Annotated in this window: 53 protein-coding genes, 1 other RNA gene and 1 other annotated feature (2 of these 55 only partly in view); of the genes, 22 read left to right on the forward strand and 32 right to left on the reverse strand. The window is 57.1% G+C overall.

Features of this window, described 5'->3' with window-relative positions; all coding sequences use genetic code 11:
* From copA to ybaK, 3 genes are all read left to right on the forward strand, one after another.
* A protein-coding gene (gene copA, locus ACOTXT_RS06205; RefSeq protein WP_333165377.1) for a copper-exporting P-type ATPase CopA crosses the window boundary here: on the forward strand, window positions 1–1433 show its 3' portion. 1066 nt of this gene lie to the left of the window's left edge; the window shows 1433 of its 2499 coding nt (coding positions 1067–2499); its start codon lies beyond the left edge, outside the window; its stop codon occupies window positions 1431–1433.
* Between the two features lie 50 nt (window positions 1434–1483).
* Window positions 1484–2278, forward strand: coding sequence for a TraB/GumN family protein (locus ACOTXT_RS06210; RefSeq protein WP_333165380.1), 795 nt, complete (start codon window positions 1484–1486; stop codon window positions 2276–2278).
* A gap of 198 nt (window positions 2279–2476) precedes the next feature.
* Entirely contained in the window at window positions 2477–2956 is a 480-nt protein-coding gene (gene ybaK, locus ACOTXT_RS06215) for a Cys-tRNA(Pro)/Cys-tRNA(Cys) deacylase YbaK (RefSeq protein WP_023343509.1), read from the forward strand.
* Window positions 2957–3046: 90 nt separating this feature from the next.
* On the opposite strand, the gene ushA is transcribed toward ybaK, so the two are convergent.
* Window positions 3047–4699, reverse strand: coding sequence for a bifunctional UDP-sugar hydrolase/5'-nucleotidase UshA (ushA, locus tag ACOTXT_RS06220; protein WP_021241624.1), 1653 nt, complete (start codon window positions 4697–4699; stop codon window positions 3047–3049).
* Between the two features lie 169 nt (window positions 4700–4868).
* On the opposite strand from ushA, the gene ACOTXT_RS06225 reads away from it, so the two are divergent.
* Complete coding sequence (locus tag ACOTXT_RS06225; protein WP_032656581.1) at window positions 4869–6077, forward strand: MFS transporter; 1209 nt, start codon at window positions 4869–4871, stop codon at window positions 6075–6077.
* A gap of 232 nt (window positions 6078–6309) precedes the next feature.
* Complete coding sequence (gene ybaL, locus ACOTXT_RS06230) at window positions 6310–7986, forward strand: YbaL family putative K(+) efflux transporter (RefSeq protein WP_008499303.1); 1677 nt, start codon at window positions 6310–6312, stop codon at window positions 7984–7986.
* A 93-nt stretch (window positions 7987–8079) separates the two neighbouring features.
* On the opposite strand, the gene ACOTXT_RS06235 is transcribed toward ybaL, so the two are convergent.
* The 9 genes from ACOTXT_RS06235 to ACOTXT_RS06275 form a co-directional block, all read right to left on the reverse strand.
* On the reverse strand, window positions 8080–9384 hold the full coding sequence (locus ACOTXT_RS06235) for an inosine/guanosine kinase (protein ID WP_008499302.1): 1305 nt from the start codon (window positions 9382–9384) through the stop codon (window positions 8080–8082).
* 62 nt (window positions 9385–9446) lie between these two features.
* Window positions 9447–10409 carry a ferrochelatase gene (hemH, locus tag ACOTXT_RS06240; protein ID WP_008499301.1) on the reverse strand — a complete coding sequence of 321 codons (963 nt, stop codon included), beginning with the start codon at window positions 10407–10409 and terminating at the stop codon, window positions 9447–9449.
* A 124-nt stretch (window positions 10410–10533) separates the two neighbouring features.
* Window positions 10534–11178 carry an adenylate kinase gene (adk, locus tag ACOTXT_RS06245; RefSeq protein WP_006809841.1) on the reverse strand — a complete coding sequence of 215 codons (645 nt, stop codon included), beginning with the start codon at window positions 11176–11178 and terminating at the stop codon, window positions 10534–10536.
* 195 nt (window positions 11179–11373) lie between these two features.
* Entirely contained in the window at window positions 11374–13248 is a 1875-nt protein-coding gene (gene htpG / locus ACOTXT_RS06250) for a molecular chaperone HtpG (protein WP_021241627.1), read from the reverse strand.
* Between the two features lie 110 nt (window positions 13249–13358).
* Entirely contained in the window at window positions 13359–13964 is a 606-nt protein-coding gene (recR, locus tag ACOTXT_RS06255; RefSeq protein WP_008499298.1) for a recombination mediator RecR, read from the reverse strand.
* Window positions 13964–14296: a YbaB/EbfC family nucleoid-associated protein gene (locus ACOTXT_RS06260; RefSeq protein WP_003858972.1), complete on the reverse strand. Its 333-nt coding sequence runs from the start codon at window positions 14294–14296 to the stop codon at window positions 13964–13966. The genes recR and ACOTXT_RS06260 overlap by 1 nt, the downstream gene beginning before the upstream one ends.
* Window positions 14297–14350: 54 nt before the next feature.
* Entirely contained in the window at window positions 14351–16279 is a 1929-nt protein-coding gene (dnaX, locus tag ACOTXT_RS06265; protein ID WP_248275053.1) for a DNA polymerase III subunit gamma/tau, read from the reverse strand.
* Window positions 14957–15021: a sequence feature (DnaX frameshifting element), on the reverse strand. It overlaps the preceding gene by 65 nt.
* 88 nt (window positions 16280–16367) lie before the next feature.
* On the reverse strand, window positions 16368–16919 hold the full coding sequence (gene apt / locus ACOTXT_RS06270) for an adenine phosphoribosyltransferase (RefSeq protein WP_000127359.1): 552 nt from the start codon (window positions 16917–16919) through the stop codon (window positions 16368–16370).
* 151 nt (window positions 16920–17070) lie between these two features.
* Window positions 17071–17448 (reverse strand): DUF454 family protein, encoded by a 378-nt coding sequence (locus ACOTXT_RS06275; RefSeq protein WP_059362733.1) that lies wholly within the window; start codon window positions 17446–17448, stop codon window positions 17071–17073.
* A gap of 50 nt (window positions 17449–17498) precedes the next feature.
* Here ACOTXT_RS06275 and priC point away from each other — a divergent pair, with 50 nt between their 5' ends.
* Window positions 17499–18026: a primosomal replication protein N'' gene (priC, locus tag ACOTXT_RS06280; protein WP_023293139.1), complete on the forward strand. Its 528-nt coding sequence runs from the start codon at window positions 17499–17501 to the stop codon at window positions 18024–18026.
* A gap of 14 nt (window positions 18027–18040) precedes the next feature.
* The gene (gene rsmS, locus ACOTXT_RS06285; RefSeq protein ID WP_008499294.1) at window positions 18041–18223 is read left to right on the forward strand and encodes a pleiotropic regulatory protein RsmS; all 183 of its coding nucleotides are present in this window, start codon (window positions 18041–18043) and stop codon (window positions 18221–18223) included.
* Here rsmS and mscK read toward each other — a convergent pair.
* Window positions 18220–21567, reverse strand: a complete 3348-nt coding sequence (gene mscK / locus ACOTXT_RS06290) for a mechanosensitive channel MscK (protein ID WP_023293140.1) — start codon at window positions 21565–21567, stop codon at window positions 18220–18222. The two genes, rsmS and mscK, sit on opposite strands and share 4 nt — an antisense overlap.
* Window positions 21568–21680: 113 nt before the next feature.
* Complete coding sequence (gene acrR / locus ACOTXT_RS06295; protein WP_008499291.1) at window positions 21681–22334, reverse strand: multidrug efflux transporter transcriptional repressor AcrR; 654 nt, start codon at window positions 22332–22334, stop codon at window positions 21681–21683.
* Between the two features lie 140 nt (window positions 22335–22474).
* On the opposite strand from acrR, the gene acrA reads away from it, so the two are divergent.
* From acrA to ACOTXT_RS06325, 6 genes are all read left to right on the forward strand, one after another.
* Window positions 22475–23668: a multidrug efflux RND transporter periplasmic adaptor subunit AcrA gene (gene acrA / locus ACOTXT_RS06300; RefSeq protein ID WP_021241633.1), complete on the forward strand. Its 1194-nt coding sequence runs from the start codon at window positions 22475–22477 to the stop codon at window positions 23666–23668.
* A 22-nt stretch (window positions 23669–23690) separates the two neighbouring features.
* The gene (acrB, locus tag ACOTXT_RS06305) at window positions 23691–26837 is read left to right on the forward strand and encodes a multidrug efflux RND transporter permease subunit AcrB (protein WP_008499289.1); all 3147 of its coding nucleotides are present in this window, start codon (window positions 23691–23693) and stop codon (window positions 26835–26837) included.
* A gap of 509 nt (window positions 26838–27346) precedes the next feature.
* Window positions 27347–27721 carry an Hha toxicity modulator TomB gene (gene tomB / locus ACOTXT_RS06310; RefSeq protein ID WP_008499288.1) on the forward strand — a complete coding sequence of 125 codons (375 nt, stop codon included), beginning with the start codon at window positions 27347–27349 and terminating at the stop codon, window positions 27719–27721.
* A gap of 27 nt (window positions 27722–27748) precedes the next feature.
* Window positions 27749–27967 carry an HHA domain-containing protein gene (locus ACOTXT_RS06315; protein WP_008499287.1) on the forward strand — a complete coding sequence of 73 codons (219 nt, stop codon included), beginning with the start codon at window positions 27749–27751 and terminating at the stop codon, window positions 27965–27967.
* A 206-nt stretch (window positions 27968–28173) separates the two neighbouring features.
* Window positions 28174–28725, forward strand: a complete 552-nt coding sequence (gene maa, locus ACOTXT_RS06320; protein WP_045416680.1) for a maltose O-acetyltransferase — start codon at window positions 28174–28176, stop codon at window positions 28723–28725.
* Window positions 28726–28842: 117 nt separating this feature from the next.
* Window positions 28843–29310 carry a YlaC family protein gene (locus ACOTXT_RS06325; RefSeq protein WP_008499285.1) on the forward strand — a complete coding sequence of 156 codons (468 nt, stop codon included), beginning with the start codon at window positions 28843–28845 and terminating at the stop codon, window positions 29308–29310.
* On the opposite strand, the gene ACOTXT_RS06330 is transcribed toward ACOTXT_RS06325, so the two are convergent.
* Window positions 29282–30742 carry a PLP-dependent aminotransferase family protein gene (locus ACOTXT_RS06330; protein WP_333165175.1) on the reverse strand — a complete coding sequence of 487 codons (1461 nt, stop codon included), beginning with the start codon at window positions 30740–30742 and terminating at the stop codon, window positions 29282–29284. The two genes, ACOTXT_RS06325 and ACOTXT_RS06330, sit on opposite strands and share 29 nt — an antisense overlap.
* Before the next feature lie 101 nt (window positions 30743–30843).
* Here ACOTXT_RS06330 and ACOTXT_RS06335 point away from each other — a divergent pair, with 101 nt between their 5' ends.
* Window positions 30844–31554, forward strand: a complete 711-nt coding sequence (locus ACOTXT_RS06335; protein WP_032656573.1) for a GNAT family N-acetyltransferase — start codon at window positions 30844–30846, stop codon at window positions 31552–31554.
* Here the strand turns inward: ACOTXT_RS06335 and ykgO are convergent.
* Both ykgO and ACOTXT_RS06345 read right to left on the reverse strand, forming a co-directional pair.
* Entirely contained in the window at window positions 31551–31691 is a 141-nt protein-coding gene (ykgO, locus tag ACOTXT_RS06340) for a type B 50S ribosomal protein L36 (RefSeq protein WP_003859006.1), read from the reverse strand. The genes ACOTXT_RS06335 and ykgO overlap by 4 nt on opposite strands.
* A gap of 2 nt (window positions 31692–31693) precedes the next feature.
* A complete protein-coding gene (locus ACOTXT_RS06345) occupies window positions 31694–31954 on the reverse strand; it encodes a type B 50S ribosomal protein L31 (RefSeq protein WP_006176933.1) in 261 nt (86 codons plus the stop codon).
* Between the two features lie 219 nt (window positions 31955–32173).
* Here ACOTXT_RS06345 and ACOTXT_RS06350 point away from each other — a divergent pair, with 219 nt between their 5' ends.
* Entirely contained in the window at window positions 32174–33739 is a 1566-nt protein-coding gene (locus tag ACOTXT_RS06350; protein ID WP_023343499.1) for an EAL domain-containing protein, read from the forward strand.
* On the opposite strand, the gene ACOTXT_RS06355 is transcribed toward ACOTXT_RS06350, so the two are convergent.
* Window positions 33732–34004, reverse strand: a complete 273-nt coding sequence (locus ACOTXT_RS06355; RefSeq protein WP_008499280.1) for a metal-sensing transcriptional repressor — start codon at window positions 34002–34004, stop codon at window positions 33732–33734. The genes ACOTXT_RS06350 and ACOTXT_RS06355 overlap by 8 nt on opposite strands.
* Window positions 34005–34136: 132 nt before the next feature.
* Between ACOTXT_RS06355 and ACOTXT_RS06360 the strand changes: the two genes are divergently transcribed.
* Complete coding sequence (locus ACOTXT_RS06360; RefSeq protein WP_039265850.1) at window positions 34137–34964, forward strand: nickel/cobalt efflux protein RcnA; 828 nt, start codon at window positions 34137–34139, stop codon at window positions 34962–34964.
* A gap of 39 nt (window positions 34965–35003) precedes the next feature.
* Here ACOTXT_RS06360 and ACOTXT_RS06365 read toward each other — a convergent pair whose 3' ends face one another.
* The 3 genes from ACOTXT_RS06365 to ACOTXT_RS06375 all read right to left on the reverse strand — a co-directional run bounded on the left by ACOTXT_RS06365 (window position 35004) and on the right by ACOTXT_RS06375 (window position 39957).
* A complete protein-coding gene (locus tag ACOTXT_RS06365) occupies window positions 35004–38093 on the reverse strand; it encodes a beta-galactosidase (protein ID WP_333165169.1) in 3090 nt (1029 codons plus the stop codon).
* A 103-nt stretch (window positions 38094–38196) separates the two neighbouring features.
* Window positions 38197–39267 (reverse strand): LacI family DNA-binding transcriptional regulator, encoded by a 1071-nt coding sequence (locus ACOTXT_RS06370; protein ID WP_106106320.1) that lies wholly within the window; start codon window positions 39265–39267, stop codon window positions 38197–38199.
* 78 nt (window positions 39268–39345) lie between these two features.
* On the reverse strand, window positions 39346–39957 hold the full coding sequence (locus tag ACOTXT_RS06375) for a YczE/YyaS/YitT family protein (protein WP_021241642.1): 612 nt from the start codon (window positions 39955–39957) through the stop codon (window positions 39346–39348).
* Between the two features lie 86 nt (window positions 39958–40043).
* On the opposite strand from ACOTXT_RS06375, the gene ACOTXT_RS06380 reads away from it, so the two are divergent.
* Window positions 40044–41465, forward strand: a complete 1422-nt coding sequence (locus ACOTXT_RS06380) for a PLP-dependent aminotransferase family protein (RefSeq protein WP_333165163.1) — start codon at window positions 40044–40046, stop codon at window positions 41463–41465.
* 83 nt (window positions 41466–41548) lie between these two features.
* Here the strand turns inward: ACOTXT_RS06380 and ACOTXT_RS06385 are convergent, their stop codons facing one another.
* The 3 genes from ACOTXT_RS06385 to ffs form a co-directional block, all read right to left on the reverse strand.
* Window positions 41549–41764: a hypothetical protein gene (locus ACOTXT_RS06385; RefSeq protein WP_008503298.1), complete on the reverse strand. Its 216-nt coding sequence runs from the start codon at window positions 41762–41764 to the stop codon at window positions 41549–41551.
* Window positions 41761–42012 carry a hypothetical protein gene (locus ACOTXT_RS06390; RefSeq protein ID WP_021241644.1) on the reverse strand — a complete coding sequence of 84 codons (252 nt, stop codon included), beginning with the start codon at window positions 42010–42012 and terminating at the stop codon, window positions 41761–41763. Before ACOTXT_RS06390 ends, ACOTXT_RS06385 begins: the two co-directional genes overlap by 4 nt.
* A gap of 262 nt (window positions 42013–42274) precedes the next feature.
* An RNA gene (ffs, locus tag ACOTXT_RS06395) (signal recognition particle sRNA small type) lies at window positions 42275–42371 on the reverse strand.
* A gap of 118 nt (window positions 42372–42489) precedes the next feature.
* On the opposite strand from ffs, the gene ACOTXT_RS06400 reads away from it, so the two are divergent.
* Complete coding sequence (locus ACOTXT_RS06400; RefSeq protein ID WP_023293156.1) at window positions 42490–42855, forward strand: MGMT family protein; 366 nt, start codon at window positions 42490–42492, stop codon at window positions 42853–42855.
* Window positions 42856–42887: 32 nt separating this feature from the next.
* Here the strand turns inward: ACOTXT_RS06400 and ACOTXT_RS06405 are convergent, their stop codons facing one another.
* Complete coding sequence (locus tag ACOTXT_RS06405; protein WP_008503301.1) at window positions 42888–43415, reverse strand: YbaY family lipoprotein; 528 nt, start codon at window positions 43413–43415, stop codon at window positions 42888–42890.
* 203 nt (window positions 43416–43618) lie between these two features.
* On the opposite strand from ACOTXT_RS06405, the gene tesB reads away from it, so the two are divergent.
* Window positions 43619–44479, forward strand: a complete 861-nt coding sequence (gene tesB / locus ACOTXT_RS06410; protein WP_023293157.1) for an acyl-CoA thioesterase II — start codon at window positions 43619–43621, stop codon at window positions 44477–44479.
* Window positions 44480–44574: 95 nt separating this feature from the next.
* Here the strand turns inward: tesB and amtB are convergent, their stop codons facing one another.
* The 5 genes from amtB to ACOTXT_RS06435 form a co-directional block, all read right to left on the reverse strand.
* On the reverse strand, window positions 44575–45864 hold the full coding sequence (amtB, locus tag ACOTXT_RS06415) for an ammonium transporter AmtB (RefSeq protein WP_008503303.1): 1290 nt from the start codon (window positions 45862–45864) through the stop codon (window positions 44575–44577).
* Between the two features lie 35 nt (window positions 45865–45899).
* Window positions 45900–46238: a P-II family nitrogen regulator gene (glnK, locus tag ACOTXT_RS06420; protein ID WP_008503304.1), complete on the reverse strand. Its 339-nt coding sequence runs from the start codon at window positions 46236–46238 to the stop codon at window positions 45900–45902.
* Window positions 46239–46458: 220 nt separating this feature from the next.
* Window positions 46459–48240 carry a SmdB family multidrug efflux ABC transporter permease/ATP-binding protein gene (locus ACOTXT_RS06425; protein WP_100122044.1) on the reverse strand — a complete coding sequence of 594 codons (1782 nt, stop codon included), beginning with the start codon at window positions 48238–48240 and terminating at the stop codon, window positions 46459–46461.
* Window positions 48233–50005 (reverse strand): SmdA family multidrug ABC transporter permease/ATP-binding protein, encoded by a 1773-nt coding sequence (locus ACOTXT_RS06430; RefSeq protein WP_008503306.1) that lies wholly within the window; start codon window positions 50003–50005, stop codon window positions 48233–48235. The genes ACOTXT_RS06425 and ACOTXT_RS06430 overlap by 8 nt, the downstream gene beginning before the upstream one ends.
* Window positions 50006–50035: 30 nt before the next feature.
* Entirely contained in the window at window positions 50036–50494 is a 459-nt protein-coding gene (locus ACOTXT_RS06435; RefSeq protein WP_008503307.1) for an Lrp/AsnC family transcriptional regulator, read from the reverse strand.
* A 115-nt stretch (window positions 50495–50609) separates the two neighbouring features.
* On the opposite strand from ACOTXT_RS06435, the gene ACOTXT_RS06440 reads away from it, so the two are divergent.
* The gene (locus tag ACOTXT_RS06440; RefSeq protein WP_008503308.1) at window positions 50610–51656 is read left to right on the forward strand and encodes a PLP-dependent cysteine synthase family protein; all 1047 of its coding nucleotides are present in this window, start codon (window positions 50610–50612) and stop codon (window positions 51654–51656) included.
* A 40-nt stretch (window positions 51657–51696) separates the two neighbouring features.
* Here ACOTXT_RS06440 and cof read toward each other — a convergent pair whose 3' ends face one another.
* Window positions 51697–52515 (reverse strand): HMP-PP phosphatase, encoded by an 819-nt coding sequence (gene cof, locus ACOTXT_RS06445; protein ID WP_008503309.1) that lies wholly within the window; start codon window positions 52513–52515, stop codon window positions 51697–51699.
* A 101-nt stretch (window positions 52516–52616) separates the two neighbouring features.
* On the opposite strand from cof, the gene ACOTXT_RS06450 reads away from it, so the two are divergent.
* Together ACOTXT_RS06450 and queC are read left to right on the forward strand one after the other, a co-directional pair.
* Window positions 52617–54317 (forward strand): SgrR family transcriptional regulator, encoded by a 1701-nt coding sequence (locus ACOTXT_RS06450; RefSeq protein ID WP_023326794.1) that lies wholly within the window; start codon window positions 52617–52619, stop codon window positions 54315–54317.
* Window positions 54318–54383: 66 nt separating this feature from the next.
* On the forward strand, window positions 54384–55079 hold the full coding sequence (gene queC, locus ACOTXT_RS06455) for a 7-cyano-7-deazaguanine synthase QueC (protein WP_008503311.1): 696 nt from the start codon (window positions 54384–54386) through the stop codon (window positions 55077–55079).
* A gap of 61 nt (window positions 55080–55140) precedes the next feature.
* Here queC and ACOTXT_RS06460 read toward each other — a convergent pair whose 3' ends face one another.
* The 3 genes from ACOTXT_RS06460 to ppiD form a co-directional block, all read right to left on the reverse strand.
* Complete coding sequence (locus tag ACOTXT_RS06460) at window positions 55141–55539, reverse strand: YbgC/FadM family acyl-CoA thioesterase (RefSeq protein WP_021241651.1); 399 nt, start codon at window positions 55537–55539, stop codon at window positions 55141–55143.
* Between the two features lie 99 nt (window positions 55540–55638).
* On the reverse strand, window positions 55639–56019 hold the full coding sequence (locus tag ACOTXT_RS06465; RefSeq protein WP_055321810.1) for a helix-hairpin-helix domain-containing protein: 381 nt from the start codon (window positions 56017–56019) through the stop codon (window positions 55639–55641).
* Between the two features lie 148 nt (window positions 56020–56167).
* On the reverse strand, window positions 56168–56956 hold the 3' portion of the coding sequence (gene ppiD / locus ACOTXT_RS06470) for a peptidylprolyl isomerase (RefSeq protein ID WP_023326792.1). The gene runs 1083 nt beyond the window's last position; the window shows 789 of its 1872 coding nt (coding positions 1084–1872); the start codon falls outside the window, past its right edge; the stop codon is at window positions 56168–56170.

The raw sequence follows: 56956 nt of genomic DNA on the forward strand, positions 1-56956 counted from the left end.
TTGACGGCAAGATAACCCAGGGTGAAGCCTGGCTGGATGAAGCGATGCTGACCGGGGAGCCTATTCCCCAGCAGAAATCCGACGGCGACGCCGTGCATGCCGGTACAGTGGTGCAGGACGGCAGCGTGCTGTTCACCGCCAGCGCCGTCGGCAGCCACACCACGCTGTCGCGTATTATCCGCATGGTGCGCCAGGCGCAGAGCAGCAAGCCGGAGATTGGCCAGCTTGCTGACAAAATCTCGGCCATTTTTGTGCCGGTGGTGGTCGGCATTGCCCTGCTGAGCGCGGCGATCTGGTACTTCTTCGGCCCCGCGCCGCAGATTGTTTACACCCTTGTGATCGCTACCACGGTGCTGATCATCGCCTGTCCTTGCGCCCTTGGCCTGGCGACGCCGATGTCGATTATCTCCGGCGTAGGGCGCGCGGCCGAATTTGGCGTACTGGTACGGGACGCGGACGCGCTGCAGCGGGCCAGCACGCTCGACACGCTGGTGTTTGATAAGACCGGCACGCTGACGGAAGGTAAACCGCAGGTGGTCGCCGTCACGACCGCAGGCATTGCCGAAGAGGAGGCGCTGCGTCTCGCCGCCGCGCTGGAGCAAGGCTCAAGCCATCCGCTGGCGCGCGCTATTCTCGATAAAGCCAATGCGTCTGCCCTGCCGCAGGTGAGCAACTTCCGCACCCTGCGCGGGCTCGGCGTGAGCGGTGAGGCAGAAGGCCATGCGCTACTGCTGGGCAACCAGGCGTTGCTCAATGAAAACGGTATTGATACCGCCGCGCTGGAAAACGAGCTGAAGGCGCAGGCGTCTCAGGGCGCTACCCCGGTTCTGCTGGCGGTGGACGGCAAAGCCGCCGCGCTGCTGGCCGTGCGCGATCCGCTTCGCCAGGACAGCGTGGATGCCTTACAGCGCCTGCACCGTGCGGGCTACCGTCTGGTGATGCTGACCGGCGATAACCCGACCACCGCCAACGCCATCGCGAAAGAAGCCGGTATTGATGAGGTGATTGCGGGCGTACTGCCGGACGGCAAAGCGGACGCCATTAAAAAACTGCAACGTCAGGGCCGTCAGGTGGCAATGGTCGGCGACGGCATCAACGATGCCCCGGCGCTGGCCCAGGCGAATGTGGGGATCGCGATGGGCGGCGGCAGCGACGTGGCCATCGAAACCGCCGCCATTACGCTGATGCGCCACAGCCTGATGGGCGTGGCCGATGCGCTGGCCATTTCGAAAGCCACGCTGCGCAACATGAAGCAGAACCTGCTGGGGGCGTTCGTCTATAACACCCTCGGGATCCCAATCGCGGCCGGTATTTTGTGGCCGCTGACCGGTACGCTGCTGAACCCGGTGGTCGCGGGCGCGGCGATGGCGCTCTCCTCCATCACCGTGGTCAGCAACGCCAACCGGCTGTTGCGGTTTAAACCGAAGGATTGAACCTTGTACCCGTACGCGCTAGCATGAACCTTTCCGTTTATGGAGCGCGTATGGGTCTGTTTCATCGTATAAAAATATCGTTTCGCGCCCTTTTCCCTCGCCGTTACGCCTGGCCCGGTCTGGATATCTCGCTTCCCGGCGGGCAACACCTGCACCTGGTCGGCAGTATCCATATGGGCACGCAGGGTATGTCACCTCTGCCGCCCGGTCTGATAAAGCGCCTGAAGCGCGCCGACGCGCTGGTCGTCGAGGCGGACATCTCGGGCCATGAGTCACCGTTTGCCGGGCTTGAAAGCGATCTCCCGCTGGCGGAACGTCTGAATGAGGCCCAGCTCGCGGAACTGACGCGCGTCGCCGAGGAAACCGGCGTATCGCTCTCCATGATTGACACTCTGCCGCTGTGGCAAATCGCAATGGTATTACAGGCCACGCAGGCCCAGCGTCTGGGGCTGCGGGGTGATTACGGCATTGATTACCAGCTGCTGAACGTGGCGCGGGCGCGCCGTATGCCGATCATCGAACTGGAAGGTACGGACAGCCAGATTGCGCTCCTGCGAGAGCTTCCCGACGACGGTCTGATGCTGCTGGATGATACCCTCACCCACTGGCACACCAACGCACGCCTGCTGCAGACCATGATTGGCTGGTGGCTGGATGCACCGCCCGCGGACGGCAGGCTGGCGTTACCGTCAACGTTCAGTGAATCGCTGTATGATGTGCTGATGAATGCGCGTAACAAAGCCTGGCGAGAGACGCTGCATGCTCTGCCTGCGGGGGAATACGTGGTGGCGGTTGGGGCGTTACATTTATACGGCGAAGGGAATTTGCCGTCGTTGCTGAAATAAAAAAATGGCCAATATCTCTATTGGCCCGTCAAAGAGGAATTTCATCGTTTTTATTATACCGAAGTGACCTTCGGCTGAGCCGATTGTCGCTCAAAGTGACCATCACTGCCAACACTATTGCGCAAGATGGTGCTATTTTTTAGACAAACGTCAGGCGTATGCTGGCTGCATGAATTGTCTGTCGTAAGAAGGATAGCTATGACTCCCGCCGTTAAATTACTTGAAAAAAACAACATTTCTTTCCGGATCCACACCTACGATCACGATCCGAATGAAACCAACTTTGGTGATGAAGTGGTGCGCAAGCTGGGGCTGAACGCGGACCAGGTCTATAAAACGCTGCTGGTGGCGGTGAATGGCGATATGAAGCATCTCGCCGTGGCGGTGACTCCCGTGGCGGGACAGCTGGATCTGAAGAAGGTCGCTAAAGCGCTGGGGGCGAAGAAGGTGGATATGGCGGATCCGATGGTGGCGCAGCGCACCACGGGCTACCTGGTGGGCGGGATCAGTCCGCTCGGACAGAAAAAACGCCTGCCGACGCTGATCGATGCCCCTTCACAGGAATTTGACACCATCTTTATATCTGGTGGCAAACGCGGGCTGGACATTGAGCTGGCGGCGGGCGATCTGGCGAAAATGCTGGACGCGAAGTTTGCGGATATTGCGCGACGGGATTGAGAAAATTGCCCGGTGGCGCTGCGCTTACCGGGCCTACGATTCGAATGTAGGCCGGGTAAGGCGAAGCCGCCACCCGGCAACACAACCGCACTACTGCCAGCTCACCTCGCCTTTCGGCTCATACGCATTCACGTCAATCGGCGAATTCTGCTCGATATACTGCTTCAGCACTTCTGCATCGATAAAGCCGGTGTTCACGTAGCCCGGTTTATTATCAATATGCGGATAGCCGTCGCCGCCGGTAGCGTTAAAGCTTAACGTCGCCAGACGGTAGGTTTTCGCCGGGTCAACCGGTTCGCCTTTGATCTTCAGGTCGTTAAGCTTGCCGTCTTTCGCTACGAAGCTCACGTTGGCAAACTGCGGATAGGCTCCGGAATCCGGCTTCATCTGCGCCACGGCGGTCAGGTACTCAACAACCTCTTTCCCGCTCATGTCGGCATAAACCACCACGTTACCGAACGGCTGCACCTTCAGAACGTCTTTATAGGTGATGTTTCCACCTTCGATGGAATCACGAATGCCACCGCCGCTCATCACGCCAAAATCAGCCCCGGTGCGCGCCATTTGCGCCGCCAGCACCAGGTGGCCCATGTTGGTCTGCACGAAGCGAACTTTGCTGCGGTCCCCCTCCAGACGACCGTTCAGCGTGCCGATTTTCACATCCAGCTGCGCCTTGCCTTTGTTCTGGAACGGCGTCAGCAGGGAGAGCATCTGCTGGTTTTCTGGAATCTCTGGGGTGTAAAGTACGCGCTCGCTTTTCCCGTCCGGGTAGGTGACCTTCTTCTTCAGGTTGACCGGAATGAGCTGATAGTGCACCAGCTTCATCTCGCCGTTACGGAACTCGAAGTCCGCCCGGCCTACGTATTTCCCCCACTCGTGCGCCTGCACAATCCAGATACCGTTCTGACGATCTGGCGCACACGGCGTGCCCGGCACGTAGTCCACCTGCTTTTTATTCTCGGATGCCATGCAGACCGGATCCTGTGAGTGACCACCCACAATCATCGCCAGCGAGCCCGCCGGCAGGCTGCGCGCCATCTCCACGTCGCCCGGCGCATTGGAGCCGTGCTCACCGTTGTCGTAGTGCCCCATGTGGGTGGTGGCGATAATCACGTCCGGCTTTTCGTTTTGCTGCAGCTCCTGAATCACCAGCTTCGCTTCGTCTGCCGGTTTGCGGAATTCGATATCGGTGAAGAACTCTGGGTTGCCAATTTTCGCCGTGTCGTCGGTGGTTAGGCCGATGACCGCGATCTTCAGATCCTGACGCTTAAACAGCGCCCACGGCTTGAACAGGCGTTCGCCGGTGCTTTTCTGGTAAATGTTGGCAGAGAGGAACGGGAATTTGGCCCACTTCTCCTGCTGACGCAGCACGCTCAGCGGATTATCAAACTCATGGTTACCGACGGCCATCGCGTCGTAGCCAATCAGGTTCATGCCGCGGAAATCGGGCTCGGCGTCCTGCAGGTCGGATTCCGGCACGCCGGTATTGATATCGCCGCCTGAGAGCAACAGCACGCTGCCACCCTGGGCCGCCACCTCTTTACGTATTCCATCCACCAGCGTTTTTTGTGCCGACAGGCCATATTCGCCGTATTCACTGCGCCAGAAATGGCCGTGGTGGTCGTTGGTATGCAGAATGGTGATTTTATAGGTTTTGTCTTTTTCATACGCCTGCACGGGCAGGCTTACCAGCCCCCACGCCGCGATGAGCGCCAGCGCGACGCCCCGCTTCATTAACTTCATCTTCTCTCTCCCTGACCAATAGACAAAGGCAGAAATTACAGTGACTAATAAGAATAGACAAATAAGTTTTCAGAATTGCGACTTTCTTCAAATGTCCCGGGCGGGTATGTTAGTCGGATAATAATTACACCCTGCATCGCTAATAACTCAAGACGTGGTAATTCTCTCTATGGCAATCAGTGAATCAACTCAGCCCGTTCCGGGTGCGCCGACGTCGCGCACCTCCTTTAAAGTCTTAGGCGCAATCAGTCTCTCGCACCTGCTCAACGATATGATCCAGTCGTTGATTCTGGCAATTTACCCGCTGCTGCAGTCCGAATTTTCGTTAACCTTTGTGCAGATTGGGATGATCACCCTGACCTTCCAGCTGGCTTCCTCGCTGCTGCAGCCGGTGGTGGGCTACTGGACGGACAAATATCCTATGCCGTGGTCGCTGCCAATCGGCATGTGCTTCACCCTAAGCGGGCTGGTGCTGCTGGCCATGGCGGGGAGTTTTGAAGCCGTGCTGATTGCCGCGGCGCTGGTGGGAACCGGTTCATCGGTGTTCCATCCGGAATCGTCCCGCGTGGCGCGTATGGCCTCCGGCGGTCGTCATGGCCTGGCGCAGTCACTTTTCCAGGTGGGCGGTAACTTTGGTAGCTCTCTCGGCCCGCTGCTGGCCGCGGTTATTATTGCCCCTTACGGTAAAGGCAACGTGGCGTGGTTTGTGCTGGCCGCGCTGCTGGCGATTATCGTGCTGGCGCAGATCAGCCGCTGGTATGCCGCTCAGCATCGGGTGAATAAAGGAAAACCTAAAGCGAAGGTTATCAATCCCCTGCCGCGCAATAAGGTTATCCTCGCGGTTGCCGTCCTGCTGGTGCTGATTTTCTCGAAATACTTCTATATGGCGAGTATCAGCAGCTATTACACCTTTTATCTGATGCAAAAATTCGGATTATCGGTACAAAACGCGCAGATCCACCTGTTTGCCTTCCTGTTCGCGGTGGCCGCAGGGACGGTAATTGGCGGGCCGGTGGGCGATAAGATTGGCCGTAAATATGTCATTTGGGGCTCTATCCTCGGCGTAGCGCCTTTTACCCTCATTTTGCCGTACGCCAGCCTTGAATGGACGGGGATTTTGACCGTGATTATTGGTTTTATTCTCGCCTCCGCGTTTTCCGCCATTCTGGTTTATGCCCAGGAGCTGCTGCCCGGACGTATCGGTATGGTTTCCGGACTGTTTTTCGGTTTCGCCTTCGGCATGGGCGGGCTGGGTGCAGCGGTGTTAGGGATGGTTGCGGATCACACCAGCATCTTCCTGGTTTATAAAATCTGCGCTTTCCTGCCACTTCTTGGCATGTTGACCATATTCCTGCCTGATAACCGCCATAAAGCGTGAATTACGGGTAGCTAAACTTATGCTTTAGCTACCTGATACCCTTATACCATAAGGGTTTCCTCTTCATCCCCGCGCTGAATTTATCAAAATGCGCTTTTTTACGTGCATATTGCTGTTTTATTCAAACTTCAACAATTATTCATAAACACAAGGGTAAAAATTGTCATAAACTATTACCTGGTTTTTTGGTATTCACGCCAAAAATGGAACACTCACCACGAAAGGAGACGGAATGCACCACGCCACACCGCTTATCACCACCATTGTTGGTGGACTTGTGCTCGCTTTTATTCTCGGCATGATTGCCAATAAGCTGCGTATTTCTCCTCTTGTCGGCTATCTGCTGGCAGGTGTGCTGGCGGGACCGTTTACGCCAGGTTTTGTTGCGGATACCAAACTGGCCCCTGAGCTGGCGGAATTGGGCGTGATTCTGCTGATGTTCGGCGTCGGCCTGCACTTCTCCCTGAAGGATTTGATGGCGGTAAAGTCGATTGCCATACCGGGAGCGATCGCCCAGATAGGGGTGGCGACGCTGCTTGGGATGGCGCTTTCGGCCGTGCTGGGCTGGTCGCTGATGACCGGCATCGTATTTGGGCTGTGTCTCTCAACCGCCAGTACCGTGGTGCTGCTGCGCGCGCTTGAGGAGAGACAGCTGATAGACAGCCAGCGCGGGCAGATCGCGATAGGCTGGCTGATTGTGGAAGATCTGGTGATGGTCCTGACGCTGGTGCTGCTGCCCGCCGTCGCCGGCATGATGGAAAAAGACAATATCGGCTTCGCCTCGCTGGCGCTGGATATGAGCATCACCATCGGGAAGGTGGTGGCGTTTATCGCCATCATGATGCTGGTGGGTCGCCGTCTGGTGCCGTGGATCATGTCCCGCAGTGCGGCGACCGGATCCCGCGAGCTGTTTACCCTCTCCGTGCTGGCGCTGGCGCTCGGTATCGCCTTTGGCGCCGTTGAGCTGTTTGATGTCTCCTTCGCGCTGGGCGCGTTCTTTGCCGGGATGGTGCTGAACGAATCCGAGCTGAGCCACCGCGCCGCACACGACACCCTGCCGCTGCGCGACGCCTTTGCCGTGCTGTTCTTCGTCTCCGTCGGGATGCTGTTTGACCCGCTTATACTGATCCAGCAGCCGCTGGCCGTGCTGGGCACGCTGGCGATCATTATCTTTGGTAAGTCGCTTGCCGCCTTCTTCCTGGTGAGGATGTTCGGCCACTCTCCGCGGACGGCGCTGACCATTGCCGCCAGCCTGGCGCAGATCGGTGAGTTTGCCTTTATTCTGGCCGGTCTGGGCATGGCCCTGAACCTGCTGCCGCAGGCCGGACAGAATCTGGTGCTGGCGGGGGCGATCCTCTCCATTATGCTCAACCCGGTGCTGTTCGCGCTGCTGGAAAAATATCTCGATAAAACGGAAACCCTTGAAGAGCAGACGCTGGAAGAGGCCATCGAAGAAGAGAAGCAGATCCCGGTCGATATTTGCAATCACGCCCTGCTGGTCGGCTTTGGCCGCGTCGGCAGCCTGCTTGGCGAGAAGCTGATGGCGCAGGGCATTCCGCTGGTGGTAATTGAAACGTCACGCACCCGCGTTGACGAGCTGCGCGAGCGCGGTATTCGTGCGGTGCTGGGCAATGCGGCGAACGAAGAGATCATGGAGCTGGCGCATCTGGACTGCGCCCGCTGGCTGCTGCTGACCATTCCCAACGGCTATGAGGCGGGTGAGATTGTCGCCTCCGCGCGCGCGAAGTGTCCAAACATTGAGATTATCGCCCGGGCGCACTACGACGACGAGGTAGATTACATTACCGAGCGCGGTGCGGATAAGGTGGTGATGGGCGAGCGCGAGATTGCGAATACGATGCTGACGCTGCTGGAAAAACCGCCGGTTGAAGAGGCGGTGACGGGGTAAGTTTGGTGCGTCATGATGCCCTCACCCTGGCCCTCTCCCACAGGGAGAGGGAACAAACACTAAAAACGGCAACCACAGGTTGCCGTTTTGCTTTTACCTGTCCCAATACGCCTCTTCGAGGCTGTCTTCCCGTTCCGGCAGGCCACGCGTTAAGCGCGGGGAGTGCTGGTTCAGCACCTGATAGCTTACGCGGTTGGCGTACTTGCATACCTGCGCCAGCGACGAATAGGTCAGCCAGCTGAACTTGTGCTTGCTGGAATTTGGCACGTTGGTTTTGTGGTAGGCGTTAGCGGTGATGTCGTGCAGCAGCGCGGCCAGCGCGCCGTCGCCCGCGCCGTTGGTATTCATGATCTTCTCCGGCCCGCCCATATACGGGGCGATGTGCGAGTAGATACGCAGCGGATTAACACAGTCTTTAAAACGCATGCCGCGGCTGAACTCGTACTGGTTGAACTCGGCAATCGCGCCGGGCAGCAGCGGGTGCTGGGTTTTGCGTTTGCTCTCTTCTTCGGTGAAGCCAGCCATATACAGCCCAACCGGACCCGCGGTGCAGAGCACCAGATCCACCCAGTCCAGCGCTTTGTCAGACGCCAGCAGCGGATCGCTTTCACCGGTCAGCGCTTCGGCCTCCTCTTCGTTCATCGCCAGAATCGAGACGTGCTCTTTCAGGAACGCCTGCCACCATTCCGGGTTATCGGCAATCACGAATTTGGTGCCCAGCGTTAACACCACCGGCACATCGTACTTCTTCGCGTACTCAATCGCCTTCATGGTCGCGTCTGGCATCGGCTCGCCCGGCTTGCAGCGCACCAGGTAGGAGGTCAGCACCAGCGCCGAGGCGCCCGCGATCACCTCTTCGGGAATGCTGTCCGCGCGCAGCTTGTTCATGTGGCCCGGGCTGATGGCAAAGGTCCGCTCGCCGGATTCGCCGATCAGCGTAAAGCAGCGGCCAATCGGGCCGTCGACGCCCTGCAGGTAGTTCAAATCGGTTCGGCTGGAGGTATTGCACAGGTAGCGATAGGCGTAGCCACCGATTTCAATGTTGCTGCACATCACGCCGAGCAGGACAGAGCGGTCGTCCGCCAGCACGGAGTAGTTGTGCATGGTGTTGCCGATGGTGCCGCCGGCGAACTGATGGGTAATCAGGTTTTCGCGCACCAGCTCCTGGTACAGCGCTTCGGCAACGTCATCTTCAATCACCAGCGAGTGACCGGCGCTCAGACCGTAACGGGCGACAAACGCATCATCCACTTTCGCTTCAATGTCCACCAGCGTCTGGTCGATACCGACGACCCACGCCGCGCTGGTTTCATTTTCTGGCTGGATTTGCTGCAGGAGCGGATCGCGGGCATCCACGGGGAAGTAGTGTTTGGATTTGCGTTTACCGGGAAATTTCATGGTCTGAACTGTACGAAGAATATGGGCCGGGAATGGTAGCACAAACCCGGCCCGGAGTGCGATCAGCGACCGTTCGTTACCAGCGAGACCATCATGTCGATATGCTCAGGGGAGTCGTTAAGCGCCGGAATGTACTCGTACTTTTCGCCGCCAGCCTCCAGGAAAAATTCCCGGTTTTGCACCGCGATCTCCTCCAGCGTCTCCAGACAGTCTGCCGAGAAGCCCGGCGACATCACCTGAATGTGCTTCACGCCCTTCTCACCCAGCATTTTGAGGGTTTCATCGGTATACGGCGTCAGCCACGGCTCGCGGCCGAAGCGCGACTGGAAAGTCATCATCACCTTCTCCGGCGGCAGGCCGAGGGCGGAAACCAGCTCGCGGGTGGTATCGCGGCAGCGCTGCGGGTAATCATCCCCTTCATTGGCGAAACGCTGCGGGATGCCGTGATAGGAGAGCAGCAGCAGATCCGGCTCGCCGTGTTTTTCAAACGACGCGCGCGCGCTGTTGGCGAGCGCCTTGATGTACAGCTCGTTATCCGCGTAGTCGCGAATAAAGGTCACGCCCGGAATGCGGCGGCGGGTCGCCAGAATGCGCGCCAGCTCGTCCCAGACGGCAGCCACCGTCGAGCAGGAGTACTGCGGGTAGAGCGCCAGCACCACGATATGGTCCACGCCCTGCGCCAGCAGCGAGTCCACCGCGCTTTCCAGTGACGGTTTGCCGTAGCTCATGCCGAGCGCGACGGGCATATCCGGCAGGCGGGCGGCCAGCGCCTTCTCCTGACGACGGCTGTAGACCATCAGCGGCGAGCCCTCTTCCATCCACACGGACTGATAGAGTTTGGCGACGCGCGGAGAACGGATCGGCAGAATGACGCCACGCAGCAGCGGCCACCACAGCAGTCGCGGAAAATCCACGACGCGCGTGTCGCTTAAAAATTGTCGCAGGTAGCGTTTTACCGCGTCTGATGTAGGTGCTTCTGGAGTGCCCAGATTGGCAAGCAGGATGCCGGTTTTCGCCTGACTCATTCACGCCTCTTAACCATTTGAATGGTTGTCAATTGTAGCGGAAATGCGTTTAAACGAAACCCATTGCTGTAATAGGTAAGATGAGAATTTTTCTCACCCGGTGGCCCGGGTGAGAGAGATGCGATTAGCCGAGGATTTTTTCCAGCTCAGCACGCACGTCAGCCACGGCTTTGGTGCCGTCAACTTTGGCGTATTTGGTGTTACCCGCCTGCGCTTCTTTGGTGTAGTAGCCGATCAGCGGCGCAGTCATCTGATGGTATTCCACCAGGCGCTTACGCACGGTCTCTTCCTGATCGTCTTTACGGGTGGTCAGCTCTTCGCCGGTCACGTCGTCTTTGCCTTCAACCTTAGGTGGGTTGAATTTGATGTGGTAAACGCGGCCAGAGGCAGCGTGTACGCGACGGCCAACGATACGGTCAACGATCAGCTCGTCCGGTACGTCGAACTCCAGAACGTAGTCCACGTTGATGCCCGCTTCCTTCATGGCGTCAGCCTGAGGAATGGTACGTGGGAAGCCGTCCAGCAGGAAACCGTTACGGCAGTCTTCCTGAGCAATGCGCTCTTTGACCAGAGCAATTACCAGCTCGTCGGTCACCAGCTTGCCTGCGTCCATGATGTCTTTCGCCTGTTTACCCAGCTCGGAGCCAGATTTAACAGCGGCGCGCAGCATATCACCGGTGGAGATTTGCGGAATACCGTATTTCTCCATGATGAACTGAGCCTGAGTTCCTTTACCCGCGCCCGGAGCGCCAAGCAGAATAATACGCATTGCGAAAATCCCCTCAAAAGTCGTTTCAATTTTTCAAAAGCGCTAAACAATACCACCAGAACGGGCATCGCTCAAGGAAGGCAGGAAGGCTGAAACGGTTAATGGGGGGAGATAATTTGGGATAGTGCGGTCTGGTGCCCTCACCCTGGCCCTCTCCCTCGGGGAGAGGGAGAAGACCAGGAGAGGCGTGGTCAGTTACGCCAGCAGCAGCGCATTCACACGTTTAATGAAGAGGTTAGGATCTTCCAGCGTGCCGCGCTCGGCCAGCAGGGACTGATCCAGCAGCAGTTCAACCCACTCGGCAAAGCGGGCGTCGTCCTGGGTGTCCGCCGCGCGTTTCACCAGCGGGTGATCCGGATTAAGCTCAAAGATATATTTCACTTCCGGTACCGCCTGGCCCGCCGCGGCGAACAGCTTCGCCATCTGGGTGCTCATTTCGTCGGCATCGGTGGTGACAATGGCCGGAGTGTCGGTCAGACGATGCGTGAAGCGCACCTCTTTCACGCGGTCGCCCAGCAGGGTTTTCACGCGCTCAATGAACGGCTCCAGCGCCTTCTCGGCTTCTTTCGCATTTTCATCCACTTCATCTGCCAGCTTGTCGATGGACTCATCGGCTTTGGCAACGGACTGGAACGCCTTACCGTCGAACTCGGTCAGGTAGTTCATCATCCACTCGTCGATGCGGTCGGAAAGCAGCAGCACTTCGATGCCTTTCTTACGCAGCAGCTCCAGGTGCGGGCTGCTCTTCGCCGCGGCGTAGCTGTCGGCGGTGATGTAGTAGATCTTCTCCTGCCCTTCTTTCATGCGGGAGATGTACTCTTCCAGCGACACGGTCTGCGCGGAGGAGTCGGTGTGCGTAGAAGCAAAGCGCAGCAGTTTGGCGATGGTTTCAACGTTCGCCATGTCTTCAGCCGGGCCTTCTTTCAGCACCAGACCGAACTGTTTCCAGAAGGTCTGGTATTTTTCCGCATCGTCTTTCGCCAGTTTTTCCAGCATCTGCAGCGCACGCTTGGTCAGGGCGTTGCGCAGGTTACGGGTGACGGTGCTGTCCTGCAGAATTTCGCGGGAGACGTTCAGCGGCAGATCGTTGGAATCGATCAGGCCGCGCACAAAGCGCAGATAGTTCGGCATGAACTGCTCGGCGTCGTCCATGATGAACACGCGCTGCACGTACAGCTTCAGGCCATGCTTGTGATCGCGGTTCCACATGTCCCACGGCGCCTGCGCCGGGATGTACAGCAGGCTGGTGTACTCCTGCTTACCTTCCACACGGTTGTGGCTCCAGGTCAGCGGGTCGGTAAAGTCGTGGGCGATGTGCTTGTAGAATTCGTTGTACTCGTCGTCTTTAATCTCAGACTTGTTGCGCGTCCACAGCGCCTGCGCCTTGTTGATTTTCTCCCAGGAAACCACGGTTTCACCGTCTTTCTCTTCCTGTTTTTCAATCTCTACCGGCAGCGCGATGTGATCGGAGTACTTGCTGATGATGGAGCGCACGCGCCAGTCGTTCAGGAAATCATCTTCCCCTTCACGCAGGTGCAGGGTGATTTCGGTGCCGCGGTCCGCTTTGGTGATGTCATCAACGGTGTATTCGCCTTCCCCTTTGGATTCCCACAGCACGCCATTCTCGGCGCTGTCGCCTGCCGCACGGGTGCGCACGGTGACTTTATCCGCCACGATGAACGCCGAGTAGAAACCGACGCCGAACTGGCCGATCAGCTGGCTGTCTTTCGCCTGGTCAGAGCCCATGGACTCCAGGAACGCCTTGGTGCCGGATTTCGCGATGGTCCCGAGGTGGTCGATCACCTCGTCGCGGTTCATCCCGATGCCGTTATCGGCGATGGTCAGGGTGCGGTTCTCTTTATTAAACGAGACGCGCACGCGCAGCTCGCCGTCGCCTTCGTACAGATCCGGGTTAGACAGCGCGCGGAAGCGCAGCTTGTCCGCCGCATCCGAGGCGTTGGAAATCAGCTCACGCAGGAAAATTTCTTTGTTGGAATACAGGGAATGGATCATCAGGTGCAGAAGCTGTTTTACTTCTGACTGGAAACCACGGGTTTCTTGTCCTTTCATCTATGTCGACCTCAACAATGCCATTTAATGGGGTTTTAAAACGTTGAGGGAGAGATGGGGATACGGGGGGAAATTTTCAAGCGGAGGCGGCTCGCGCAGCCTCCGTTTGGTCAGAAAATAATCTTGTGACGTCCGGCCAGAGAGTGCGACAGCGTGGTGCCGTCGACCATCTCCAGCTCGCCGCCGACCGGCACGCCGTGGGCGATGCGGCTGGCGTCAACGCCATACTGCGAGCACAGTTCGGCGATGTAGTTGGCGGTTGCCTCCCCTTCCACCGTGGGGTTGGTGGCGAGGATCACCTCTTTGATGGTTTCAGACTCGAGACGCTGTTCAAGGCGGTCAAGACCGATATCGTCCGGGCCGATGCCGTCCAGCGGGGAGAGATGCCCCATCAGCACGAAGTAGCGCCCGGAAAACTGCCCGGTTTGTTCGATGGCGTAGATGTCCGCCGGACTCTCGACCACGCAAATCTGACCGTTTTCCTGACGACGCGGGTTCGTACAGATGTTACACACGTCCTGCTCGGTAAAGGTGCGGCAATCCGCACAGTGACCAATTTCTGACATGGCGCGGGTCAGAGCCTGCGCCAGGCGCATCCCGCCGCTGCGGTCGCGCTGCAATAGCGTAAACGCCATGCGCTGCGCCGACTTCGGGCCAACGCCCGGCAGGCAGCGCAGTGCTTCCATTAACTGCGTGAGCAGCGGACTGGTTTGCATCAGAATGGCATCTTGAAGCCAGGCGGCAGCTGCATGCCGCTGGAAACGGAGGCCATTTTCTCTTTCTGGGTTTCGTCGATACGGCGAGCGGCATCGTTAAACGCGGCTGCAACCAGATCTTCCAGCATCTCTTTGTCGTCTTCGAGCAGGCTCGGGTCGATTTCCACGCGACGGCAGTTGTGCGCACCGTTGATGGTCACCTTGACCAGACCGGCACCGGACTCACCCGTGACTTCCAGCTGAGCGATCTCTTCCTGCATCTTCTGCATTTTTTCCTGCATCTGCTGAGCCTGCTTCATCAGGCCACCCAGACCGCCTTTTCCACCAAACATAGGCTTCTCTCTTCTTTCACGTTTAAGGATTACAACCGTAAGTCAGACTCACGATCAAATGGGGCGAATACTCTCTTCATCCAGATCGGCGTCGAAGAACCGGCGCAGGGTCTGAATGTTGTTATCCGCAATAATCGCCTCGCGCGCCTGCGCGAGCTTCTCTTCATAAATGGCCTGGCGCCACTCGAGCGGCGTTTTCACTGCCGGATTATCATCTTCAATGATAGTCAATTCAACCGGTGCACCCTGTAATGTGGCGAGCGCCTCGGCCAGCGCCTTTTGCGCGCCAGGGGAATTCAGGTGCCGCTGGCCCGGACGCAGGTGCAGACGCACCTGATTGCCGTCCTGCTCTTTCCAGGCGTTCAGCGCGACCTGCTCCACCAGCTTCGGCAGCTGGAGCTTACTGACCTCGGCGGCCCAGGCGTCGCGCGCAATGGACTCTTCGGCAAGCTTCGCAGCCAGCTCCGGCGTTTTTTCATGCTCCAGCGCCTTTTTCAGCGCTTTCGGCGTGGCAACCTCTTCCTTCACCGTTTCGGTGATAGTGGTTGCCTTCCAGCGGTAAGCCTCTTCTTTCACCGGGGCTTTCTGCTCGAGCGCGGACGGTGCCGGACGCGACTGTACGCGCTCCGTTACCGAGGCCAGTCGTTCAAGCGCGGCGTTATTCACCGGCCGCGCTCTTCCTGGCGCTGCCGGTTCACTCTTTTTTGGTTTGGTTACTCCCTGCGCACGCTGCAGCTGGCTGCGCGCGGCAAGCACCGAACTGGTGGCATCCGACAGCGGTACGTTCTGCTGCGGTGGCGGCGTCGGCTGCGGCGGCACCTGCTGCGGTGACATCACCGCCGTCGGCGCAACCGGGGCGAAAGACTGTCGGGGCACGTCCGGCTCCGGCAGCGGCATGCGCGGGTGGAACGCCAGCGCGCGCAGCAGCGTCATTTCAACGCCCATCCGCGGATCCGGCGCAAACGGTAGCTCTTTGCGACCAATCAGCAGCGTCTGGTAATAAAGCTGCACGTCGGCAGGCGGCACGGTGCGGGCAAGCTCACGCATCCGCTGTTCAATGGCGGCCATATCCGCACCAATGGCGGAGGGAGAAAGCTGCAGCATTGCCACCCGGTGCAGCAGGCTGAGCATCTCAACCAGCAGCCCTTCCCACTCAATACCGCGGGCTGCGACCGCGTTCACCAGCGACATCACGCGTTCGCCGTTAGCGGCAATCATCGCTTCGATAAGCGACAGCGCCTGATCGTCATCCAGCGTGCCGAGCATGGTGCTGACCGCGTCAGTCGAGAGCTTGCCGTCACCGCTGGCAATCGCCTGGTCGGTGAGGCTTAACGCATCGCGCAGGCTGCCGTCCGCCGCGCGGGCCAGCAGCTGCAGGGCGCGCGGTTCGTGGACAATGTTCTCTTCATCGAGAATGTGCTCGAGCTGCGCGCGGATCTGCTCAACGTCCAGCGCCTTCAGGTGGAACTGCAGGCAGCGCGATAAAATCGTGACCGGCAGCTTTTGCGGATCGGTGGTCGCCAGCAGGAACTTCACGTGCGCGGGCGGCTCTTCCAGCGTCTTCAGCAGGGCGTTGAAGCTGTGGCGCGAGAGCATGTGCACTTCATCGATCAGGTAGACCTTGAAGCGGCCGCGCGCCGGGGCGTACTGGACGTTGTCCAGCAGGTCGCGGGTATCTTCCACTTTGGTGCGCGAAGCGGCGTCGATCTCGATCAGATCGACAAAACGCCCCTGTTCGATCTCCCGGCAGTTATCACACACGCCGCACGGCGTGGCGGTGATCCCGGTTTCGCAGTTGAGACCTTTTGCCAGCAAACGGGCAATAGAGGTCTTACCGACGCCGCGGGTGCCGGAAAAAAGATAGGCGTGATGGATGCGACCTAGCGACAAGCCGTTCGCCAGGGCCGTCAGCACATGTTCCTGACCGACAACGTCAGCAAAGGTTTGTGGTCGCCATTTACGGGCTAACACCTGATAACTCATGGGCAGGCTCTGCAACGCTGGAAGGTGAATTTATGGAGGGGAATGCTATCACAACCTCACCCATTGAGCGAGGTTGTGAAAACCGGGATTAGTGACCCGGGAAAGGTACCAGGCTGTAGCTGGTAATACCCTGTTTTTCCAGGCGCTGTTCACCGCCGAGATCGAACAGGTTGATGATGAAGGCCGCGTCGGTCACTTCCCCACCCAGACGGCGGATCAGCTTCACGGTCGCTTCAATGGTGCCGCCGGTCGCCAGCAGATCGTCGACCACCAGCACTTTGTCGCCAGGCTTGATCGCGTCAACGTGGATCTCCAGCTGATCGGTGCCGTACTCCAGCTCGTAGCTTTCTGCGATGGTTTCACGCGGCAGTTTGCGCGGCTTACGCACCGGCACAAAACCCACGCCCATTGCCAGCGCAACCGGTGCGCCAAACAGGAAGCCACGGGCTTCGGTACCTACTACTTTGGTGATCCCGGCGTTTTTGTAACGCTCGACCAGCAGTTCAATGCTGAGTGCGTACGCTTTCGGGTCTTCCAGCAAGCTGGTGACATCACGGAAAAGAATGCCAGGCTTTGGGTAGTCCTGGATGCTTTTGATGCTGTTTTTCAGATATTCAAGCTGCTGTGCAGTTGCGGTCATCGGTTTGTGCCTAAATGAAACAGTGTTACTCACAGCGCGCAACGAGTCGGCCAAGGCAACAATTGTTTAACCTTTGACCAGGCGCACCTGTGCTCGAAAACGGTCGAATTTACTGGCTGCGCGTGATAATTGCAACAGCCATGATGAGGCTTCAGTGCTTTTGTTGCTTTTCATCAACCACGGGGATCCGCCACATAAAGATAAGCAGGCAGGAGAGAATGATCAGCAGCAGGATCCGCACCCACATCATTTTCACCAGCCATAATGAAATGGCGAAGGTAATGAGGATCACCGCGATCGCGCGCGGCTTCGCACCAGGCGGCATGGCACGGTGTTTTTGCCAGTACCGCAGGTAGCCGCCGAACCACGAGCGGTAGAGCAGCCAGTGGTGAAAACGCGGCGACGAGCGGGCGAAGCACCAGGCCGCCAGCAGGATAAACGGCGTGGTCGGCAGCAGGGGTAATACTACACCCAGCGTGCCCAGCACTACCGCAAGCCAGCCAATGATGATTAAAATAGTACGCTGCATAATGCGAATCGTTATCAAACTGAACGGCTACTTTACCACTGGAGAGCGCCTTGAAAACAGCACTGCTTCTTGAGAGGCTGCAAAATCAGCTGATCGCTCTGCGGGCGCAGGCCACGCCGCTGATGGGGCACGCCACGCTGAAGCCGCGCTTTGACCGGCAGCTTTTTCGTACCCGCAGCACCGTCATTCAGGATTACCTGGCTGAAGCGCAGACGAACCTCGACGAGCTTCGCCATGCGGTTGAGAATGAACAACAGGAACAGGTGGCGTGGCTTGCAGAGCATCTCACCGAGCAGATCACCGCACTGCATCGCGAAATCGCCGCCTGGCCGCTGCGCGCCTGGGACAGCGCCTCGCCGGGGCTCGGCAAATGGCAGCGCAAGCGGCTCGAGAACCAGGAGTTTGAGCGCCGGCTGTTTGAGATGAAGCGTGAACGCGAGGTGCGTCTGAACAACAGCGAAACGCTGGAAGAGCAGCAGCTATTGATGCGCGAGATTAGCGCGCTGGAAGGACGCATCGTCCGCTGCCGTCAGGCGCTGGATGACATTGAACGCGTCATAGAACGTTTGACCCGTTAACAGGAGCCACACCCATGTCACTGGAAAATGCACCCGATGAGGTCAAGCTGGCCGTCGATTTGATTATGCTGCTGGAGAATCATGAGATCCCCGCCGAGACGGTGCTTAAGGCGCTGGAGATTGTGCGGCGGGATTTTGAGGGGAAACTTCCCCCTCACCCTGCCCTCTCCCCAGAGGGGAGAGGGAAAATAGATTAAGCCGGAGTCGGGTCGTCGCCCTTAATGTCGCGCTTCACTTCCGTATGCTCATCACCTTTCTCGTTACGCAGGTGAACCTCAAGCTGGTTGAAGGCGATATTAATATCGTTTTCACGGCACAGACGATCGATAGAGCGGTTAAGCTCATCCACCGTGTAGCTGCGGTCACGCAGTTCACGCACGTATAAACGCAGCTCGTGATCAAGCGTACTCGGCCCAAAGGTGGTGAAGAAGACCGCCGGGGCCGGATCGTGCATCACTTTCGGATGCTCAGACGCCGCCTTCAGCAGCACCTCTTTCACCTTATCCAGATCCGATCCATAGGCCACGCCCAGGCGGATCACCACGCGCGTCACCGTATCGGAAAGCGACCAGTTGATCAGACGCTCGGTCACGAACGCTTTGTTTGGGATGATCACCTCTTTGCGATCGAAGTCGGTGATGGTGGTGGCACGAATGCGGATCTTGCTGACCGTTCCCGAGAACGTGCCGATGGTGACGGTATCGCCGATACGTACCGGACGTTCGAACAGGATGATCAGGCCGGACACAAAGTTACCGAAGATCTCCTGCAGGCCAAAACCAAGACCGACCGAGAGGGCCGCCGCCAGCCACTGCAGTTTATCCCACGAGACGCCAAGCGAGCCAAAGACCGTCATCGCTCCGACAATGATGATGACGTAGTTGAGGATCGTGGTAATGGCGTAGGACGCCCCCTGGCGAAGATTCAGACGTGACAGGAGCAGCACTTCGAGCAGGCCTGGCAGGTTGCGGATCAGCGCCCAGGCCACCACCGACGACACCAGCGCAAACAGCAGGCTGCCCATGGTCACGCTTTTCATGACCGCCGCGCCGGCTTCGGTTCCGTTGTATTGCCAGAGGGTAATACTGTCGAGATAGGCGAAAACGGTAATAAGATCGGACCAGATCGCCCAGAACATCACCGCAAACAGGGCGATCATCACCAGCATGGTGATGCGCAGCGTCTGCTGGTTAACCTGCTCCAGCGCGATGGTCGGCTCTTCCTGCGGCTCAGCGCCTTCGGCCCCCTCTTTCACCTGATGCTGACGACGCGCGATGGCGCGGCGATAGGCAATGCGGCGCGCCGCCACGCTCAGGCCGCGCAGTACGGTCTGATAGAGCAGGTTCCAGACGATCACCAGATAGACCGTTTCAATCCAGCGCCCGGACAGGCGCAGCGTGGTATAGAAGTAGCCCGTTGCCGTCAGCACCATCAGCGCCAGCGGAATGATCGCCAGCACCGTCACGGTGGCCAGACGAATATTGTGGGACTCTTTATCACGCCAGCTGTCGCGACACATCGGCCACATCAGGATCGCAATCAGCAGCAGGTTCAGCAGGATGACCAGCTGGCCCAGCACGTCATCCATCAGATGCAGCGGGGAAAGCTCAGAGACAACCGACCAGAAGTGCAGCGGCAGCAGCGCCAGGCTGATGCGCACGATCTGACGACGCCAGTGGCTGGTCAGCTGCGCTGGCATGTTGAAATGACGCACCGCCACGCCGTCTTTTTCCAGTACCTTCCAGCACAGGCCAAACACCAGCCAGAACAGCGCCAGTTTTTTACTGAACGCCCACAGCAGATCGCTGACGTTGAGCTGCATAGTGAGCAGAATCAGACCCACAGCCAGAATAATCAGGCACACCGGCAGGGCGCGAATAAGGTCAATCAGAATCGCTTTTGGCGTATGGAGCTGGCTATCGTTGCGCAGCTGCCCTACTTCGGAGGCCAGCTTCGCCTGGTATTTTTTCAGCCAGCCCAGACGCCAGCGGATGAGACCGGCAATCAGCAGCAGCGGCAAACCGGCCAGAAAAGCAATCATTACCGCAGGCCAGGCTTTCTCCCAGTTTACGGTGATCTTCATGCTCTTAATCTGCGTTTTCAGCGTCTCAGGGAAGGATTTAACCCAGTCCCAGTCCATCGGCTTGTTGCTGTTTACCCAGAAAATCTGCTGGGTCAGGATCTCCTGCAGACTTTTCGAGACGCTCACCAGCTGCTGCTGGTTGATTTGCAGGTTAATGGCCATCATCAGCTGGTTACCCAGCTGTTTATTGAGCTGGTCCAGCAGCTCGCGACGCATATCCACGACCTGGAGCAGCGCGTCATGCACTTCCGGGTTCACGTCGCTGGAATGCCCCTCTTCAATTTTGGCGACAAAGGTATCGCTCTGAAAAAGGGCATCGCGCTGCTGGTTGACGTCAAACTGCTCCAGACGTAAATCCGCAATGCGGTTGGTCATGTCCTCCAGCTCGTCGGCGGACGGAAGCGTCTGCTGCTGCTGGTAGAGAATACGCGACAGCAGGAGGCTGCCCTTCAGGACCGCGATCTGCTCTTTGATGTTGCGTTCCGCCTGCAGGGCGCGATCCAGCCAGTTCTTCACCTTGATATTTTGCTGAACCAGCGAGTTGCCGTTTTCCGTCGCCAGTATCAGGCGCTGACTGAGCTGATGGTTAGCCTCAAGCTCCTGTTTTACCAGCGGGTTGGCCTGAATACGGGCGGTTTCGTCAGGGGATACGGCCTCCTGGGCGGTTTTTTCCGTCAGGGTCAGGCGTTTGCTGTTAACCGCCTCCTGCAATAACTGAAGCTGATGCTCCAGACGATTAATGTTCGCGGTGACGTAATCACGCTGTTTCTGCAGAGTGTCCTGCAGCACCGTATTCCCTTCCAGGCTTTTACGCTGCTGTTCGATCTGCGCATTGAGCAACGACTGCTGAACCAGCAGCAGGGTTTGCTGCGTCGGGCGCAGCGTGCCTTCGCCCACCGTCGTGCCGTTCAGGCGGTTGCGGATCTGCTGCAGCTGCTGAGACGCGGTATACATCGCATTTTGCACGCGCTCGGGCTGGGTTTGCAGGGAGACAAGCTGGCTGTTGTAGGTCGCGAGATCGGACTGCGCGGTTTGCAGATCGTCGAGCAACTGGGCGACGCGCGATTCCAGCTGGCGTAAGGAGAGCGTGGCGAGCGTTTTGCGCGTTTCGTTGTCGTTATCAACGTCACTCAGGGCATTCAGCGACTCCGTCGCTTTGCGCATGTTTTCAGGGGCCTGCGCCACCTTCTGACGAAGCTGGGCGGTTTCAGCCTTAACGCGTTCAATTTTATCCAGCGTTTCCAGCGTTTCCGTCAGGTCCTGCTGCGTCAGTTTTTCCTGAGGAGAGAGTTCTTTTTGTTTGTTCAGCGTGTCGAGCTGCGACTGAACGTCAGCACGCGTGGGAATATCGTTGCTGTTATCGGCGCGGGCCCAGGTCAGCGGCGCCGTGGCGAAGAAAAACAGCATCGCAAAGAGCAATGCAAAAACAGGATGTTGCGAGCGATTGATGGGCAGCATAGTTGTGAATGATGTCAGAAGATGACCGAAAATAGTCCGGCGTGAAGAATATCACGCTCGTCAGATGCAGAATAGCGCGAACGTAAGCCTCTGAGATAAATCCTGGAAAGGGGTCAGGCCGTTAGCGAAGGCGCGTCGCTGCGCAGCGTCGGGCTGAGCTGTAGCATTTCCAGTAAAATCGCCACGTAGCTGCGGGCTTCCGCTTTAAGATCAAACGATTGCGGTGCAAAAAGCCAGTTTTCCATCAGACCAGAAATGTAGCTGCGCATCAGAATCGCCGCCCGACGGGTCAACAGATTGGCCGGTAGCAGTTTTGCCTCCATACAGAGGTTCAGGTTGTGCTCAATACGGTCATAGCTTTCCAGACTGAGGCTTCGTTGCGCCTGCTGCACGACCGCCATCTCGCCCACGAACTCGCATTTATGAAAAATAATCTCCATCATTAATCTGCGACGTTCTTCAACTACCGTTGCTTCAAGGATATATACTAATATTTCTCTCAATACTGAGAGTGGATCGTCTGGGAATTTTGCCCGATACTCACTCTCGAGATCGCTAATGCTGGACTCTGAAAGCTCCCAGATTTCACTGAACAGATCTGACTTGTTTTTAAAATGCCAGTAAATCGCTCCTCGCGTCACACCGGCGGCCTGAGCAATTTGCGCCAGCGAGGTTGCTGAAACACCTTGCTGCGAGAACAAACGTATCGCCACATCCAGAATATGTTGTCGGGTTTCCAGCGCTTGTTGTTTAGTTTTTCGTGCCATAGGTGAGTGAATTTACAGGAGTCAGATTTACATACATTTGTGAATGTATGTACCATAGCATGACGATAATATAAACGCAGCAATGGGTTTTAGACTCAGGACCCTTGATCAATTTGAAATCGGACACTCGAGGTTTACATATGAACAAAAACAGAGGGTTAACGCCTCTGGCGGTCGTTCTGATGCTTTCAGGCAGCTTAGCGCTAACAGGATGTGACGACAAACCGGCTCAACAAGGAGCTCAGCAGGCGCCAGAAGTAGGCGTTGTGACGCTCAAATCTGAACCTCTACAAATCACCACCGAATTACCCGGCCGTACAAATGCTTACCGCATTGCGGAAGTGCGTCCTCAGGTTAGCGGCATTATCCTGAAACGCAACTTCACCGAAGGCGGTGATGTGCAGGCCGGTGAGTCTCTGTATCAGATTGATCCCGCAACCTATCAGGCGTCTTATGAAAGCGCGAAAGGCGATCTGGCTAAAGCACAGGCCGCGGCTAAAATTGCCCAGCTGACGCTGAACCGCTATCAAAAACTGCTCGGTACCAAGTACATCAGTCAGCAGGATTACGATACCGCCCTGGCGGATGCCCAGCAGGCTAACGCCGCCGTGGTGGCAGCCAAAGCGGCCGTCGAAACCGCGCGCATTAACCTGGCCTATACCAAAGTGACCTCCCCTATCAGCGGTCGTATTGGTAAATCTTCCGTCACGGAAGGGGCTCTGGTGCAGAACGGTCAGACCACTGCGCTGGCGACCGTGCAGCAGCTCGATCCGATCTATGTTGACGTCACGCAGTCCAGCAATGATTTCCTGCGCCTGAAACAGGAGCTGGCTAACGGCACCCTGAAACAGGAAAACGGCAAAGCCAAAGTGGAGCTGATTACCAACGACGGTATCAAGTTCCCGCAGGAAGGGACGCTGGAATTCTCTGACGTGACGGTCGACCAGACCACCGGTTCCATCACCTTACGTGCGATTTTCCCGAACCCTGACAAAAATCTGCTGCCAGGTATGTTCGTTCGCGCACGTCTGGAAGAAGGAACGAATCCAACCGCCCTTCTGGTTCCACAGCAGGGTGTGACCCGTACGCCACGCGGCGATGCGAGCGCACTGGTTGTTGGGGCTGATAACAAAGTCGAAATGCGCAATATCACCGCCACCCAGGCGATTGGGGATAAATGGCTGGTGACGGAAGGTCTGAAAGATGGCGATCGCGTGATTGTTACTGGTTTGCAAAAAGTTCGTCCTGGCGCGCAGGTTAAAGCACAGGAAGTGAAATCTGACGATAAACAACAAGCTTCGGCCGCTGGCCAGTCAGAACAAACCAAGTCTTAACTTAAACAGGAGCCGTTAAGACATGCCTAATTTCTTTATCGATCGCCCCATATTTGCGTGGGTGATCGCCATTATCATCATGCTGGCCGGGGGACTTGCGATCCTGAAGCTGCCTGTCGCGCAATATCCAACGATTGCGCCACCGGCGGTGACGATTTCCGCAACCTACCCAGGGGCTGATGCAAAAACGGTGCAGGACACCGTCACTCAGGTTATCGAACAGAACATGAACGGTATCGATAACCTGATGTACATGTCCTCAAACAGTGACTCTACCGGTACAGTTCAGATCACCCTGACCTTCGAGTCAGGTACGGATGCTGACATTGCGCAGGTTCAGGTGCAGAACAAACTGCAGCTGGCGATGCCGCTGCTGCCGCAGGAAGTACAACAGCAGGGCGTGAGCGTCGAGAAATCGTCCAGTAGCTTCCTGATGGTTGTCGGCGTTATCAACACCAACGGCACCATGACGCAGGAGGATATTTCCGACTACGTGGGCGCCAACATGAAGGACGCCATCAGCCGTACGTCCGGTGTGGGTGACGTGCAGCTGTTCGGTTCTCAGTACGCAATGCGTATCTGGATGGATCCGAACAAGCTGAACAACTTCCAGCTGACGCCGGTTGACGTGATTAACGCCATTAAAGCGCAGAACGCCCAGGTGGCAGCCGGTCAGCTAGGCGGTACGCCGCCGGTGAAGGGCCAGCAGCTTAACGCCTCGATCATCGCGCAAACCCGTCTGACCTCCGCGGATGAGTTCAGCAAAATTCTGCTGAAAGTGAATCAGGACGGCTCGCAGGTTCGCCTGCGCGACGTGGCGAAAGTCGAGCTGGGCGGCGAGAACTACGACATCATCGCGAAGTTCAACGGTAAACCGGCTTCCGGTCTGGGTATCAAACTGGCGACAGGCGCGAACGCCCTGGATACCGCCACGGCGATCCGTGCAGAACTGAAGAAAATGGAACCGTACTTCCCGTCAGGCCTGAAGATCGTTTATCCGTACGACACCACGCCATTCGTTAAAATTTCGATTCACGAAGTGGTTAAAACGCTGGCAGAAGCGATCATCCTGGTGTTCCTGGTCATGTATCTGTTCCTGCAAAACTTCCGCGCGACGCTGATCCCAACCATCGCCGTTCCGGTCGTTCTGCTGGGGACCTTTGCTATCCTCGCGGCCTTTGGCTTCTCGATAAACACCCTGACGATGTTCGGGATGGTGCTTGCCATCGGCCTGCTGGTGGATGACGCCATCGTCGTGGTAGAGAACGTCGAGCGCGTGATGGCGGAAGAAGGTCTGCCGCCGAAGGAAGCCACCCGTAAATCAATGGGTCAGATCCAGGGCGCGCTGGTGGGTATCGCGATGGTACTGTCTGCGGTATTTATCCCGATGGCCTTCTTCGGCGGCTCTACCGGTGCGATTTACCGTCAGTTCTCGATCACCATCGTTTCCGCGATGGCGCTGTCGGTACTGGTTGCGTTGATCCTGACCCCTGCGCTGTGTGCCACCATGCTGAAGCCGATTCAGAAAGGCGGTCATGGCGAGCATAAAGGGTTCTTCGGCTGGTTTAACCGCATGTTTGATAAGAGCACGCACCACTACACCGACAGCGTGGGCAACATCCTGCGCAGCACCGGTCGTTACCTGCTGCTCTATATCATCATCGTGGCGGGGATGGCGATCCTGTTCGTTCGTCTGCCAAGCTCCTTCCTGCCGGATGAAGACCAGGGCGTGTTCCTGACGATGGCACAGCTTCCTGCGGGTGCGTCGCAAGAGCGTACCCAGAAAGTGCTGGACGAAGTGACGGACTACTACCTCACCAAAGAGAAAGACAACGTTGAATCCGTGTTTGCGGTTAACGGCTTTGGCTTTGCGGGTCGTGGTCAGAACACCGGTATCGCCTTCGTTTCTCTGAAAGACTGGTCTGAACGTCCGGGCAAAGAGAACAAGGTTGAAGCCATTACCGGCCGTGCGATGGGCACCTTCTCGCAGATTAAAGATGCGATGGTGTTCGCCTTCAACCTGCCGGCGATTGTTGAACTGGGTACCGCGACCGGCTTCGACTTCCAGCTGATTGACCAGGGCGGTCTGGGTCACGAAAAACTGACGCAGGCGCGTAACCAGCTGTTTGGCGAAGTGGCTAAGCACCCTGACCTGCTGGTCGGCGTGCGTCCAAACGGCCTGGAAGATACGCCGCAGTACAAAATCGACATCGACCAGGAGAAAGCTCAGGCGCTGGGCGTGTCCATCAGTGACATCAATACCACGCTGGGCGCCGCCTGGGGCGGTAGCTACGTTAACGACTTCATCGACCGCGGTCGCGTGAAGAAAGTGTACGTGATGTCCGAGGCGCAGTACCGTATGTTGCCAAACGATATCAACAGCTGGTTCGTGCGCGGCAGCAATGGTCAGATGGTACCGTTCTCGGCATTCTCAACGTCACGCTGGGAATACGGTTCGCCGCGTCTGGAACGCTATAACGGTCTGCCATCAATGGAGATCCTGGGTCAGGCTGCGCCGGGCCGAAGCACCGGTGAAGCCATGAACCTGATGGAAGAGCTGGCGAGCAAACTGCCTTCGGGTGTTGGCTACGACTGGACCGGGATGTCCTATCAGGAACGTCTGTCCGGTAACCAGGCCCCTGCCCTGTACGCGATTTCACTGATTGTCGTCTTCCTGTGTCTGGCAGCGCTGTACGAGAGCTGGTCAATTCCGTTCTCCGTTATGCTGGTGGTACCGCTCGGGGTTATCGGTGCGCTGCTTGCGGCAACGTTCCGCGGACTGACCAACGACGTGTACTTCCAGGTAGGCCTGCTGACAACCATTGGCTTGTCGGCGAAGAACGCGATACTTATCGTTGAATTCGCCAAAGATCTGATGGAGAAAGAAGGCAAAGGTCTGATTGAGGCGACGCTTGAGGCTGTTCGTATGCGTCTGCGCCCAATCCTGATGACGTCACTGGCGTTTATCCTCGGCGTACTGCCGCTGGTTATCAGCTCCGGTGCGGGCTCCGGTGCGCAGAACGCGGTCGGTACGGGCGTTATGGGGGGTATGATCACCGCAACCGTACTCGCTATCTTCTTCGTACCGGTGTTCTTCGTGGTGGTTCGCCGCCGCTTCAGCCGTAAGAATGAAGATGTTGAACACGCGCATTCGGTAGAACCTCACTGATACCGGTTTCACATGATAAAAAGGCCGCATTAGCGGCCTTTTTCATTTTCAGAAAAAATCATAAATTACGCTTATTGTGATTCAATTTATTTTCTGCCATCTTAATTAGACATATCATAATTAACTGATAACTTAATCGGTGAATTCAGGATTTTTTTAATTTCATTTCCCCGCTTAAGCTATTAGGAATATTCCTAATAAGAAGTTCTGACAACGTGAAGTTCGAATCTGAACTTTTCTCGCCATTTTTGCTAAGCCAATGAAACGTAAGGAAGCGATAAAACAGCGCGTTAATTTGGATAAAAAAGGGGTGTCCAGGGTGGAACATTGCGTACATGCTCGCAGTCTACGGTTTTATTTGTAATTTTTCGTAATAGCGCGATGAAATCCAGGAAGGAGTGGCTTATAGTTAGGTTATCAGGAACACAGCACTCATGTAGCTAAGTCAGTTGTATCCATCCCGACAATGATGTTCGGTGAGTAAGAAATCACTCAGAAGGGGATGCGCTATGGACGAGTACTCGCCAAAAAGGCATGATATCGCGCAGTTGAAATTTCTCTGCGAATCCTTGTACCATGACTGCCTTGCCAACCTTGATGAAAGCAACCATGGCTGGGTAAACGACCCAACGTCTGCCATCAATTTACAGTTGAATGAGCTGATAGAGCATATCGCAACCTTCGCACTTAATTATAAAATTAAGTACAATGAAGATAATAAGCTCATTGAGCAAATTGATGAATACCTGGACGACACCTTTATGTTGTTCAGTAGTTACGGCATTAACGCCCAGGATTTGCAAAAATGGCGTAAATCGGGAAACCGGCTATTCCGCTGTTTCGTCAACGTGAGCAGAGCTAACCCGGTTAGCCTTTCCTGTTAAAATTATTACAATTACTAAGGTGAATTTATGTCTGATAAACCACTCACAAAAATCGATTATTTGATGCGCTTACGACGTTGTCAGTCAATTGACACCCTCGAACGCGTGATTGAAAAGAATAAATACGAGCTTTCTGATAATGAACTGGCCGTATTTTATTCAGCCGCTGACCATCGTCTTGCTGAGCTGACCATGAATAAGTTGTATGACAAAATCCCTACTTCTGTATGGAAATTTGTCCGTTAATCTTTGAAGGGTGTCTGTAGAGTTCTACGCCACGTTCTGAGTTTTTTACCTATCCCGTTATGTTCCCTGTGCCCAGGCCAGGTCTCCGTGTAAAACGTGTTCATCAGCAACAATGTTGTGACGACAGTCACATCGGCTTTTCGGGAACGTTCCCCTCTCGACCTGTTCCGATTACCCTGCGGTAATCATTTCCAGAGAGGTTTCCTATGAGCGCAGAAAAACAGAAGATGATTGCCGGTGAACATTATCGCCCCGGCGATGAGACGTTACGGGCCGACCGACTGCGGGCCCGCCATCTGGTTTACCGCTATAACCACACCGCGCCCGATGAAAAGACAGAACGCCAGAACATCCTGGCGGAACTTCTGGGGCAAAGCGAAGGCGCTTATATAGAACCGAGCTTCCGCTGCGACTACGGATACAATATTTATCTGGGCAAAAACTTTTACGCGAACTTCGACTGCGTGATGCTGGATGTCTGCCCTGTTCGCATCGGCGATAACTGCATGCTCGCGCCGGGTGTGCACATTTATACGGCCACCCACCCGCTGGATGCAGAGGAACGGAACAGCGGCGTGGAGTTTGGGAAACCGGTCAACATTGGGAATAATGTCTGGATTGGTGGCCGGGCGGTCATTAACCCTGGCGTCACGATCGGTGATAATGTGGTGGTGGCCTCCGGCGCCGTGGTGACAAAAGACGTCCCGGCTAACGTCGTCGTGGGCGGCAATCCGGCAAAAATCATCAAAACTTTATAAGAGCGCGGGGAGCCAACTGTTATGGTCTTTTAGCGCCTGACTGTTACTTTTTTCAACCCGATGGCTCCCCTAAAATTGGCAGACACCCTGTATTGTCAACTCTTATGAAGGCAAAAAATGACCGAGATACAGCGCCTGCTTACCGCCACCATCGACGATCTTAACCTCCGCGAAAAGCGCGACAATCGCCCGCGCTTTAGCATTAGCTTTATTCGCAAACATCCTGGACTGTTTGTCGCCATGTATGCCGCCTGGCTGGCGACGCTGATTGTGATGCTGAAGTCCGAAACGCTGGTGGACTCCGTCTGGCTGCTGGTTGTGCTGTTTGTGGTCTTTAACGCCTTTTTCTTTTTCGACGTGAATCCGCGCTACCGTTACGAAGATATCGACGTTCTCGATTTTCGGGTCTGCTACAACGGTGAATGGTATAACACACGTTTCGTGCCCACGGAGCTGATCGACAGCATCATGCACTCTCCGGCCGTTGAAACAGCGCAAAAAGAGAAGCTGCAGAAAATGGTCTCCACCAAAGGCCAGCTCTCTTTCTATGATGTCTTTACCCTTTCGCGCCCTGCTGCTGCGTAATTAACGCCTGCAGACGCCGGATCCCCGGCGAAAACTGCGAAGCAGAGGTGTTGCCGTAACCTAAAACCAGACCGGTTTGCCCCTGCTTCGCCTCCAGGTAATACCCGCTCAGTGCAGCGGGTGCCAGCTGAAACGCCCTCGCCTGTTCCACCAGCGTCTGATCGTCAATATCGTCTATCGCCAGCGTCAGATGCATCCCGCCTTCACCGGCCAGTATACGGTGCGGCGTGTGAAGCTCTGCCCCCAGCACCTCTCGCAGCTGGCGGTATCGCTTACGATAGAGCCGACGCATGGCGGCAAGATGACGAGCATAATGGCCTTCTTCAATGAACAGCGCCAGCGTACGCTGTTCGGCACGATGCCCGCCCCGCAACAGCGAGCCGATGGCCGGGCGAGCCGCTTTCGCCAGCGCTGGCGGCAAGACCATGAACCCCATTCTGAGCGACGGAAACAGCGTTTTACTGAACGTTCCCAGATAAACCACGGGCGCGTTGTTGACCATCCCCAGCATCGCGGGCACAGGCTCACCGGCATAACGGAATTCGCTGTCGTAATCGTCTTCAATGATCCACGCATTCTGCTGCCGGGCCAGTTCCAGCAGCGCCAGACGTCGCCGGGCACTGAGCACGCTTCCGTAGGGGAACTGGTGCGAAGGTGAGGTAAAAATCAGCGAGGGAGCAGGCGCATCCCGTCCTTCCCAGCACATTCCCTCGTCATCAACAGGGATTCCCGTCATGGTCAGGCCTGTTTTAACAAACGCGCTCTTTGCCCCGCTATAACCGGGGTTTTCCACCCACGCGACATCGCCAGGCTCACTCAACAGCATGGTGCACAGGTTAACCCCCTCAAGCGCCCCTTCCGTTATCACTATCTGGCTGGCGTCGCAGTCGATACCGCGGGACAGGGCGAGGTGTCGGGCAATCGCTGCCCGCAGCGACGGTTCACCGGCCGGGTCGCCATACCCTAGCAGGGCACTTCCCTCTTCGCGCATCACGCGATCGTACAATCGCCGCCACAGCGGTAGCGGAAAATAGTTGATAGCCGGGGTTCCCGGGGTAAACGCCAGCACCGGCGTGTCCCGGGGCACGGGCGCTGGCAGCAGGCCGACCCGCCGGGCGAGCCTGATGGCAGGGTCCGGCAATGTCCGGGCGACAGAGCGGTGAGCGAGCTGTGCCACCCGCGTTCCCTGGCGGTTACGCTGCAAATACCCTTCCAGCGTGAGCTGGTCCAGCGCCGCATTGACGGTATTGCGGGAAAGGGAGAGCTGCTGAGCCAGCGTTCGCGAACCGGGAAGCTGGCTGCCGGACAGTAGCCTTCCGCACAGTATGGCCTCCCGTAAAGCAAGATAAAGCGCGCGCTGGCGCGTCTCTTCCCCACGTTTTTGCAGGGCAGCATTGAGCAAGGTATAAAATTCATCACCCGGTATATTCATCTCACCTCCTCGTGGCACCATCAAAACATAGCGCAGTGGTTCTTTTTAAGGAACCAGCAATTCACTAGTCTGGAACTCTTTTCAACGTCACGGAAATTAAGATGAAGACATTCAATCAGTTCGGACAGCCCGTAGGCGAAGCGCTTAGCGACTGGCAGCCTCGTCAGCACCCGTCCCGGGTCGTGCTTCAGGGACGCTATTGTCGGCTTGAACCGCTGCGCGTGGAGCATGCCAACGCGCTGTTCTCTGCGTATTCCCTGGCCGAAGATACCCGCAGCTGGACGTGGCTACTGCGTGAACCCGACGCTACCGCAGAGGAGTTTGCCGAATGGGTGGCGAGCGTAAGTGAGTTATCCGATCCCATCCACTTTACCGTGATGGATAACCGGACTCAGTCCCCCGTTGGAACGCTGTCCCTGATGCGGATCGATCCTAAAAACGGGGTCGTGGAGGTGGGGCACGTTCACTTCTCGCCTCTTTTAAGCCGCACGCCCATGTCAACAGAGGCGCAATATCTGCTGATGCGATATGTGTTCGATACCCTGGGCTACCGGCGTTATGAGTGGAAGTGCAATAGTTTGAACGAGCCTTCCCGCAAAGCGGCACTGCGTCTGGGTTTTCAGTTTGAGGGGCGTTTTCGTCAGGCGCTGGTCATAAAAGGTCATAACCGGGATACCGACTGGTTTTCGATTCTCGACAAAGAGTGGCCGGCGCTGGCAAACGCCTTTGAAAGCTGGCTTGCCACCGACAATTTTACTGCCGATGGCAAACAGAAAAGATCCCTGGAAAGCTGGCGAGAAACGCGCGTTTAGCGTCTTTTTTTACGACCCTGCACCGCCTTAAAGCGCGGATTGGATTTGCAAATCACGTACAGGCGTCCCTTGCGTTTGACTATCTGGCAATCCGGGTGACGCTGTTTTGCACTGCGCAATGAGTTAAGTACCTGCATGGTTAGCCCCGCTTCGCATTGAGAAAACCGCCAAAACGCTTGCGGAAGCGCGCTGCGCTGCCGTCCGTGGAGAACGTTTTCTGCTTACCGGTATAAAACGGGTGCGATTTTGAAGAAACCTCGATGGTGATGTATGGATACGTTTCACCGTCGAGTTCAATTTCGCGGTCGGTCTTAATGGTTGAACCCACTTTGAAGTATTCATTCGCGCTGGTGTCGTGGAATACCACGGTGCGATACGCTGGATGGATGTTTGGTTTCATCGTAAATCCTTTGTGTTTTGTTATAACATAACAAAATAATATCCAGGCCAGGTAAAAAAAACAACCCCTTCCTTCTGACGATATTTTCTGGTTTACCTGAGATAAAATGAAAACCACGCCACCCACGTGCTATAACTATATCATTTCGCGGTAAAATCTTTCTCTTCAGGCAGGGAACTCAGTGCTCAGGAACGGGTATACGAGGAAGGAAACGACAGCATGAAAACCCGACATCTGGTCAGTCTGGTGACTGGCATACTTATCTTTTCCGTGCTGGTCCCCATTTGCCTGAGCATCTGGCTGGCTCATCGTCAGGCGGAAGATAAATTTGTCGATGCGCTGGATAACTATGCCTCACGCGTGCTGATACGTACCGACAAGGTCGTGGGGCAGGCGAAGGAAGCGCTCAATCATCTGCAGGCCTTTGAGGGCGTGCCGTGCAGCCCCCTGCAGTTAAGGGAGATGCGACGGGTCGCTTTCTCGTGGCGATATGTGCAGGAAGTGATTTATATCGACAACCTCAGGCCACTCTGCTCCTCTCTTGAACAAACCAGCCATGCCGCCCCTTTCCCCCCGCCGATGCGCGTTACCGAAGATGGTTACAGCGCATGGCTGACCACGCAAAACGATCTGGGGTTTCATCGCTACATGGCCGTACTGGGGCAAGGTCATTACCTGGTTCTGGTCGATCCGGCCTCGCTTGTGGATGTGATCCCCTTCGGCGAGATAGCGATTGATGCTGCCCTGGTAGGAAATACCACACGCCGCATCTTTGCCAGCAGCAATACGCTCGATCCGCATATCCGTGACATGATCATGGGTCAGGAGATGACCAGCATACAGTACGACGGTTCAATGTACGTTATGAAGCCCGTCCCTGAACTGGGGTTTACCGTCGTTGCATGGGCTACGCTCAAACCGCTGGCTGAAACCTGGCACCGGCAGCTGCTTTTGTGGCTGCCCTTCGGCATCCTGATAAGCCTGCTTGCCGCGCTCTTTGTCCTGCGGATACTGCGTCGCATCCAGTCGCCGCGCAACCGCCTGCTTGATGCCATTAACAGCCGCGATTTTGTGGTTCACTATCAGCCCATCGTGGCGCTGTGTAGCGGAAAAATTGTCGGCGCAGAGGCGCTGACGCGCTGGCCGCAGCCGGACGGAAGCAGCCTCTCGCCTGATATTTTTATCCCTCTTGCTGAACAAACCGGGCTTATCTCCCAGCTGACGCAGCTCGTTATCGAAAAGGTGTTCGAGGATATGGGCAGCTGGCTGCATCTTCACCCCGATCAGCATATCTCCATCAACCTCGCGCCCGCCGATTTGACCTCCGGCACGCTGCCGCCGCTGCTGAGTCACTTGCTGAACAAATGGAAGGTCCACCCAGGCCAAATCGCCCTTGAGGTTACCGAGCGCGGCTTTGCCGATCCCAAAATCAGCGCGCCGGCTATCGCCGCATTCCGCCGTTCGGGGCACCCTGTCTATATTGATGATTTTGGTACGGGCTATTCCAGCCTGAGCTATCTGCAGGATCTGGATGTCGACACGCTAAAAATTGATAAATCGTTCGTGGATGCGCTGGAGTATAAAAACGTGACGCCGCACATTATTGAAATGGCGAAGTCGCTGAAGCTGGCAATGGTGGCGGAGGGCGTCGAGACCGCCGGGCAGCTCGCCTGGCTGCACCAGCACGGCGTGCAGTACGGGCAGGGCTGGTACTACAGCAAAGCGCTACCAAAGACGGAATTTATTCTTTGGGCAGAGAATAACCTCGGCACGCACGCTACTTAAGGTAGGATTTCATCACCTGCAGCACCACGCCAAGATCGGCTTCACGCTGCGCCTCTTCGGGCTCTTTCACCACGTGATCGGTAAGGTGCCCTTCAATCACCTGCATCATCATGCCGTTGACTGCTCCACGGATCGCCGCCAGCTGCTGTAACACCTCGGCGCATTCGTGTTCGCTGTTGAGCATTTTTTCGAGCGCGGTGCTCTGCCCCTGAATTTTCTTCAGGCGAGTCAGTAACATCTTCTTGTCGCGAACGGTATGTGACATCTCTGTCTCCCTCAGTTTTGGCTTTTAGAGCATATCACGCTCTACTCCCCCTGAGTATTTTTCTACTGGGGGGTAGTATTAAGCTACTGGGGGGGAGTACTATTTGCGCACGCTTCCACTCCGGAAATTTCAATGAACGATTTCGCCTCACTTCTGCAGCAGGGTAATGCCTGGCTGTTTGTTCCCAGCGCTATCCTGCTCGGTGCACTACATGGCCTGGAGCCGGGTCACTCAAAAACCATGATGGCCGCCTTTATCGTGGCTATCCGCGGCACGCTGAAACAGGCGGTCCTGCTCGGCCTGGCCGCTACGCTTTCACATACGGCAGTAGTCTGGATTATCGCCATGGCGGGTTTATGGTTTGGGCGGGGATGGGATGCGCATACGTCTGAACCCTGGTTCCAGCTGATCTCAGGGGTATTGATCGTTGCGATCGCCCTGTGGATGGCGTGGCGAACCTGGAAAGAGAGCCAGCCACACGATCATCATCACGACCATGATCATCACCACCACCATGACCACGACCATGACCATCATCATGAACATCACCACCACGAACACCCGCTGGTTGAAGAAGAGTGGCAGGACGCCCACCAGCGCGCGCATGCGCAGGATATTAACCGGCGCTTCAGCGGCCAAAACGTCACCACCGGACAGATCGTGATGTTTGGCCTCACCGGCGGGCTTATCCCCTGCCCGGCGTCCATTACCGTTCTGCTGATCTGCCTGCAGCTGAAGCATTTCGCCCTCGGCGCAACGCTGGTGTTCAGCTTTAGCATTGGTCTGGCGTTAACGCTTGTCGCTTCCGGCGCGATTGCCGCCTTGAGCCTCAAGCACGCGACCAAACGCTGGCCCGGGTTTAGCGAATTCTCCCGTAAAGCACCGTGGATCTCCGCTGCGCTGATTACCGTGGTAGGGATTTATATGAGCCTGCATGGCCTGAGCGGCATTCTGGCGTAAGCCTGCGGCCACACTCTGTGGCCGCATCTCCAGGGTCAGTTAAGGGTTCTGCTGCCAGCTGAAGGTATAGCGAAGCTGGCGTGTCTGCAGGAGGAATTCCGGCGAGACGCTGGGGCTCCAGGAGTCGTCGCCGCCCACGCCCATATGGAACGCATCGAAATTGAGCCAGCATCCCGGCTCTTCGCGCAGCAGATGGTGATGGGTTGTCTCCCGCAGCTGCTGCTGGCCGTAGCGGCTCACCGAGAAATGGAACCGGCCGTTCAGCTGATGCGTTCCCAGCGCCAGCTCCCGCGTATCACAGCGCAAACCATTTTCCGTCGGGAAGATATACGGCGTATGCATCTCCGCCAGGGGTAATGTCCAGCGCCCCTGTTGTGCCGCCAGCTTTCTGTCCGGATAGTTTTCATGCGGCCCCAGCCCCAGCCAGGACACGTTTTCCGGCGTTTCGGCGAGATGAACGCTCAGGCCAACGCGCGCGGGTTCCGGGATATCAGACGCAATATCCACCTGAATATCGCCGTGGAGTACTCCCCGATCGTCCACCCGCCAGGTTTTACGACTCAGAAACAGCGCGTTGCCGCGATACGCAAGGACGTGCTGGGTTGTGACCACCACCTCGTCTGCGTGCTGCTCGGCCTCACAGTGCAGCACGCGCGGGGTAAGATCGTACATGCCCGCCGCTTTCCAGCGCTCAACCCATGCATGCGGATCGATCTTCGTCGCTTCACTCACGCCAATATCATTGTCCAGCGGCGCACGGCTGACGTTATCCGTCAGAGGCGATATCAGCGTTTCCACGCCATTTCGCCACCATTGAGCCAGGTTTCCGGTTGCGCGATCGAACTGCCAGCGCTGTTGACCATGCGCGATCGCCAGGATGCGGTCGTTTTGCGTCAAAACCGGCGGCTCGCCCGCAGAGGCTGGCGGTGCGACAAACAGCGGAGACGGAAGCAGCCACTGCTCCCACGCGCAGCGATGGTCAGCCGGTGACCACGGTGTTGCCCGCGGCTGGCGCACTTCAACATTCAGCCAGACTTCCCCCGGCTCGGCTTTCAATTCCGGCAGAGCGATCTCCAGACGCTGAACGCCTTCAGGGGCTACCGCCAGCGTCACCTCGCCCGAAGCCAGTACCTTCCCATCCCGGGCAACCGTCCAGCTCAGCACTTCGTTATCGGTATGGCGGAACAGGTACCCGCTTTGCACCTCAATCACCAGCGGAGAGGTGCTGACCCGCGTAAAGGTGAAGAACTGCTGCGCGCGCTGCGCCTCGAACAGCGCCGGGTGCGGCGTGCGATCGGGGAAGACCAGGCCGTTAAGGCAGAACTGCCGATCGTTTGGCTTATCGCCAAAGTCCCCGCCGTACGCCCAGAACGCGTTGCCATTTTCGTCTTTCTTCGTTAATGCCTGATCGACCCAGTCCCAGACAAATCCCCCCTGCAGGCGAGGATGGCTGCGAAACGCCTGCCAGTATTTCGCGAACCCGCCGAAGCTGTTCCCCATCGCGTGGGCGTATTCGCAGAGGATCAGCGGACGCGTTTCATCCGGCATGCCGATCCATTTCATGATTGACCATTTAGGCACCGCCGGGAAGGGTTGATCCTGATCGACCCGGGCATACATCGGACAGACAATATCAGTCGCCGCCGTGTTCGCGCCGCCGCCTTCATACTGCACCGGACGCGTCGGATCCGTGGATTTCAGCCAGCGGTACAGCGCGTCGTGGTTTGCACCGTGCCCGGACTCATTGCCCAGCGACCAGATGATGATTGAGGGATGATGACGATCGCGCTGCACCATGCGGGTCACGCGCTCGCTCATGGCGGGCAGCCAGCGCGGATCGTCAGCAAGGCGGCTCATCGGCACCATGCCATGGGTTTCGATATTGGCTTCGTCAACAACGTACAGCCCGTAGCGATCGCAAAGCCGGTACCACAGCGGATGGTTCGGGTAGTGCGAGCAGCGAACGGCGTTGAAGTTGTGCTGCTTCATGATCTCGATATCGCGGCGCATCGTCGCTTCGTCCATCACCTGGCCGTTTTCCGGGTGATGCTCGTGCCGGTTAACCCCGCGGATCAGCAGCGGTTTACCGTTGAGCTTCAGCAGGCCGTTGCTGATTTCAATCCGGCGGAAGCCAACATCGCAGGCCTCCGTCTCTAGCACGTTGCCCTGCGCATCCAAAAGCGAGATCGTCAGACGATAGAGTTCCGGGGTTTCTGCACTCCATAACGCCGGGGCTGTAACCGGGATCGCCGCCGTTAACCGCTCGGCCCAGTTGCCGCGCTCGTCCACAATGGCAGATCCGGGCCGTTGGGTAGTACTGCCACACCGCTCGCCGTTGCGCCACAGCGTGATCGCCACCTCGCATTCCGGGTAGTCAGTGCCTGCCAGCGCGACGTCGACTTTCAGCACCGCTCGGTCCAGCTCCGCATTCAGATCGGTGACCACGTGATAATCCGCAATGTGCGTCTCCGGCTTATGCAGCAGGGAGACATCGCGGAAAATGCCGCTCATGCGCCACATGTCCTGATCTTCCAGATAGCTGCCGTCGCACCAGCGCAAGACCATGACCGCCAGGCGGTTCTGCCCGGGGCGTAATGCCGCCGAGAGGTCAAACTCGGCGGGCAATCGACTGTCCTGGGAATAGCCTATCCACTGCCCGTTGCACCACAGATGGAATGCCGAGTTCACGCCGTCAAAAATAATTCGGGTTTGCCCGCGCTGAAGCCAGGCGTCATCCACGTCAAATGTGAGCGAGTAACAACCTGTCGGGTTTTCCTGCGGCACAAAAGGTGGGTTAACGGGGATGGGATAGGTGACATTAGTGTAGATAGGCGTGTCGAACCCCTGCATCTGCCAGTTCGACGGCACGGGCATCGCGACGGCATCCGCGCAATCTTCGCTGACCCATGCCTCAGGAACCTGCTCGGGTGAAGAAAAATAGCTAAATCGCCACATCCCGTTAAGAGAGCGCCTGCTGATAGATCCAGCGTCATCTCTGGCGGAAGATTCATTACGCCAGCTGTGCAACGGCGCGTGTGCGGGCAGGCGGTTCCACTGGGTAACGCCGGGGTTTTCCCAGTCCCGACGGGCCAGGATGTCGCTGAGGGTCAGCGAGGATGTGTTGGACATAGTAACCTCTTTGCGAAGCGCTCACAATTTTGGTTAACATGCCCTGGCATTCTGCGACGGTAAAGCATTCAATCGCAGGCTAGCGAGTCCGATCACAAAAGTCTTATTTGCGGACAAGCTGCTCGGCCAGGAGAGCCAGGCTTCTGAGCTGCTGCGCCAGATCCTCGCGTTCGGCCTGCTGCGGCGCGCGGCGCGCGCTGGAATGGCGGGTAACCAGCGTCACCGGCAGCTGAACCTGCCAGCACGTCTCGCCTTCGGTGGGCGACAGCAGCCACTCCACGCTGCGCTCGCCCGCCTCGCGAAACGCCTGGCGAATGGTCGTCAGCGGCGGGGAAAACCAGGCGCTGTCAGCCGTATCGTCGAACCCGACCACCGACATCTGGCCTGGAATCGCGATCCCCTTTTCCGCGCAGGCGCGCATTACCCCCAGCGCCATTTGATCGTTCGCCACCAGAATGGCATCCGGCAATGCGGTACCCGACAGCAGCACATGTCCTTTCTCATAACCGCTGGCCGCGCTCCAGTCTCCGTAGGCCACCGCAGTGGCTTCATGCCCCGCGCGGGCCAGAGCCGCTTTCCATCCCGCCAGACGCGCCCGAGCAGAGACTGAGCTTTCCGGCCCGCTCAGCAGGGCAATGCGCTGATGCCCCAGCGACAGCAGGTGCTCAACGCCCAGATGCGCCCCCTGTACGGCGTTAAATACGAGGCTGTTTACCTGTGCTGAAGGCGAGACATCAAGAAAAAGCACCGGAACGGGCGACGCCAGCGCCCTCAGCTGTTCGGCGTGTTCATCATCAAGCGGAACATTCACCAGCAGCGCGTCCACCCGCTGTGCCAGCAGCGCCTGAAGCGCGGCCTGACACTGCTGCGGTTGCTCCACCATGGAGATAAGGACGCTCGCCCCCTGTTCCGCCGCGCGGGATTTTACCGCCGACACAATTTGCGAGGGCGCATGCAGGGCCAGATCGGTGGTGATAAGTCCCAGCGTGCGGGTGCGTTTACCCGCCAGCTGCTGTGCCCGCAGGTTAGGCACGTAGTTCAGCTCCGCCATCGCCTGCTGAACCTTTTCCCGGGTACGGGCAGACACATGCTCCGCGTCGTTAATGACGCGAGAGACGGTCTGATAAGAAACCCCCGCAAGGAGGGCGACATCATAGAGAGTGATAGCTTTCATGCATTGTGGCATCGCGTGAGTCGGGGCCCATTATTGTGGCACAGCGACGCCGTTAAAACATGTGAGCGCTTCGCAAAATTAAACAACCCGCTCCGGCTGCGCAATTTCAGCAACGCTCGGCTTCTGGCGGAACCAGGGCAGACAGAGCTGGATAAGTGGGCCAATGGTCAGGGCGTATACTACCGTTCCCACCCCAAACGTGCCGCCAAGCACGCACCCAATCAGCAGGACGGACACCTCAATGGAGGTACGCACGCTGCGAATGGACCATCCCAGCCGGGCATGAATGCCGGTCATCAGGCCGTCGCGCGGGCCTGGCCCAAAACCGGCGCCGATGTACATGCTGGTCGCAATCGCGTTCATCACGATACCCGACACCAGGAAAGCGATGCGCACAGGTAACGAGTCCAGTTCCGGGATAAGCGCCATGCTGGCATCCGCCGCCAGACCGATACAAATCACGTTGCTGATGGTGCCCAGGCCCGGCATCTGGCGCAGGGGGATCCACAGCAGCAGCACCGCAGCACCGGTTAAAATGATCACCGTTCCGATAGTCATCCCCAGCTGTATCCCCACCCCAAGGTGAAAAACATCCCAGGGATCGACACCCAAATCGGAACGAATAAACATCGCGGTGGACAGGCCATACAGTCCTAAACCGACATAGAGTTGTAGCAGACGACGTACCATTTTTATCTTCTCCAGTGAACCAGACTTTCATCCTGACCTAAAATGGCACTATGATTAATGTCCAGTTTTCAAATAGTGGACTGCATATGTCGTCACGTCGCTTCGGAAGCCAGTCTCTGGTACGCCTTTTAGGCCACTGGCAGCAAACCTCATCCCGCACGCCGCTCTGGCGACAGCTGGCCGATGCGCTGCGCCTGTTAATCCTTGACGGACGTCTGGCATTGAATACACGGCTACCGGGGGAGCGCGAGCTGGCCACGGCGCTGGACGTGAGCCGGACCACCATCAGCAGCGCCCTCGCCCATCTGCGCGAGGAGGGATATCTTGAAAGCCGCCACGGCAGCGGGTCACGCGTGATCCTCCCGGATACGCGCGCCGTTCCCACGCTTTCCGCGGCGAGTGCCGCACTGGATCTCTCCACTGCCGCCCTCAATGCCGGGCCGGAAATCCACCAGGCGTATACCCACGCGCTCACGGCCATTACGCAGCACCTCGCGCTGACGGGTTACGATCAGCTAGGGCTCCCGACGCTGCGGGAGGCCATCGCTGCGCGCTACACCGCGCGGGGTCTTCCCACCCGCGCGGACGAAGTAATGGTGGTCAATGGCGCCGTCAGCGGCTTCGCGCTGGTCCTGCGGATGATGACCGGGCCGGGAGATCGCGTCGTGGTCGATCACCCCACCTATCCGCTGGCGATTGCCGCCATTCAGGGCGCGCAGTGTCGGCCCGTGGGGGTGTCGCTGCCGGAAACGGGCTGGGATACGGACGGTTTCGCCGCCACGCTTGCCCAAACCGCGCCGCGCCTGGCGTACCTGATGCCTGATTTTCATAACCCCACCGGGCGCTGCATGGATGTCGCGACCCGTCAGGCCATTACCGATATTGCTGCGCAAACCCGTACGACGCTGGTGGTAGATGAAACGATGGTGGATCTCTGGTTTGACGCCCCTCCTCCGCCCCCGGTGGCCTCCTTTAACCCGCAGGCCACCGTCATCACCTTAGGTTCTGCCGGAAAAAGCTTCTGGGGCGGGCTGCGTCTCGGCTGGATCCGCGCGTCCTCGCGCACGATCGCCACGCTTGCCCAGACGCGCGATACGCTGGATTTAGGCTCGCCGCTGCTGGAACAGCTAGCGGCGCTGTGGCTCATCAACAACAGCGAGACGTTTCTACCCGCACGCCGCAAAATGCTGGCGGAACGACGCGATCGATGCGGTGAACTGCTGCGTGAACATTTCCCGGAGTGGACATTCCATGAAGCAGAGGGCGGGCTCTCATACTGGATTGAGCTTCCCGGCATGCTGGCGACGCAGCTTGCCGCGCGGGCTGAGATTCTGGGGATAAATCTGGGGACCGGTACGCGGTTTGGTTTATCGGGTGCGTTTGACCGCTATTTGCGGATGCCCTTCTCGCTCGAGCCGACAGAACTTGAACAGGCGCTGCTGAGGATTAAACCGTTATGGCTCGCCCTGAATAAAAACGTGCCACCTGTAAAACGCAGCGTGATTTAATAGCAAAAAGTTTGAAGCCGATCATAAAAAATAAAAACTGCTGACTGTCATGGATACAGTCAGCAGTTTTCACCAGTCCGGAATTAATGCTGAGCAGGAATAGGAAACCCTTTCAGTGAAATAACGAAGTTTTCACCGTCTTTCTTTATTTTTGCGCCAGTATCACACCAGTCAGACGCAATACGAAAGAACTCATCACTTCCGACATTCCAGCCAAGACGTACATGCTTCACGTAGCCTGAACGCAACAAATCGCAGGCCTCTTTGTAGTCACTGGCAGTTGACAGTTGTTGTTTCATTTTCTCTTCTTCAGAAGTTTACGTAGAGCCTTGATTTCTTTAGGAGTAAATGGAGAAACATTCTCTTCTTCCGTATGCTGATTATCAATATCCTCTTCCGATACTCCCGCCTCTTCTACTGCCTCGAACGCCAGCAGCAGCAGTTTCTCTGTCGTCACGCTTAAATTCTCGTTATTCACTTCCGCATAGTGGCGAAGTCTTTCTTTTAGCGCGTCATCAATCTTAACGTTTAATACCGCTGTAGCCATGTTTGTCACTTCCCTTCGGAATAAGTACTTTATTTAATACACGAAGTTAACAATGTTATCCAGATATATATTTTTTTGAGTTTTGCCAGAAAATAGACGGCCAAGGATAAAATGCCCGACTATTATTACAAGTTTATGACATTAATATTTCAGCGCGATGAAATATATATTACATGCTATAGGCATAATCTTATTAGGGAATAACGACCAGGGAAGAGGCAAAAATCAGGGAAGAACGCAGAGGCTCAGAAATGGGTGGGGGCCCTGCCAGCTACATCCCGGCACACACGTCGTCTGCCCTGGCTGCTTCCTTCCGGACCTGACCTGGTGAACAGAGTAGCGTTGCGGGAGAACCAACAGAGCCCCCATTGAGAGCGTTGATAACCAACGCGCTGGCGCATTATCCCTGTGCTAAAGCCCAATTGCAAGTGACCAGGAACCGGATGCTGGTTTCTTGCGCAAACAGGCGCAGCAATCATGAAGATCTTCGTTTACCATAGCGTTCCAGAAACTCCCCCCACAGGTGAAGGTATGGACGAACACGACTCCTTTCCACAGCGCGTATGGCAAATCGTGGCCTCAATACCGGAAGGCTATGTCACTACCTATGGTGATGTTGCGCGCCTGGCCGGTTCCCCGCGCGCGGCGCGACAGGTTGGAGGCGTCCTGAAACGGCTGCCGGAAGGCAGTACGTTGCCCTGGCATCGCGTGGTGAATCGTCATGGGAACATTTCGCTCACCGGGCCGGATCTTCAGCGTCAGCGTCAGGCGTTACTTTCAGAGGGTGTCCAGGTGTCAGGGTCGGGTCAGATCGATTTGCAGAAGTACCGGTGGGTGTACTGACCCCTCTCCCGAAGGAGAGGGGAATAACCACATTACATCTGCGTCGGTGGGGTTGGCAGAGACGGCTGATTGGTTTGCGGTGCGACCGGCACTTCGGTCTGCTGTACTGGCACCAGGTTCAGGTCGATTTTGGTTCCACCGTTGTTAATCGCTTCCTGGACCGTATCGGTGATAAACACCAGCTTACCGTTGATGGTGACCGCTGCGCTCAGCAGAATACGGGCATTAGGCTGCACGTCCGACGGGTTATACGGCAACACGAAGCTAAACGGCGCCTGCTTGCCTTCAGTACGGACGGCACGCTGGGCCACGACTTTCGACGGCGCGTCGGCCAGGGAAGCATCAGACAGCGTCACCGTTAATACCGCATCCGGCGGCAACGCAACTTTCTGTTTAATCCAGATGGTACCGGAAACGTTAGGCTGCTGAATGGACTGCTGCGAAAGGGTATTAATCCCGTTCGGGTCAGCTGCTGGCACTGGCACCTGGGCGCTCTTACCGGCACAGGCGGACAACGCCACCGCAATCGCTACACCACTTAGCATAGGCACGAGTTTCATTGAAGTCTCCTTATCATCAATGCACCAGCGGGATCGATCCCATCCGATGTCGTTTCAATCACATAACGTTTTTAAGTGTGGCACAACTCACTGATTAATGCCTGAAATCATCCCGATATTCAGATTATTCTACCCATCGGACCACTTTCATTTCTGCGTTATACTCTGCCTATCTTTCGCTACGGCGTTTATTGAGGACAACTATGAGTCAGGCACTGAACAATCTGCTGACATTACTGAATCTGGAAAAAATTGAGGAAGGACTCTTTCGCGGACAGAGCGAAGATTTAGGCTTACGCCAGGTCTTCGGTGGGCAAGTCGTTGGACAAGCGCTGTACGCTGCAAAGGAGACTGTCCCGGCAGACCGTCTGGTGCATTCATTCCACAGCTACTTTTTACGCCCTGGCGATAGCGCGAAACCCATCGTGTATGACGTTGAAGTTCTGCGAGACGGCAACAGCTTCAGCGCGCGCCGCGTCGCGGCCATCCAGAACGGTAAGCCGATCTTTTACATGACCGCCTCTTTCCAGGCGCCGGAGCCGGGTTATGAGCATCAGAAAGTCATGCCCCCTGCCCCCTCGCCGGACGATCTCAAATCGGAAACGGATATCGCTCGCGCATTGGCGCATCTGCTGCCGCCGCAGGTTAAAGAGAAGTTTCTCTGCGATAAGCCGCTTGAGATCCGCCCCGTCGAGTTCCACAACCCGATGAAGGGCCACACCGCCGAGCCAAAGCGTCAGGTGTGGATCCGCGCCAACGGCACCGTGCCGGAAGATTTCCGCGTCCATCAGTATCTGCTGGGCTATGCGTCTGACTTCAACTTCCTGCCGGTGGCGCTGCAGCCGCACGGCGTCGGCTTCCTCGAAAAAGGGATGCAGGTCGCGACGATCGATCACTCGATGTGGTTCCACCGTCCCTTCAACATGAACGAGTGGCTGCTCTACAGCGTGGAGAGTACGTCGGCATCCAGCGCCCGCGGGTTTGTGCGTGGGGAGTTTTATACTCAGGACGGCGTGCTGGTCGCTTCAACAGTGCAGGAAGGGGTGATGCGTAACAGAGGTTGATGTAAAAAGCCCGGTGGCGCGATGCTTACCGGGCCTACGTTTTGTGCTGTTGTAGGCCGGGTAAGGCGAAGCCGCCACCCGGCAAGACACTCAGATCATGCGTTATACGCATTCTCGCCGTGGCTGTTCACATCCAGACCTTCGCGCTCCTGCTCTTCCGGTACGCGCAGGCCCACCGTCATGTCCGCCAGCTTGTAGCCGATGAACGCGACAACTGCAGACCACACCACGGTGATAGCGATGCTTTCCAGCTGCACCAGCACCTGATGAACCATGGTGACGCCTTCTGCGTAGCCCACGCCACCGAGCGATTTCGCCGCGAAGATACCGGTCATGATACAGCCGACAATCCCGCACACGCCGTGCACGCCGAACACATCGCAAGGGTCATCCACGCGCAGAACTCGTTTCAGTGCGGTGACGCCCCACAGACCCGCCAGACCAGACACCAGGCCGACCAGCAGCGCACCGCCGACACCGACATAACCACACGCAGGAGTGATACCAACCAGACCGGCAATCGCACCTGAACAGGCACCCAGCAGGGAAGGTTTACCGCGCACCGCCCACTCGCCAAACACCCAGGAGAGGATTGCACCCGCCGTGGCTACAACGGTGTTCACGAAGGCCAGCGCGGCGATTTCGTTCGCGGCACTGGCTGAACCGGCGTTGAAGCCAAACCAGCCAAAGTAGAGGATCGCAGTACCGGTAAAGACCATCGGCAGGTTGTGCGGTTTGAACGCCTCTTTACCGAAGCCCACGCGTTTGCCAATCAGATAAGCACCCACCAGACCCGCGACCGCGGCGTTAATGTGGACAACGGTACCGCCCGCGAAGTCCAGCGCGCCGTGCGTGGCCAGCAGACCACCGCCCCAGACCATGTGCGCAATCGGCACATAGGAGAGCGTCAGCCAGACCACCACGAAGATCAGGACCGCAGAGAAACGAATGCGCTCGGCGAGCGCGCCCACAATCAGCCCGACGGTAATGCAGGCGAACGAGCCCTGGAACGCCACGTGAATATACTGATAGAAGCTGCCCATCAGCGCGGTCAGTTCAATGTTTTTCAGCATCACCCAGTCGAAGTTACCAAAGAACGCGTTACCCGTGCCGAACGCCAGAGAGTAACCGTAAACCACCCAAAGCACGCAGACCAGTGCAAACGTCACGGCAACCTGCGTCAGCATGGAGAGAACGTTTTTGCCACGGATCAGACCGCCGTAGAACAGCGCAATGCCCGGAATGGACATGAACAGCACCAGCGCGGTGCTGATCATCATAAAGGCGTTATCGGCTTTGTCGGCCACCGCAGGGGCAGCAGCCAGCGCCAGGCCCGGCAGCAGCGCCAGCGAACCCAGACCCGTTTTAAGTGTTGCTATCTTCATTTTCTCGATCCCTATCACTGTGTGCCAGGCGTTAATTACAGTGCCGCTTCGTCAGATTCGCCGGTACGGATGCGAATGACGCGCTGCAGTTCGGCAACGAAAATTTTGCCGTCGCCAATTTTGCCGGTGTAGGCCGCTTTGCTAATGACATCAATGACTTCATCAAGCTGATCGTCAGCAATCGCGACATCAATTTTTACTTTTGGCAGAAAGTTAACGCTGTATTCCGCCCCGCGATAAAGCTCGGCATGACCCTTCTGACGACCAAAGCCTTTCACTTCGGTGACAGTCAGTCCCTGAATACCCATTGAAGACAATGCTTCGCGCACGTCTTCGAGTTTGAATGGTTTGATTACAACCGTAACCAGCTTCATAGATCCCCTCCAGTCAGAATTCGGTAATGGCCGCAGCTTACGCGGAAGGTATTGCAAGGGATGTGCCAGAAATGAAAACGTGAGGGAATCGCGGTGCGATGTGCGTTACACGGTTCTGATAAATGAACCGGTGAAAAAAAACGCACCATGCCGGTGCAGGGTGCGTTTCAGTTTTGCACCAACAGGAATGACTGTTAGCGCGGCGCCTCATTTTAGTGCATCAGGCGCTAAGAGACTCTTCATCACGCACGCTGGCGGCCAGCTCTTCGCCCGCCAGCTGCAGCTGGTACATCTGCCAGTAGCGCCCTTGTGCTTCCAGCAGCTCGCGGTGCGTACCGCGCTCCACGGCCTGTCCGCGATGCAACACCAGAATCGTGTCCGCGTCGACGATGGTGGAGAGCCGGTGAGCAATCACCACCAGCGTCGTGTGGTCGCGTACGGCGGCCAGCGCCTGCTGAATCGCCTGCTCGGTTCCAGAATCTATGCTGGCCGTGGCTTCGTCCAGAATCAGCACCTGCGGCGTTTCAATCAGGACGCGCGCCAGCGCCAGGAGCTGTTTTTGCCCCACGGAGAGATTGTTGCCCTGCTCGCCCAGTTTCGTGTTGATCCCGTCGCTGAACCCGCGCGCCAGCTCTGCCAGCTGCACCGTTTCCAGTACCGCCCAAACCTGCGCCTCCGAATAGTCCCTTCCCAGGGTTACGTTGGCGTAGAAGGTATCGGCCAGCACGACCGGATCCTGCTGCACCATCGCAACGCCTTTGCGTAACACCGTGTGGCTGAGCGACGCGAGCGGACGTCCGTCGAGGCGGATTTCGCCTTGCGTGACCGGATAGTAGCCCATCAGCAGGCTGGCGAGCGTGCTTTTACCGCTGCCGGTGTGGCCCACCAGCGCGACGAAACCGCGTGACGGCACATCGAGCGTAATGTCCTGCAGCACCAGACGGTCTTCGCGATAGGCAAACGAGACGTTATCAAAGGTGATAGCCCCGCTTTGCAGAGGTCGCTCGTCATTGCCGTAGGCCTGGCGCGGCCTGTCCATCAGCTCAAAGACGCGCTCACCGGCGACAACCGCCTGTTGCAGCATCGATTGCTGCGTAGTGAGTTCGATCAGCGGCTCGTTAAGGCGTCCAAGATAGCTAATGAAAGCGTACAGCACGCCCACTTCAATCGTACCGTTTGCGCTCAGGCCAAAGAGCATCAGCAGCCCGCACAGCACCAGCGCCGAGAACAGGCTCAGCAGCGGTCGCAGCAGGAAACCGTCCAGGCGCAGCGTCTGCATACGCGCCATATAGTGTGAACGGCTGGCTTCGCCCATGCGCTCGCCAAAGCGCGCCTGCTGGCGGAACTGCTGGATGACGCTCATGCCGTTGATCACTTCGTTGAAGCCATCGTTGATATCGGCCAGATAGGCGCGCACCCGGCGCACAATCGGCGTGCTGTAACGCTGGTAAATCACCATGACGATCAGCACCGCCGGGAAGATCGTTATCGCCACCAGCGCCATGCGCCAGTCGAGGCTGAACATCGCCACCAGCATCGCGCCAATCAGCGCCGCGCTGCGCAGCACGGTTGCCACCACGGTGACGTACAGATCACGGATCACCTCGGTATCGTTGGTCACGCGCGAAATCACCTGCCCGACCGGCTGGGTATCAAATTCGCTGAGCGGCTGGCGAAGCGCCGCGTCCATCACATCGGTACGCAACTGCTGAACAACGCCTACGGCTGCACGGTTAAACAGCAGCGACTGCGCATAGTGCAACCCTGCCGCCGCCAGCTGCAACCCAACGTAGGCCACGCCTAATCCCGCCACCAGCCCGAGCGGCAGGTAGCTTTTGGCGACCATATTGTCGATGAAGTAGCTGATGAGCAGCGGCCCGCTCACTTCGGCAATCGCCGCAATCCAGAGTAAAAGCACAGCAACGGAGAGCGGTTTACGCCACGGCGAGCCGTAGGCCAGCAGACGTTTGAGCGTCGGCCACATCGTTCCGAGCTTACGCATTGGCGGCCTCCTCATCCTGCTCCGGCGCATCATCCAGCGCCGCCTCAAGCTGCTGATAACGGTACATATCGCGATACCAGCCCGGCTGCTCTGCCAGCGCGTCATGCTGCCCGCGCTGGGCAATATGGCCGTGCTGCAAAACCAGAATTTCGCTGGCTTCGGTGAGCGCTGACAAACGGTGGGCACTGATAATTATCGTGCGTCCGTCGCCCCACTGGCGCAGGTTATGCAGGATCTGATGCTCGGTACGGCCGTCCACGGCGGAGAGCGCATCGTCCAGAATCAGGATCTCGGCATTGAGCAGCAGCGCGCGGGCAATGGAGATACGCTGTTTTTGCCCGCCGGACAGCATGACGCCGCGTTCCCCGACTTCGGTGTCGTAGCCCTGCGGCAGGCGCAAAATATCATCATGTACGCTGGCTAAACGCGCCACATGCTCGATCTCTTCCTGCGTTGCTGCCGGGCAACCAAGCGCGATGTTGTTCGCCACGGTGTCAGAAAAAAGAAACGGCGTCTGGCTGACAACCGCCAGGCGACCACGCCACTCATCCAGCAGCAGGCTGGTGAGCGGAATATCATGGAAGCGAATATCGCCCTCGGTGACGTCAAAGTGGCGCTGGAGCAGCGACAGCACGGTGCTTTTACCGGATCCCGTCGGGCCGCAGATGCCGAGCATCTGGCCCGGCTGAAGGGTAAAACTGACGTTCTCCAGCACCGGATGTTCCGTTTGCGGATAGATAAACTTGCGGACGTCGACTTTCATGACGCCGCGTCCTTCCGGCAACGCTTCGCTGCCGTCATTGACCACCGGCGCTTCGGCCAGCATGGCGCGAATACGGCTGTAGGCGGCGCTGCCGCGCTCCACGATGTTAAACATCCAGGCCAGCGCCAGCATCGGCCAGATCATCAGCCCCAGATACATGGCAAAGCTGGTCAACTGGCCCAGGGTGAGCGTGCCCTGCACCACCATCCAGCTACCGCCGCCAATCGCCAGCATATTTGCCATGCCAATTGCGATATAAATCGTTGGATCAAATCGCGCGTCAATACGCGCGACGCGCATGTTTTTCGCCCCCGTGTCGGCCGCATCGGCGGCAAACAGCGCGGACTGCCGGTCTTCCAGACCAAACGCTTTAATCATGCGGATGCTGGTCATGCTCTCCTGGGTGCGATCGTTCAGCGACGAAAACGCCGCCTGCGCCAGCTTGAAGCGCTCGTGCAGCTGTTCGCCGTAGCGATTGATCGCCAGCGCCATGAGCGGCATCGGCAGCAGCGCCAGCAGGGTCAGCTGCCAGCTGATCTGCGTTGACATGACGATCAGCACCGCGCAGCCCATTACCAGCGAGTCCACCAGCGTCAGCACCCCTTCCCCGGCGGCAAAGACCACGCGATCGACGTCGTTAGTCGCGCGCGCGATAAGATCCCCGGTGCGATGGCGCAGATAAAATTCGGGATGCTGTCGACTCAGCTGGCGATAAAAATCTTCACGCAGCTCAACGGCCAGCTGATAGGACGCACCAAACAGCAGCACGCGCCAGACGTAGCGCAGCAGATAAACAATGACCGCCGTCAGCACCAGCGTGCCAACCCACATCAACACCCGTGCGGTGGTGTAATGCTGTTCGGTGACGCCATCCACGACGTAGCCCACCACTTTCGGCGGGATCAGCTGCAGGATAGCAATGATAATAAGCAGGGCGACTGCACCGAGGTAGCGTTGCCACTCCCGACGAAAGTACCAGCTTAATTGGGCAAATAATCGCACGCGGTTTGTTCCTGAAGGTATTTTACGAAGTTATTCAATGGGTAATGCTGTGGTGTATTTAATCTGTTCCATAGCGAAGCTTGAGGTGACGTCCGATAACCCCGGCACGCTGTTCACCAGCCGCTTGTAGAAGTCATCATAACGCTTCATGTCGGCCACCTGGACGCGCATCAGGTAATCGTACTCGCCGGCCATACGCCAGAAACCGAGCACTTCGGGCATCTCAGACACCTGGGTAACGAAGCGGCAATACCACTCGCTGCTGTGATGCTGGGTTTTTATCAGCACAAATGCCGTCAACCCAAGCCCCAGTTTTTCAGGATCTAACAGCGCGACGCGCCCCAGAAGAATACCGTCATCTTCCAGCTTCTTAAGCCGCTTCCAGCACGGGGTGGTGGTCAGATTAACGGCATCCGCCAGCGCCTGCAAAGAGAGGGTACAGTCACTTTGCAGCAATGAAAGGAGCTTGCGGTCAATTTTATCTAGCATACCCACCTCACAGAGAAAATTTTTCTCCCTTAATTCTATTTTAAAGGCCAGATAGCAACAATTTTTTCTGTGCTTTTCGCTATGCTAGGCACAAAATGACAAACGGATAACGACGATGAATAGCACCTGGGTTAAACATGCGATCAGCGAAATCAATGCCGACTATCAGCGCTCGGCGGATACGCACCTGATTCGCCTTTCCCTGCCGGGATTTGACGGCATTCAGCTCTATCTGAAAGATGAAAGCACCCATCCTACCGGCAGCCTGAAGCATCGCCTGGCGCGCTCGCTGTTTTTATACGGTTTATGTAACGGCTGGATTAAAGAAGGCACCACCATCATTGAATCCTCTTCCGGTTCAACGGCGGTGTCCGAAGCCTATTTCGCCCGCCTGCTGGGCCTGCCGTTTATTGCGGTGATGCCCTCCTGCACCGCAAAACGCAAAATCGAACAGATCGAATTTTACGGCGGTCGCTGCCACTTTGTGGAAAGCGCCTGCGAAATCTACGCCGCCTCCGAAATGCTGGCTCGTGAGCTGAACGGCCACTATATGGACCAGTTCACCTTCGCCGAGCGCGCAACGGACTGGCGCGGGAATAACAACATTGCCGACAGTATCTTCCGCCAGATGACCCACGAACCGCATCCGGTTCCGTCCTATATTGTGATGAGCGCCGGTACCGGCGGCACGTCAGCCACGATCGGACGCTATATCCGCTGCCAGGGTTACGATACCCAGCTGATGGTAGTTGACCCGCAGAACTCCGTGTTCCTCGACTACTGGCAAAACCGCGATGCCGGTCTGCGCAGCCCGGTGGGGAGTAAGATTGAAGGGATTGGCCGTCCGCGGGTTGAGCCCTCTTTCATCCCCGACGTTGTGGACGAGATGATGCGCGTGCCGGATGCCGCCAGCGTGGCAACGGCGCACTGGCTAGAAACGCAGCTGGGCCGCAAAGTGGGCGCCTCGACAGGCACCAATATGTGGGGCGCGCTGCAGCTTGCCGCACGTATGCGCGAAGCGGGACGCACCGGTTCCATCGTCACGCTGCTGTGCGACAGCGGCGAGCGTTATCTCGAGACCTACTACAATGCGGAGTGGGTGCAGGCCAACATCGGTGATATCGCCCCCTGGAAGGCGCAGATTGCTCAACTGCTGAAATAAAAAAAGCCAGACCGAAGTCTGGCTTGCTGGAAGGGTCTCACTATTCGGGGGAATATGGGAGGTTGTTATTGTCCAGCCAATGCGTCAAAAAATGGGACACTGCTTCATTACGGCAGTGACCGATAACCGGCAGATGGGGAAGTTCTGCTTTCAGCTGCGCCATCGCATTCCCCATGATCAGACCGCGACCTACGCTACCCAGCATTTCGCGGTCGTTCATGGCGTCACCGAACGCCATACACTCCTGCAGCGTTAATCCCAGATGGTCGCTCAGCACCGCCAGAGCGGAACCTTTATTGCAGCCCACCGGCAGTACTTCCAGGCAATCCACCGCCGAGAAGGTCAGGTGCGCCCGGTCGCCCAGCGCCTCATTCAGTTGGATCCGTAAGCGACAGAGATCGTCGTGATCGCCGCAGAAGCAGATCTTGGTCACCGCATGGGCGGGGATCCGGCGCAGATCGATAAGCTGGTATTTAAAACCGCTATACACATGCGCGTGCAATAATTCCGGGATGTCGCTTCCGGTAAACCAGCCCCGATCGTTAAAGACGTGGATGCTGGCCTGCGTATCCCAGGTACTGTGCAGCACGATATCCGCCACTTCCGGGTTGAGATCCTGTCGGTACAGCACATCGCCTTCTACAGAGTGAATTCGCGTCCCGTTGCCGGTGATCAGAAAGGCATCGAGGGCAAACGCACCCAGCAAATGGCGCATTTCCAGAACATGACGCCCGGTGGCAAACGTCAGGGTGACATTACGCTCGTGCAGGCGCTTCAGCGTGTTCAGGGTTTTCTCCCCTAAACGGTGATCCGGCATTAACAGCGTACCGTCCATATCAAATGCAGCGAGCCGAGCCATGATTACTCCCGAAATGTGATGCGGTTAACTTGTGCATCAGTATCGTGTGAGATATACGGAAGTAATAGTGAATAGATGAAAATTATTGTTCCGGGTTTCTTATGCGCCAGCTTAACCGTCTTAACCAGTATCAACGCCTGTGGCAACCTTCCGCTGGCGCGCCGCAGCAGGTAACCGTAAATGAACTTGCCAGCCGCTGCTTTTGTAGCGAGCGACATGTCCGTACTCTGCTGCGTCAGGCCCAGGAGGCGGGCTGGCTGACCTGGCGCGCGCAGTCCGGGCGTGGAAGGCGCGGTGCGCTGACGTTTCACGTCACTCCGGAATCACTGCGCAATACGATGATGGAAGAAGCGCTAAAAAGCGGGCAGCAGCATAACGCCCTCGAGCTGGCGCAGCTTGCTCCCGAAGATTTGCGTGCGCTGCTGCACCCGTTTTTGGGTGGGCAGTGGCAAAACGACACGCCGACGCTGCGCATCCCCTACTACCGCTCACTGGAGCCGCTTCAGCCGGGCTTTTTACCGGGTCGGGCAGAGCAGCATCTGGCAGGGCAAGTCTTCTCAGGTTTGACGCGATTTCACGGCAACAGCAGTGAGCCGACGGGCGATCTGGCGCATCACTGGGATGTGTCGGATGATGGGCTGCGCTGGCATTTCTACATTCGCTCCACGCTGCACTGGCATAACGGCGATAAAATTGAAACGGCGCATCTCCAGCGGAGCCTGACCGCGCTGTTGACGCTTCCCGCCCTGCGCACCCTGTTTCAGAGCGTCCTCTGTATCGAAACAACGCATCCGCAGTGCCTGACGTTTACGCTGCATCATCCGGACTACTGGCTGCCGCACAGGCTGGCAACCTACTGTAGCCGTCTGGCGCATCCCGACCATTCGACGATTGGCAGCGGCCCCTTTCGGCTGGTCGCCTTTGAACCCGACCTGGTTCGTCTGGAAAGCCATGAGCAGTACCACCTGAGCCATCCGCTGCTCAAAGCCATCGAATACTGGATCACACCCCAGCTTTTTGATCACAGGTTGGGTACCAGCTGCCGTCACCCGGTGCAAATCGCGATTGGTGAGGCCGACGAGCTGGAAAGTCTGCGGCTGGTAAGCAGCAGCACCAGCCTGGGGTTCTGTTACCTCACGCTAAAACAGAGCGCACGCCTGAGTGAGAACCAGGCAAAGCGGCTGATTAATATCATTCATCACTCCAGGCTTCTCCACACGCTTCCGCTAAACGAAGGGCTCATCACCCCCACCGGGGAACTGCTTCCCGGCTGGACAATCCCCGACTGGACTGATTTAACCGATGTTGCCCTGCCTGAAGCACTGACGCTGGTTTACCATCTTCCCGTTGAGCTTCACACCATGGCCAGCCAGTTGAAGACGTACCTGGCGCTACAGGGGTGTGAGCTGACCGTCATCTTTCATGACGCCAAGACGTGGGACGGATGCCAGCAGCTTGCCGAAGCAGACATCATGATGGGCGACAGGCTGATTGGCGAAGCGCCAGCGTATACGCTTGAGCAGTGGCTGCGCTGCGATACGCTTTGGCCACACGTGTTAAGCGCACCGGCGTACGCCCATTTGCAAGCCACGCTGGATGCGGTACAGACTCAGGCCGAAGCTCGGGATCGGCACGCGGGCCTGAAGGCCATTTTTAGCCGATTAATGGAAAATGCAGTGCTGACGCCGCTCTTTAATTATCAGTATCAGATCAGCGCGCCGCCGGGCGTGAATGGGATTCGCCTCAACACCCGCGGCTGGTTTGATTTTACCGAAGCCTGGCTGCCCGCCCCCAAATCGTGAAGAAGCTGGTCGCCGCCACAGGCAGACGGTAACATAACGTTTTTACCGTAACAGTCGAGATGATTTATGAAACGTGCCGTCGTCGTGTTCAGCGGAGGACAAGACTCTACTACCTGCCTGGTCCAGGCTCTTCATCAGTACGATGAAGTTCACTGTGTCACTTTCGATTATGGTCAGCGCCATCGCGCTGAGATCGACGTTGCCCGTGAACTGGCCCTGAAACTGGGCGCACGCGCGCACAAGGTGCTGGACGTTACGCTGTTAAATGAACTGGCCGTGAGTAGCCTCACCCGGGACAGTATTCCCGTCCCGGACTACGAACCCGATGCCAGCGGCATTCCGAATACCTTCGTGCCGGGCCGCAATATTCTGTTCCTCACCCTGACGGCAATTTATGCCTACCAGGTAAAAGCCGAAGCCGTGATCACGGGCGTGTGTGAAACAGACTTCTCCGGCTACCCGGACTGTCGTGATGAGTTCGTGAAGGCGTTAAATCACGCCGTCAATCTGGGGATGGCGAAAGAGACGCGCTTTGAAACCCCGCTGATGTGGCTGGATAAAGCCGAAACCTGGGCGCTGGCCGACTACTGGGGCAAGCTGGACCTGGTTCGCAGCGAAACCCTCACCTGCTACAACGGCATTAAAGGCGACGGTTGCGGCCAGTGCGCCGCCTGTAATCTGCGCGCTAACGGGCTGAACCACTATCTTGCCGATAAAGCCGGCGTGATGGCCGCAATGCAGAAAAAAACCGGGCTTAAATAGGGCGACCTGACCGTGCTGTCGCATAACAGGTTTCGACAGCACGGGTAAGCCTGAACCTGGGTTACACGATCATCAGTTCCAGCTTTTCGCGCAATTCCCCTTCCAGCGGCAGCGCTTTCTGCGTTTTCAGATCGATACAGACAAAGGTGATCAACGCATCAGCCACCACCTGCCCTTCGGGATCGAGCGTAACCACCTGGCTTAACACGCCGCTTTTGCCATTGATCTGCTGCACCTGGCTGGTCACCGTGAGCACATCGCCCAACACGGCAGGGCGACGGTAGTTGATATTGATATTGACGACCACGAACGCGATGTTGTGCGCGGTCATCCACTGAAAGCTTTCGCTGTTTTCCAGCCCGTCCCAGCGCGCTTCCTCAAGAAACTCCAGGTAGCGGGCATTGTTCACATGCTGGTAAACGTCGAGGTGAAAACCGCGTACTTTTATTTTTGTCTGCATAGCGCAATAGCCTTTACTGTTATTGTAGGATGAGAGGTCATAACTGGTATGACCTCTTTATCCTGGCAAAATTTTGCCGCTGTGCAAGTAATTGTGAGATTACAACGTCAGGTGTGCGAGGTTGCGCTCAACCAGCGCGCTCCCCATGCCGGGAACCTGCTTGAGATCGTCGACCGTTTTGAAAGGACCATACTCTTCACGATAGCTTACGATGGCCTGCGCTTTTTTCAGCCCGACGCCATTCATCACGCGGGCCAGCTCTTCCGCAGAGGCCGAATTGATGCTGACTCGCGTACCGTCATCATCCACGTTTTTACCAACGTCAGCCGCTTTGGTTTGCCCCTGCCCCGGCGCTGCGGTGTCGTTTTTACTCTGTACCGCCTGTGGTTTAGCGGCAGGTGTCGCCGCCAGTGCGCCCGCGTTCAGCCCGGTGGTGGCAATAGCCAGCGTAATAAACAGTGCTTTGATTCCACATTTCATGCTGTTATCTCCTTGTTTGTAGACAGCCACGTCACGATAGCCGCCCGATAAAAGAGGCACAAACAGCAGAGTGCAGAAATGGAAAAGGCCGCGAAAGCGGCCTTTAGTTATTGCAGAGCGTTGCGAAAATCTGCGAGCAGATACGTAATTATTGCTGCTGAGTAATGATATCGCCCAGCTTAATTTTGGCCTCTTTACGCAGGTTGCTCATCATGGCTTCGAAGGCAATCTGGGCATTGTTCTGGGTAATCCCCTGGACCATCGCCTTCTTCTGCGCGTCTGGCAGAGTGCCGGCTTTCACTTCATCCAGCGCCAGCAGAACGACGTTACCCTGCATATCGGTAGTGGTGCCGAAGCTTGGCTTGTCTTTCGCCGGCAGAGTCAGGCCAAACGCGGCCTGGCTGATAGGGTCCTGACCAGTACGGCTCAGCGTTTTCGCTTCACCGAAGCTCAGGCCAGCCGCTTTCAGCGCGTCCTGTTTACCCGCTTTCAGATCGGCCAGAATCTTCTCAGCATCCAGTTTCGCCTGCTGTTCCGCTTTGTTGTGCTTAACCTGAGCGACGACCTGATCCTTCACTTCCGCCAGCGGTTTGACCGCTTCTGGCTTGTGCTCGCTGACGCGCAACACAAACGCACGATCGCCATCGACGGTAATGATGTCTGAGTTACTGCCCGGCGTGCCGTTCTCACCAACCAGACCACCGTTGAAGATGGCATCAGAAACCGGTTTGAAGTTCAGCTCTTCCGGCAGGTTGTCACGACCAAACCAGCCCGTCTCAACCGCTTTCACCCCAGCCGCCTGCTCGGCACCCGCCAGAGATTCGTTGTCGTTGCTGGCAGCATCACTCACTTTCTGCTGCAGCGCATAGTAGGCATCCAGCGCTTTTTCCTGCTTCACTTTTGCCGCGATATCGTCACGAACCTCAGCCAGCGGCTT

This window comes from Enterobacter cloacae complex sp. IR5422 (assembly GCF_049238165.1).
In the GTDB taxonomy this organism is placed as follows: domain Bacteria; phylum Pseudomonadota; class Gammaproteobacteria; order Enterobacterales; family Enterobacteriaceae; genus Enterobacter; species Enterobacter roggenkampii.

Bases quoted from the DNA above. Each gene is read 5' to 3' on its own strand.
- ACOTXT_RS06425 (WP_100122044.1), bottom strand. From the start codon at position 48,240: ATGCGTAAGCTCGGAACGATGTGGCCGACGCTCAAACGTCTGCTGGCC.
- ACOTXT_RS06260 (WP_003858972.1), bottom strand. From the start codon at position 14,296: ATGTTTGGTGGAAAAGGCGGTCTGGGTGGCCTGATGAAGCAGGCTCAG.
- adk (WP_006809841.1), bottom strand. From the start codon at position 11,178: ATGCGTATTATTCTGCTTGGCGCTCCGGGCGCGGGTAAAGGAACTCAG.
- ACOTXT_RS06225 (WP_032656581.1), top strand. From the start codon at position 4,869: ATGGCAATCAGTGAATCAACTCAGCCCGTTCCGGGTGCGCCGACGTCG.
- rsmS (WP_008499294.1), top strand. From the start codon at position 18,041: ATGTCACTGGAAAATGCACCCGATGAGGTCAAGCTGGCCGTCGATTTG.
- ACOTXT_RS06380 (WP_333165163.1), top strand. From the start codon at position 40,044: ATGTCGTCACGTCGCTTCGGAAGCCAGTCTCTGGTACGCCTTTTAGGC.
- ACOTXT_RS06355 (WP_008499280.1), bottom strand. From the start codon at position 34,004: ATGTCACATACCGTTCGCGACAAGAAGATGTTACTGACTCGCCTGAAG.
- ACOTXT_RS06315 (WP_008499287.1), top strand. From the start codon at position 27,749: ATGTCTGATAAACCACTCACAAAAATCGATTATTTGATGCGCTTACGA.
- mscK (WP_023293140.1), bottom strand. From the start codon at position 21,567: ATGCTGCCCATCAATCGCTCGCAACATCCTGTTTTTGCATTGCTCTTT.
- ACOTXT_RS06370 (WP_106106320.1), bottom strand. From the start codon at position 39,267: ATGAAAGCTATCACTCTCTATGATGTCGCCCTCCTTGCGGGGGTTTCT.
- htpG (WP_021241627.1), bottom strand. From the start codon at position 13,248: ATGAAAGGACAAGAAACCCGTGGTTTCCAGTCAGAAGTAAAACAGCTT.
- ACOTXT_RS06465 (WP_055321810.1), bottom strand. From the start codon at position 56,019: ATGAAATGTGGAATCAAAGCACTGTTTATTACGCTGGCTATTGCCACC.
- ACOTXT_RS06385 (WP_008503298.1), bottom strand. From the start codon at position 41,764: ATGAAACAACAACTGTCAACTGCCAGTGACTACAAAGAGGCCTGCGAT.
- queC (WP_008503311.1), top strand. From the start codon at position 54,384: ATGAAACGTGCCGTCGTCGTGTTCAGCGGAGGACAAGACTCTACTACC.
- maa (WP_045416680.1), top strand. From the start codon at position 28,174: ATGAGCGCAGAAAAACAGAAGATGATTGCCGGTGAACATTATCGCCCC.
- dnaX (WP_248275053.1), bottom strand. From the start codon at position 16,279: ATGAGTTATCAGGTGTTAGCCCGTAAATGGCGACCACAAACCTTTGCT.
- ybaL (WP_008499303.1), top strand. From the start codon at position 6,310: ATGCACCACGCCACACCGCTTATCACCACCATTGTTGGTGGACTTGTG.
- acrB (WP_008499289.1), top strand. From the start codon at position 23,691: ATGCCTAATTTCTTTATCGATCGCCCCATATTTGCGTGGGTGATCGCC.
- ushA (WP_021241624.1), bottom strand. From the start codon at position 4,699: ATGAAGTTAATGAAGCGGGGCGTCGCGCTGGCGCTCATCGCGGCGTGG.
- ACOTXT_RS06405 (WP_008503301.1), bottom strand. From the start codon at position 43,415: ATGAAACTCGTGCCTATGCTAAGTGGTGTAGCGATTGCGGTGGCGTTG.
- ACOTXT_RS06350 (WP_023343499.1), top strand. From the start codon at position 32,174: ATGAAAACCCGACATCTGGTCAGTCTGGTGACTGGCATACTTATCTTT.
- tesB (WP_023293157.1), top strand. From the start codon at position 43,619: ATGAGTCAGGCACTGAACAATCTGCTGACATTACTGAATCTGGAAAAA.
- cof (WP_008503309.1), bottom strand. From the start codon at position 52,515: ATGGCTCGGCTCGCTGCATTTGATATGGACGGTACGCTGTTAATGCCG.
- ybaK (WP_023343509.1), top strand. From the start codon at position 2,477: ATGACTCCCGCCGTTAAATTACTTGAAAAAAACAACATTTCTTTCCGG.
- ACOTXT_RS06275 (WP_059362733.1), bottom strand. From the start codon at position 17,448: ATGCAGCGTACTATTTTAATCATCATTGGCTGGCTTGCGGTAGTGCTG.
- hemH (WP_008499301.1), bottom strand. From the start codon at position 10,409: ATGAGTCAGGCGAAAACCGGCATCCTGCTTGCCAATCTGGGCACTCCA.
- ACOTXT_RS06235 (WP_008499302.1), bottom strand. From the start codon at position 9,384: ATGAAATTTCCCGGTAAACGCAAATCCAAACACTACTTCCCCGTGGAT.
- ACOTXT_RS06360 (WP_039265850.1), top strand. From the start codon at position 34,137: ATGAACGATTTCGCCTCACTTCTGCAGCAGGGTAATGCCTGGCTGTTT.
- ACOTXT_RS06435 (WP_008503307.1), bottom strand. From the start codon at position 50,494: ATGCTAGATAAAATTGACCGCAAGCTCCTTTCATTGCTGCAAAGTGAC.
- ACOTXT_RS06345 (WP_006176933.1), bottom strand. From the start codon at position 31,954: ATGAAACCAAACATCCATCCAGCGTATCGCACCGTGGTATTCCACGAC.
- ACOTXT_RS06390 (WP_021241644.1), bottom strand. From the start codon at position 42,012: ATGGCTACAGCGGTATTAAACGTTAAGATTGATGACGCGCTAAAAGAA.
- ACOTXT_RS06365 (WP_333165169.1), bottom strand. From the start codon at position 38,093: ATGTCCAACACATCCTCGCTGACCCTCAGCGACATCCTGGCCCGTCGG.
- glnK (WP_008503304.1), bottom strand. From the start codon at position 46,238: ATGAAGCTGGTTACGGTTGTAATCAAACCATTCAAACTCGAAGACGTG.
- ACOTXT_RS06210 (WP_333165380.1), top strand. From the start codon at position 1,484: ATGGGTCTGTTTCATCGTATAAAAATATCGTTTCGCGCCCTTTTCCCT.
- amtB (WP_008503303.1), bottom strand. From the start codon at position 45,864: ATGAAGATAGCAACACTTAAAACGGGTCTGGGTTCGCTGGCGCTGCTG.
- acrR (WP_008499291.1), bottom strand. From the start codon at position 22,334: ATGGCACGAAAAACTAAACAACAAGCGCTGGAAACCCGACAACATATT.
- ACOTXT_RS06450 (WP_023326794.1), top strand. From the start codon at position 52,617: ATGCGCCAGCTTAACCGTCTTAACCAGTATCAACGCCTGTGGCAACCT.
- ACOTXT_RS06330 (WP_333165175.1), bottom strand. From the start codon at position 30,742: ATGAATATACCGGGTGATGAATTTTATACCTTGCTCAATGCTGCCCTG.
- ACOTXT_RS06325 (WP_008499285.1), top strand. From the start codon at position 28,843: ATGACCGAGATACAGCGCCTGCTTACCGCCACCATCGACGATCTTAAC.
- ACOTXT_RS06440 (WP_008503308.1), top strand. From the start codon at position 50,610: ATGAATAGCACCTGGGTTAAACATGCGATCAGCGAAATCAATGCCGAC.
- ACOTXT_RS06335 (WP_032656573.1), top strand. From the start codon at position 30,844: ATGAAGACATTCAATCAGTTCGGACAGCCCGTAGGCGAAGCGCTTAGC.
- ACOTXT_RS06460 (WP_021241651.1), bottom strand. From the start codon at position 55,539: ATGCAGACAAAAATAAAAGTACGCGGTTTTCACCTCGACGTTTACCAG.
- tomB (WP_008499288.1), top strand. From the start codon at position 27,347: ATGGACGAGTACTCGCCAAAAAGGCATGATATCGCGCAGTTGAAATTT.
- ACOTXT_RS06400 (WP_023293156.1), top strand. From the start codon at position 42,490: ATGAAGATCTTCGTTTACCATAGCGTTCCAGAAACTCCCCCCACAGGT.
- ykgO (WP_003859006.1), bottom strand. From the start codon at position 31,691: ATGCAGGTACTTAACTCATTGCGCAGTGCAAAACAGCGTCACCCGGAT.
- acrA (WP_021241633.1), top strand. From the start codon at position 22,475: ATGAACAAAAACAGAGGGTTAACGCCTCTGGCGGTCGTTCTGATGCTT.
- recR (WP_008499298.1), bottom strand. From the start codon at position 13,964: ATGCAAACCAGTCCGCTGCTCACGCAGTTAATGGAAGCACTGCGCTGC.
- ACOTXT_RS06375 (WP_021241642.1), bottom strand. From the start codon at position 39,957: ATGGTACGTCGTCTGCTACAACTCTATGTCGGTTTAGGACTGTATGGC.
- apt (WP_000127359.1), bottom strand. From the start codon at position 16,919: ATGACCGCAACTGCACAGCAGCTTGAATATCTGAAAAACAGCATCAAA.